This is a genomic window from Cryptosporangium minutisporangium (assembly GCF_039536245.1).
Taxonomy (GTDB): domain Bacteria; phylum Actinomycetota; class Actinomycetes; order Mycobacteriales; family Cryptosporangiaceae; genus Cryptosporangium; species Cryptosporangium minutisporangium.
The window spans coordinates 91,947-144,151 of record NZ_BAAAYN010000007.1 but is presented as its reverse complement, the minus strand read 5'-3'; the positions used below and the strand labels follow the sequence as shown (position 1 = coordinate 144,151).

The 52,205-nt window shown below is 72.0% G+C and carries 44 protein-coding genes and 1 pseudogene; 20 read left to right on the top strand and 25 right to left on the bottom strand.

Annotation, left to right across the window (positions count from 1 at the left end; translation table 11 throughout):
* Positions 1–71 precede the first annotated feature (71 nt).
* Both ABEB28_RS07155 and ABEB28_RS07150 read left to right on the top strand, forming a co-directional pair.
* Positions 72–1,319, top strand: a complete 1,248-nt coding sequence (locus tag ABEB28_RS07155; protein WP_345727190.1) for a DUF349 domain-containing protein — start codon at positions 72–74, stop codon at positions 1,317–1,319.
* Between the two features lie 99 nt (positions 1,320–1,418).
* Positions 1,419–2,420, top strand: coding sequence for a TAXI family TRAP transporter solute-binding subunit (locus ABEB28_RS07150; RefSeq protein ID WP_345727174.1), 1,002 nt, complete (start codon positions 1,419–1,421; stop codon positions 2,418–2,420).
* Here the strand turns inward: ABEB28_RS07150 and ABEB28_RS07145 are convergent.
* From ABEB28_RS07145 to miaB, 3 genes are read right to left on the bottom strand one after another with little or no spacing between them, the layout of a single operon-like run.
* The gene (locus ABEB28_RS07145; protein WP_345727173.1) at positions 2,399–3,925 is read right to left on the bottom strand and encodes a sensor histidine kinase; all 1,527 of its coding nucleotides are present in this window, start codon (positions 3,923–3,925) and stop codon (positions 2,399–2,401) included. The two genes, ABEB28_RS07150 and ABEB28_RS07145, sit on opposite strands and share 22 nt — an antisense overlap.
* A gap of 2 nt (positions 3,926–3,927) precedes the next feature.
* The gene (locus tag ABEB28_RS07140) at positions 3,928–4,656 is read right to left on the bottom strand and encodes a response regulator transcription factor (RefSeq protein ID WP_345727172.1); all 729 of its coding nucleotides are present in this window, start codon (positions 4,654–4,656) and stop codon (positions 3,928–3,930) included.
* An 8-nt stretch (positions 4,657–4,664) separates the two neighbouring features.
* Positions 4,665–6,158 carry a tRNA (N6-isopentenyl adenosine(37)-C2)-methylthiotransferase MiaB gene (gene miaB / locus ABEB28_RS07135; RefSeq protein WP_345727171.1) on the bottom strand — a complete coding sequence of 498 codons (1,494 nt, stop codon included), beginning with the start codon at positions 6,156–6,158 and terminating at the stop codon, positions 4,665–4,667.
* A 132-nt stretch (positions 6,159–6,290) separates the two neighbouring features.
* Between miaB and ABEB28_RS07130 the strand changes: the two genes are divergently transcribed.
* The 4 genes from ABEB28_RS07130 to ABEB28_RS07115 all read left to right on the top strand — a co-directional run bounded on the left by ABEB28_RS07130 (position 6,291) and on the right by ABEB28_RS07115 (position 9,659).
* Positions 6,291–7,049 (top strand): amino acid ABC transporter ATP-binding protein, encoded by a 759-nt coding sequence (locus ABEB28_RS07130; RefSeq protein ID WP_345727170.1) that lies wholly within the window; start codon positions 6,291–6,293, stop codon positions 7,047–7,049.
* Positions 7,050–7,119: 70 nt separating this feature from the next.
* Positions 7,120–7,995 carry a glutamate ABC transporter substrate-binding protein gene (locus ABEB28_RS07125; protein ID WP_345727169.1) on the top strand — a complete coding sequence of 292 codons (876 nt, stop codon included), beginning with the start codon at positions 7,120–7,122 and terminating at the stop codon, positions 7,993–7,995.
* 90 nt (positions 7,996–8,085) lie between these two features.
* A complete protein-coding gene (locus ABEB28_RS07120) occupies positions 8,086–8,730 on the top strand; it encodes an amino acid ABC transporter permease (protein ID WP_376980725.1) in 645 nt (214 codons plus the stop codon).
* A complete protein-coding gene (locus tag ABEB28_RS07115; RefSeq protein WP_345727167.1) occupies positions 8,727–9,659 on the top strand; it encodes an amino acid ABC transporter permease in 933 nt (310 codons plus the stop codon). The genes ABEB28_RS07120 and ABEB28_RS07115 overlap by 4 nt, the downstream gene beginning before the upstream one ends.
* 151 nt (positions 9,660–9,810) lie before the next feature.
* Here the strand turns inward: ABEB28_RS07115 and rny are convergent, their stop codons facing one another.
* From rny to ABEB28_RS07090, 5 genes are all read right to left on the bottom strand, one after another.
* Positions 9,811–11,415 (bottom strand): ribonuclease Y, encoded by a 1,605-nt coding sequence (gene rny, locus ABEB28_RS07110; protein WP_425558918.1) that lies wholly within the window; start codon positions 11,413–11,415, stop codon positions 9,811–9,813.
* Between the two features lie 1,033 nt (positions 11,416–12,448).
* Positions 12,449–13,450, bottom strand: a complete 1,002-nt coding sequence (locus tag ABEB28_RS07105; RefSeq protein ID WP_345727165.1) for a regulatory protein RecX — start codon at positions 13,448–13,450, stop codon at positions 12,449–12,451.
* A 104-nt stretch (positions 13,451–13,554) separates the two neighbouring features.
* Positions 13,555–14,601, bottom strand: a complete 1,047-nt coding sequence (gene recA / locus ABEB28_RS07100) for a recombinase RecA (protein WP_345727164.1) — start codon at positions 14,599–14,601, stop codon at positions 13,555–13,557.
* A gap of 215 nt (positions 14,602–14,816) precedes the next feature.
* Positions 14,817–15,011 (bottom strand): DUF3046 domain-containing protein, encoded by a 195-nt coding sequence (locus ABEB28_RS07095; RefSeq protein ID WP_345727163.1) that lies wholly within the window; start codon positions 15,009–15,011, stop codon positions 14,817–14,819.
* A gap of 288 nt (positions 15,012–15,299) precedes the next feature.
* Entirely contained in the window at positions 15,300–16,616 is a 1,317-nt protein-coding gene (locus ABEB28_RS07090; RefSeq protein ID WP_345727162.1) for an aminotransferase class I/II-fold pyridoxal phosphate-dependent enzyme, read from the bottom strand.
* Positions 16,617–16,656: 40 nt separating this feature from the next.
* On the opposite strand from ABEB28_RS07090, the gene ABEB28_RS07085 reads away from it, so the two are divergent.
* Positions 16,657–17,925 carry a bifunctional pyridoxamine 5'-phosphate oxidase family protein/GNAT family N-acetyltransferase gene (locus tag ABEB28_RS07085; RefSeq protein ID WP_345727161.1) on the top strand — a complete coding sequence of 423 codons (1,269 nt, stop codon included), beginning with the start codon at positions 16,657–16,659 and terminating at the stop codon, positions 17,923–17,925.
* An 820-nt stretch (positions 17,926–18,745) separates the two neighbouring features.
* Positions 18,746–23,530 (top strand): ATP-dependent helicase, encoded by a 4,785-nt coding sequence (locus tag ABEB28_RS07080; protein ID WP_345727160.1) that lies wholly within the window; start codon positions 18,746–18,748, stop codon positions 23,528–23,530.
* A 150-nt stretch (positions 23,531–23,680) separates the two neighbouring features.
* Here ABEB28_RS07080 and ABEB28_RS07075 read toward each other — a convergent pair.
* A pseudogene (locus tag ABEB28_RS07075) lies at positions 23,681–24,031 on the bottom strand (response regulator); the annotation flags it as partial.
* Positions 24,032–24,192: 161 nt separating this feature from the next.
* Between ABEB28_RS07075 and ABEB28_RS07065 the strand changes: the two are divergent.
* From ABEB28_RS07065 to ABEB28_RS07050, 4 genes are all read left to right on the top strand, one after another.
* On the top strand, positions 24,193–24,993 hold the full coding sequence (locus tag ABEB28_RS07065; RefSeq protein ID WP_345727159.1) for an ABC transporter permease: 801 nt from the start codon (positions 24,193–24,195) through the stop codon (positions 24,991–24,993).
* A gap of 126 nt (positions 24,994–25,119) precedes the next feature.
* A complete protein-coding gene (locus ABEB28_RS07060) occupies positions 25,120–25,821 on the top strand; it encodes a response regulator transcription factor (RefSeq protein ID WP_345727158.1) in 702 nt (233 codons plus the stop codon).
* Positions 25,822–25,889: 68 nt separating this feature from the next.
* Positions 25,890–26,918, top strand: coding sequence for a HAMP domain-containing sensor histidine kinase (locus ABEB28_RS07055; protein ID WP_345727189.1), 1,029 nt, complete (start codon positions 25,890–25,892; stop codon positions 26,916–26,918).
* 77 nt (positions 26,919–26,995) lie between these two features.
* Positions 26,996–28,810 carry a DUF4153 domain-containing protein gene (locus ABEB28_RS07050; protein WP_345727157.1) on the top strand — a complete coding sequence of 605 codons (1,815 nt, stop codon included), beginning with the start codon at positions 26,996–26,998 and terminating at the stop codon, positions 28,808–28,810.
* Here the strand turns inward: ABEB28_RS07050 and ABEB28_RS07045 are convergent.
* Positions 28,797–29,714, bottom strand: a complete 918-nt coding sequence (locus ABEB28_RS07045; RefSeq protein ID WP_345727156.1) for a hypothetical protein — start codon at positions 29,712–29,714, stop codon at positions 28,797–28,799. The genes ABEB28_RS07050 and ABEB28_RS07045 overlap by 14 nt on opposite strands.
* Before the next feature lie 205 nt (positions 29,715–29,919).
* Here ABEB28_RS07045 and ABEB28_RS07040 point away from each other — a divergent pair, with 205 nt between their 5' ends.
* The gene (locus ABEB28_RS07040) at positions 29,920–30,732 is read left to right on the top strand and encodes an Fpg/Nei family DNA glycosylase (RefSeq protein WP_345727155.1); all 813 of its coding nucleotides are present in this window, start codon (positions 29,920–29,922) and stop codon (positions 30,730–30,732) included.
* Between the two features lie 72 nt (positions 30,733–30,804).
* Here the strand turns inward: ABEB28_RS07040 and pspM are convergent, their stop codons facing one another.
* From pspM to rimO, 7 genes are all read right to left on the bottom strand, one after another.
* Positions 30,805–31,578: a phage shock envelope stress response protein PspM gene (gene pspM / locus ABEB28_RS07035; RefSeq protein ID WP_345727154.1), complete on the bottom strand. Its 774-nt coding sequence runs from the start codon at positions 31,576–31,578 to the stop codon at positions 30,805–30,807.
* A gap of 9 nt (positions 31,579–31,587) precedes the next feature.
* Positions 31,588–32,466, bottom strand: a complete 879-nt coding sequence (locus ABEB28_RS07030; protein WP_345727153.1) for a PspA/IM30 family protein — start codon at positions 32,464–32,466, stop codon at positions 31,588–31,590.
* A gap of 183 nt (positions 32,467–32,649) precedes the next feature.
* Entirely contained in the window at positions 32,650–33,288 is a 639-nt protein-coding gene (locus tag ABEB28_RS07025; protein ID WP_345727152.1) for a TetR family transcriptional regulator, read from the bottom strand.
* Positions 33,289–33,377: 89 nt separating this feature from the next.
* Positions 33,378–33,839, bottom strand: a complete 462-nt coding sequence (locus ABEB28_RS07020; RefSeq protein WP_345727151.1) for a helix-turn-helix domain-containing protein — start codon at positions 33,837–33,839, stop codon at positions 33,378–33,380.
* A 228-nt stretch (positions 33,840–34,067) separates the two neighbouring features.
* Entirely contained in the window at positions 34,068–34,550 is a 483-nt protein-coding gene (locus ABEB28_RS07015; protein WP_345727150.1) for a CinA family protein, read from the bottom strand.
* A complete protein-coding gene (gene pgsA, locus ABEB28_RS07010; protein WP_376980707.1) occupies positions 34,547–35,194 on the bottom strand; it encodes a CDP-diacylglycerol--glycerol-3-phosphate 3-phosphatidyltransferase in 648 nt (215 codons plus the stop codon). The genes ABEB28_RS07015 and pgsA overlap by 4 nt, the downstream gene beginning before the upstream one ends.
* Positions 35,191–36,687, bottom strand: coding sequence for a 30S ribosomal protein S12 methylthiotransferase RimO (gene rimO, locus ABEB28_RS07005; protein ID WP_345727149.1), 1,497 nt, complete (start codon positions 36,685–36,687; stop codon positions 35,191–35,193). Before rimO ends, pgsA begins: the two co-directional genes overlap by 4 nt.
* A 216-nt stretch (positions 36,688–36,903) precedes the next feature.
* On the opposite strand from rimO, the gene ABEB28_RS07000 reads away from it, so the two are divergent.
* The gene (locus tag ABEB28_RS07000) at positions 36,904–37,950 is read left to right on the top strand and encodes a helix-turn-helix domain-containing protein (protein WP_345727148.1); all 1,047 of its coding nucleotides are present in this window, start codon (positions 36,904–36,906) and stop codon (positions 37,948–37,950) included.
* On the opposite strand, the gene ABEB28_RS06995 is transcribed toward ABEB28_RS07000, so the two are convergent.
* The gene (locus ABEB28_RS06995; protein WP_345727147.1) at positions 37,918–38,559 is read right to left on the bottom strand and encodes an HAD family hydrolase; all 642 of its coding nucleotides are present in this window, start codon (positions 38,557–38,559) and stop codon (positions 37,918–37,920) included. The genes ABEB28_RS07000 and ABEB28_RS06995 overlap by 33 nt on opposite strands.
* A 220-nt stretch (positions 38,560–38,779) precedes the next feature.
* Between ABEB28_RS06995 and ABEB28_RS06990 the strand changes: the two genes are divergently transcribed.
* Positions 38,780–39,388 carry a peptide deformylase gene (locus tag ABEB28_RS06990; RefSeq protein ID WP_345727146.1) on the top strand — a complete coding sequence of 203 codons (609 nt, stop codon included), beginning with the start codon at positions 38,780–38,782 and terminating at the stop codon, positions 39,386–39,388.
* Here the strand turns inward: ABEB28_RS06990 and ABEB28_RS06985 are convergent.
* On the bottom strand, positions 39,382–40,212 hold the full coding sequence (locus tag ABEB28_RS06985; RefSeq protein ID WP_345727145.1) for a nucleoside-diphosphate kinase: 831 nt from the start codon (positions 40,210–40,212) through the stop codon (positions 39,382–39,384). The two genes, ABEB28_RS06990 and ABEB28_RS06985, sit on opposite strands and share 7 nt — an antisense overlap.
* Positions 40,213–40,666: 454 nt before the next feature.
* Here ABEB28_RS06985 and ABEB28_RS06980 point away from each other — a divergent pair, with 454 nt between their 5' ends.
* Positions 40,667–41,257, top strand: coding sequence for a hypothetical protein (locus ABEB28_RS06980; RefSeq protein ID WP_345727144.1), 591 nt, complete (start codon positions 40,667–40,669; stop codon positions 41,255–41,257).
* A gap of 77 nt (positions 41,258–41,334) precedes the next feature.
* Here the strand turns inward: ABEB28_RS06980 and ABEB28_RS06975 are convergent, their stop codons facing one another.
* Positions 41,335–43,959 carry an FtsK/SpoIIIE family DNA translocase gene (locus ABEB28_RS06975; protein ID WP_345727143.1) on the bottom strand — a complete coding sequence of 875 codons (2,625 nt, stop codon included), beginning with the start codon at positions 43,957–43,959 and terminating at the stop codon, positions 41,335–41,337.
* 183 nt (positions 43,960–44,142) lie between these two features.
* Here ABEB28_RS06975 and ABEB28_RS06970 point away from each other — a divergent pair, with 183 nt between their 5' ends.
* Complete coding sequence (locus ABEB28_RS06970; RefSeq protein WP_345727142.1) at positions 44,143–44,310, top strand: hypothetical protein; 168 nt, start codon at positions 44,143–44,145, stop codon at positions 44,308–44,310.
* A 59-nt stretch (positions 44,311–44,369) separates the two neighbouring features.
* On the opposite strand, the gene ABEB28_RS06965 is transcribed toward ABEB28_RS06970, so the two are convergent.
* The 5 genes from ABEB28_RS06965 to ABEB28_RS06945 form a co-directional block, all read right to left on the bottom strand.
* A complete protein-coding gene (locus ABEB28_RS06965) occupies positions 44,370–46,055 on the bottom strand; it encodes a ribonuclease J (RefSeq protein WP_345727187.1) in 1,686 nt (561 codons plus the stop codon).
* Positions 46,056–46,126: 71 nt separating this feature from the next.
* Entirely contained in the window at positions 46,127–47,041 is a 915-nt protein-coding gene (gene dapA / locus ABEB28_RS06960) for a 4-hydroxy-tetrahydrodipicolinate synthase (RefSeq protein WP_345727141.1), read from the bottom strand.
* Between the two features lie 44 nt (positions 47,042–47,085).
* Positions 47,086–47,844, bottom strand: coding sequence for an FAD-dependent thymidylate synthase (gene thyX / locus ABEB28_RS06955; RefSeq protein WP_345727140.1), 759 nt, complete (start codon positions 47,842–47,844; stop codon positions 47,086–47,088).
* Between the two features lie 51 nt (positions 47,845–47,895).
* Positions 47,896–48,480: a DUF2752 domain-containing protein gene (locus ABEB28_RS06950; protein WP_345727139.1), complete on the bottom strand. Its 585-nt coding sequence runs from the start codon at positions 48,478–48,480 to the stop codon at positions 47,896–47,898.
* A 106-nt stretch (positions 48,481–48,586) separates the two neighbouring features.
* Entirely contained in the window at positions 48,587–49,909 is a 1,323-nt protein-coding gene (locus ABEB28_RS06945) for a winged helix-turn-helix domain-containing protein (RefSeq protein WP_345727138.1), read from the bottom strand.
* Positions 49,910–50,028: 119 nt separating this feature from the next.
* On the opposite strand from ABEB28_RS06945, the gene ABEB28_RS06940 reads away from it, so the two are divergent.
* The 3 genes from ABEB28_RS06940 to ABEB28_RS06930 are packed head-to-tail and all read left to right on the top strand — an operon-like array spanning position 50,029 to position 52,176.
* Positions 50,029–50,856, top strand: a complete 828-nt coding sequence (locus ABEB28_RS06940; RefSeq protein ID WP_345727137.1) for a hypothetical protein — start codon at positions 50,029–50,031, stop codon at positions 50,854–50,856.
* A gap of 55 nt (positions 50,857–50,911) precedes the next feature.
* Positions 50,912–51,568, top strand: coding sequence for a hypothetical protein (locus ABEB28_RS06935; protein ID WP_345727136.1), 657 nt, complete (start codon positions 50,912–50,914; stop codon positions 51,566–51,568).
* A 26-nt stretch (positions 51,569–51,594) separates the two neighbouring features.
* Entirely contained in the window at positions 51,595–52,176 is a 582-nt protein-coding gene (locus ABEB28_RS06930) for a GNAT family N-acetyltransferase (protein WP_345727135.1), read from the top strand.
* Positions 52,177–52,205 lie beyond the last annotated feature (29 nt).

The window sequence follows — 52,205 nt, the reverse complement described above, 5'->3', positions numbered from 1 at the left end:
CCACGCCGGCTGCTCCCGCCGTCCCCACGCCCGCCGCGATCGCCGCACCCGCCGCCACTCCGGCGCCGCCAGTGCCCACCGCGCCCGCCGCGGCAGCGCCGACGGCCGGCGGCACCTCGACGGGCGACTTCGGGTGGATCGACGCCGAGGGCACCGTGTTCGTCCGCACCGCCGACGGCGCTCGCGCGGTCGGTTCCTGGCAGGCGGGCTCGCCCGAGGAGGGCCTGCACCACTACCAGCGGCGCTACGACGACCTGGTGACCGAGGTGGAGCTGCTCGAGGCGCGGCTGTCCGGCGGGATGAGCGACGCCGCACACACGAAGGCCTCCGCGGCGCGGCTGCGCGAGTCGCTGGCGACCGCCGCGGTCGTCGGTGACCTGGACGCGCTCGCCACCCGCCTGGACACGCTGATCGAGCAGTCGAGCGCGAAGGCCGACGAGCAGAAGGTCGCGAAGGCCCGCGCCCGCGAAGAGGCCACCGCCCGTAAGCAGACGCTGGTCGCCGAGGCCGAAGAAATCGCGGCGAACTCCACCCAGTGGAAGGTCGCCGGCGACCGGCTGCGCGACATCCTCGCCGAGTGGAAGTCGATCCGCGGCGTCGACCGGAAGACCGACACCGAGCTCTGGCGCCGGTACGCCGCGGCCAGGGACGCGTTCAGCCGTCGTCGGGGTAGCCACTTCGCCGGCCTCGACGCCCAGCGCAAGCAGGTCCAGTCGATCAAGGAACAGCTCGTCGCCGAGGCCGAGGAGCTGGCCGAGTCGACCGACTGGCAGGCCACCGCGAACCGGCTCAAGCAGCTGATGGCCGACTGGAAGGCCGCCGGTCGGGCACCGCGGGACGCCGAAGAGCAGCTCTGGAAGCGGTTCCGGGCGGCGCAGGACACGTTCTTCGCCCACCGGTCGGCCACGTTCTCCGAGCGGGACGCCGAGCTCAAGGAGAACCAGACCAAGAAGGAAGCGCTGTTGGCCGAGGCCGAGCGCATCGACCCGGCGACCGACCTGCGGGGCGCTCAGGCCGCGATGCGTGACGTCCAGGCCCGCTGGGACGAGATCGGGCGGGTTCCGCGGGAGGCCGTCGCACAGCTCGACCGGCGTCTGCGCGCGGTCGAGGAGCGGGTCCGGGTCGCCGCCGACGCCGAGTGGCGCCGCGGCAGTGTCGAGAGCAACCCGCTGCTGGCCCAGATGCGGGAACAGGTCGCCAAGGCCGAGCGTCAGCTGGAGCGTGCCAAGACCGCCGGTGACCAGCGCCGGATCGCCGAGGCGGAGAAGGCCCTGGCGTCCAAGCGACAGTTCCTCAACCTGGCCGAGCAAGCGGGCTAGCTAGTGCGCCGCCTCGTCGACCGCTTGAGGTCCGGCGGCCGTGCTCACTCGCGGAGTCAGCACGCTTCCGCCTCACGCGGTCGCGGCGGCGCCGCACTCATGTCGATCGTGCTGACCCGGCGACGACGCTGGGTGCTGCTGGTCACCGTGGTGGCGCTCGCGATCGCCGCGGTCGGCCTGGTGGCGTTGCGGGGTTGCCGGGCGCCGGTGTGCGATCCGGTGCACTACCCGCCGGGCGGGATCACGATCAGCACCGGCGGGGTCGGCGGCGTCTACGAGGCGTACGGCCTGGCGTTCCAGGAAGTCCTCGCCGACGAACTGCCCGACCTGACGGTGCGGGTCGACAACAGCAGCGGGTCGGTCGACAACCTGACGCGGTTGGCGACCGGCCGGGCCGACCTGGCGTTCATGTCGGCCGACACCGCGTTCCGAGCGCCGGCACTGGAGCAGGCAGCCGGAGCGCCCGGCCGCATTCGCGCGGTCGCCCGGATCTACGACGAGTACGTCCAGGTCGTCGTCCGGCAGGACTCGCCGCTCCGGTCGCTGCGGGACCTGCGCGGGAAGCGGGTGTCGGTCGGGTCCGCGGGCTCGTCGGTGGAGATCACCGCGCGGCGCCTGCTGGCCGCCGCCGGGATGGACGACAACACCGACATCGTGCGGCGCGGTTACAGCGTCAGCGACTCCGCTCGGCTGCTCGCCAACGGCACGCTGGACGCCTTCTTCTGGGTCGGTGGCCTGCCCACGACCGCGGTCGCCACGCTCGCCAGCAACCTGCCGATCCGGTTGCTGCCGGTCGACCGCTACGTCGAGGAGCTGCGCCGACAGTACGGATCGTTCTACCAGCTGGCGACCGTGCCGGCCGGCACCTACGCAAACGTCCCGGACACGCCCACCGCGGCGGTACCGAGCTACCTGCTCGCCAGCCTGCGGCTCGACGACGACCTGGTGATGCGACTCTCCGCGGCGCTGTTCTCGCACCGCACCCGGATCGCCTCGGTCGTGCCGAGCGGACGGGTGCTGGACGTCCGGTCGGCGATCAGCACCGCGTCGATACCGCTGCACCCGGGGGCGATCCGCTACTACCGGTCGGTCAAACCCTGACCGCTGGAGATCTCCTCCGCCCCGGCGGCGGGTGACGCCGTCTCCGGAGCGGATTCTCCGGACGGGCGCTGCTCGCTGGACGGGCGCGATTCGCTCGCCGACGGCGGGGGCGCGGGAAGCACGCAGGTGACCGCCAGGCCGCCCTGCGGACCAGCGGTGACCTCCAGCCGGCCACCGAACGTCTGCAGCAGCGACGTCACGATGCTCATGCCCAGCCCGGTGCCCGGTACGTTCGCGTGGCTCGGGCTACGCCAGAACCGGTCGGTGACCTTGTCCAGCTCGGTCAGCGGCAGCCCGTCGCCGTCGTCCGAGACCGTCAGCCGGACGAACTCCGACGACCCGGCACCGGCCCGCAGCGCGGCGACGATGACGCCGTTGTCACCGGCGTAGCGGCTGGCGTTGTCGAGCAACTCGTCGAGCACCCGGGCCAGCGACTCCGGATCGACCACCGCTTCCGCGCTGGCCACGCCGGACCGCACCAGCATCTGGCCGCGGAGGTCGGCCCGGACGCGCCAGGCGGACAGGCGCTCGTCGAGCACCGTGCCGACGTCCACCCGCCGGACCGCGCCCAGGTGCCGCTCGGCGCGGGCCAGCGCGAGCATCTCCTCCAGCACCCGCTGCAGCCGCTGCCCTTCCCGGACCGCCTCGTCGTACTCGGCCTTGGCCTGATCGGGCAGCGTGCCGGCGTGCTCGTCGGCGACCGCGTCGGCGAGATTGTCGACCCGCAGCAGCAGCGCGGTCAGCGGGTTGCGCATCTGGTGCGAGGCCTCCGCGACGAACGCCCGCTGCTGTTCGAGTGCGCCGCTCACGGTGGCCGCCATCTCGTTGAACGACCGGGCCAGACGTCTCAGCTCGGGCGGACCGGTGCCCAGCGGGGCCCGGGACGCGAGGTCACCGGACGTGATCGCGTGCGCGGCCGCGTCCAGGCTGCTGACCGGGCGCAGCACCCACGTCGCCAACGCGTCGGCGACCGCCACGAACAGCGCGATCGCGCCGAGGCTCAACGCCGCGAGGACGAGCCAGACGGTGCCGACCCGCGTCCGCAGCGCATCGGTCGGCGAGACCGTGACGACGACGCCCGCCACCCCCGCGCCCTCACCGGCCAGGAACGGCACCGCCACCACCAGCGGATGGTCCTCCCAGGGCCAGATCGCCATCTCCTCGGTGCTGCGACCGGAGAGTGCGGTGTCGATCCGGTCGCTCACCGCCCGGTCGTCGAGATCGACCCGCGCGGAGCTGAGCAGCACCTGCCGGTGGGCGTCCAGGACGACGGTCGGGATGCCGTAGACGTCGTGGTAGCGGTCGATCTCGGCCCGGAGGGCGGTCAGTTCGGAGCTGCCCGCGCCGTCCCGCAGCAGCAGCGCGAACCGGTTCGTGTCCTGGAGCCGGTCGATGAACACCTGCCGCTGGGCGTTGGTCGCATAGTTCGTCGCCAGCGGCGTCAGCAGCGCGACCACGACGAGCGCGATCAGCGTCAGCAGCAGGACGAACAGGCGGGCCCGCACGGTTAACCAGCCGGGAAGCGATAACCGACGCCGCGGACGGTCTCGATCACACCGGCGACGCCGAGCTTCGCCCGCACGGCCGCGACGTGCACCTCGAGCGTCCGCTGGTTGCCCACCCAGGCCGAGTCCCAGACCTCGGCGAGGATCCGCGACCGGGTGAAGACGATGCCGGGCTGGCGCGCCAACATGGCCAGCAGGTTGAACTCCTTCCGGGTCAGCGGGACCGATTCCCCGTCCACGGTGACCTCCCGCCGTTCGACGTCGATCCGGACGCCGCCCGGGCCGGCGATCACGGTGGACACCGCCGGCGCCGACGACGCGGCCGACGACGCGGCGTCCTGGTCCGCCGGCGCGTCCGGCGGAGGGACACGGGTCGCTCGGCGGGTCACGGCATGGATGCGGGCCACCAGCTCGCGGGGGTCGAACGGCTTGGTGACGTAGTCGTCCGCGCCGACGTGCAGGCCGTGCAGCCGGGTGGACATGTCGGTGCGGGCGGTCACCATGATCACCGGCACGTCACACAGCTCGCGGATCCGCTTGCACAGCACCAACCCGTCGAGGTCGGGTAACCCGAGATCGAGCAGGACGACGTCGTGCCGGGCGCCGGTGCGTAACCGCTCCAGCGCCCGCTGTGCGCTGCCCACCCGGTCGACGTCCATCCGCTGCCGGGTGAGGTTGACCGAGAGCGCCCCCGCGACGCGATCGTCGTCCTCGATCAGGAGCACGCGCATGACTCGGCCTACGCCCCGCAGACCGAGGCCGGTACCGGCGCAGGCGGGCCGACTGACGGCATCCCGAGCCCCACACCGCTGGTCCGGGGCCTGCGACCCGCCTCCACGTTGTCCCCGGCGCGAGTGCGGCGGTGGGCCTGGATCGGCGCGTCGGCCACCAGGTGGTGCGGCGCGGCGTAGGTGATGGTCGTGTGCACGATGTCGCCGGGCCGGATCGTGGCCGGGTCACCGGCGAAGTGCACCAGCCGACCGTCCCGGGCCCGCCCGGTCATCCGGCCGGTGCCGGCGTCCTTACGGCCCTCACCGGTGGCGACCAGCAGCTCGACATCCCTCCCGACCAGCTTCTTGTTCTCCGCCCAGGAGATGTCTTCCTGAAGGGCGATCAGCCGCTCGTACCGCTCCTGCACGACCTGCTTGGGCAGCTGGCCGGGCATGGTCGCGGCCGGCGTCCCCGGGCGCTGGGAGTACTGGAACGTGAACGCCGCGGAGAACCGGGCGGCGGCCACCACGTCCAGCGTCGCCTGGAAGTCGGCCTCGGTCTCGCCCGGGAAGCCGACGATGATGTCGGTGGTGATCGCGGCGTCGGGCATCGCGGCGCGCACCCGCTCGAGGATGCCCAGGTACCGCTCCGAGCGGTAGGAGCGCCGCATCGCCTTCAGGACGACGTCCGAGCCTGATTGCAGTGGCATGTGCAGCTGGTGGCAGACGTTCGGCGTGCTCGCCATCGCGTCGATGACGTCGTCGGTGAAGTCACGCGGGTGCGGAGAGGTGAACCGGATGCGTTCGAGTCCCTCGACGTCGCCGCAGGCGCGGAGCAGGTTCGCGAACGCGGAGCGGTCGCCGAACTCGGCGCCGTAGGAGTTGACGTTCTGCCCTAGCAGCGTCACCTCCAGCACGCCCTCGGCCACCAGCGCGCGCACCTCGGCCAGCACGTCGGCCGGCGGGCGGTCGGTCTCCTTGCCGCGCAGCGACGGCACGATGCAGAACGTGCAGGTGTTGTTGCACCCGACCGAGATCGAGACCCAGCCGGAGTACGCGGAGTCGCGCCGGGCGGGCAGCGCCGACGGGAACGTCTCCAGCGACTCCTTGATCTCCACCTGGGCCTGCGCGTTGTGCCGCGCGCGCTCCAGCAGTACCGGCAGCGAGCCCAGGTTGTGGGTGCCGAAGACGACGTCGACCCAGGGCGCCTTCTCGACGATCGTCCCGCGGTCCTTCTGCGCGAGGCAGCCGCCGACCGCGATCTGCATATCCTTTTTCTGGCGTTTCACGGACGCCAGATGACCGAGGTTGCCGTACAGCTTGTTGTCGGCGTTCTCCCGGACGGCGCAGGTGTTCAGCACCACGACGTCGGGGTCGGTGCCCGGCTCAGCCGGACGGTAGCCGGACGACTCCAACAGGCCGGACAGCCGCTCGGAGTCGTGCACGTTCATCTGGCAGCCGAACGTGCGCACGGCGTAGGTGCGCCCGGCTGCTTGCGCGGGGGTGACGATCGGGGTGCTCATAACAACCCACACCCTACGACCTGGGGACTGCTCGTTACTCGTCCGTGATCGGTCCGTCGCCGGATCCAAGCGTTCACCTCGATAAGGTTCCGCACTACGCAGGACGAAACGCACCTGGAGACAAGGAGCCTGATGGCTGACGAGCCGAAGACCGAGACTCCTTTGGTTTCCCTGCAGGGCGTGAACAAGTACTTCGGTGAGCTGCACGTTCTCCGCGATATCAACCTCGACATCGCCCGTGGCGAGGTCGTGGTCGTCGTCGGCCCGTCCGGTTCCGGGAAGTCCACGCTCTGCCGGGCGATCAACCGGCTGGAGCCGATCGAAGAGGGCGAGATCCGCATCGACGGTGTCCCGCTCCCGGCCGAGGGCAAGGAGCTGGCCCGGCTGCGCGCCGACGTCGGCATGGTCTTCCAGTCGTTCAACCTGTTCGCGCACAAGACGATCGTGCAGAACGTCACGCTCGGCCCGACCAAGGTCCGGAAGGAGTCGGCCGAGGCCGCCCGGAAGCACGCCATGGAGCTGCTGGAGCGGGTCGGCATCGCCAGTCAGGCCGACAAGTACCCGGCGCAGCTGTCCGGCGGTCAGCAGCAGCGCGTGGCGATCGCCCGAGCGCTGGCGATGCGACCGAAGGTCATGCTCTTCGACGAGCCCACCAGCGCGCTCGACCCCGAAATGGTCAACGAGGTGCTGGACGTGATGACGGCACTCGCCAGCGAGGGAATGACGATGGTCGTCGTCACCCACGAGATGGGCTTCGCCCGCCGGGCCGGCGACCGGGTCGTGTTCATGGCCGACGGACAGATCGTCGAGGCGGCCGAGCCCGACACGTTCTTCACCAACCCGACGTCCGACCGGGCCAAGGACTTCCTGTCGAAGATCCTCACCCACTGATTCCCGCGCCCGGGCGCGCCCTGAGTGCGACCCGCCGAACCAACCCGACGGATCCCCAGGAGGAGATCGAATGAAGCTCCGGAAGCTCGCCGTTCTGGCGATCGCCGGCGCGCTCGCGCTCAGCGCGTGCGGCAAGGAAGGCGATAGCGGCTCTGACGAGCCCACCTCGGCGGTCGAGAGCGCCGTCGCGGTCTCCGGCTCGAAGACCTTCGACGCGATCAAGAAGCGCGGCTCGGTCGTCATCGGTGTCAAGGAAGACCAGCCGAACCTCGGCTACAAGGACCCGACCACCAACGAGTACTCCGGCTTCGACATCTCGATCGCGAAGCTGATCGCGGCGAAGCTCGGTTACGGCGACGACAAGGTCACGTTCAAGGCGATCCCGTCCGCCAACCGCGAGCAGGCGATCATCAACGGGGACGTCGACTACTACGTCGGGACCTACTCGATCACCGACAAGCGCAAGCAGCAGATCTCGTTCGCCGGGCCGTACTACATCGCCGGTCAGGACCTGCTCGTGCGCAAGGACGACACGTCGATCACCGGGCCCGACACCCTGAAGGGCAAGACGGTCTGCTCGGCCACCGGCTCCACCTCGATCCAGCGGATCAAGGACGAGCACAAGGACGCCAAGACCGTCGAGTTCGAGAAGTACTCCCAGTGCGTCGACGGCCTGATCAACAAGCAGGTCGACGCGGTCACCACCGACGACGCGATCCTCAAGGGCTACGCGGCCCAGCAGCCCGACAAGCTGAAGGTCGTCGGCAAGCCGTTCTCCGAGGAGAAGTACGGCGTCGGCCTGGCCAAGGACGACAGCGCGCTGCGCGGCAAGGTCAACGACATCATCGAGGAAGCCGCGAAGGACGGCGAGTGGAAGTCGATCTACGACGCCACCCTCGGTAAGTCGGGAACCACGGCGACGCCGCCCGCCCTCGAGCGCTACTGAGTTGCCCTCCGGTGGGGCCGTCCGAGTCGTCGGACGGCCCCACCGAACGTTCGTCCCCTGCTGGCCTCCGGGAGCCCGATGAGTGACTTCCTGCCCACGCTGACCGACAACTGGGATCTGTTCCTCGAAGCGTTCGTCAATACGATCCTGCTGTTCGTCGTGTCCGGTTTGTTCGCGCTGATCGTCGGTACGCTGCTCGGCGCGTTCCGGGTCGCGCCGGTACCCGCCCTACGGTGGTTCGGGGCCGGGTACGTGAACCTGTTGCGGAACACCCCGCTGACGCTGGTGTTCTTCTTCGTCGCGTTCGGGTTCCCCTACCTCGAGATCAACTTCTCGTTCACCACGTTCGCGATCATCGCGCTCTCGTCGTACACCGCGGCGTTCGTCTGCGAGGCGGTGCGGTCGGGCATCAATACCGTCCCCGCGGGCCAGGCCGAGGCGGCGCGAGCGGTCGGGCTGACGTTCTTCCAGACGCTGCGCTTCGTGATCCTGCCGCAGGCGTTCCGCGCGGTGGTTCCGCCGCTGGCCAGCATCCTCATCGCTCTGCTGAAGAACACCACGATCGCGGCCGGCTTCAGCGTCGCCGAGGCGGGCTCGATCCGGGCCAACCTCTCGGAGCTGGGCTACCCGGCGCTCGCCGGCCTGATCTGGGTCGTGATCGGCTTCCTGATCCTGGTGCTGCCGCTCTCGGCCGCACAGCGCAACCTCGAGCGTCGTTGGAGCGTGGCCCGATGACCGTCACTGAGGCGCCGCGGCCACCCAAGGCCCGACGCAAGCCCAGCACTCCGACCACCTCCGTGCTGTTCGACGTTCCCGGGCCGCGTGCCCGGCGACGCAACGCGCTGATCGGGGTCATCGGCACGGTCGCGATCCTGGCGGCCCTGGGCTACGTGATCTACCGCTTCTGGGAGACCGGGCAGTTCTCCGGCACGAAGTGGGAGATCTTCGCGTACAAGCAGCCGCAGATCACGATCCTCGAGGGGTACCTCAACACGCTGAAGGCGGCGGGGATCGCGGCGGTGCTGGCGCTGGCGCTGGGCATCGCCCTGGCCGCGGCGCGGGTGTCGGACCGCGCGTGGCTGCGCACGCCCGCGTTCGCGTTCGTCGAACTCTTCCGTGCGGTGCCGCTGCTGCTGCTGATGTTCCTCTTCTACTACGGCGCGCCGACGCTGGGCTTCCGGGTCAGTCCGCTCTGGGCCGTCGTCCTGGGGCTGACGCTCTACAACGGCTCGGTGTTCGCGGAGCTGTTCCGGGCCGGCATCGCGTCGGTGCCGCGCGGGCAGTCGGAGGCGGCGTACGCGCTGGGGTTGCGCAAGTCCCAGGTGATGATGTCGGTGCTGGTTCCGCAGGCGGTGCGGGCGATGCTGCCGGCGATCATCAGCCAGCTCGTCGTGCTGCTCAAGGACACCGCGCTCGGGTTCCTCGTCACCTACGACGAGTTGCTCAAGCAGCTCAAGCAGCTGGCGACCGCTCCGGACTTCGAGTACCCGCTGATTCCGCTGGTGCTGGTCGGTGGCGTGATCTACGTGGCGACGTGCCTGCTGCTGTCCTGGTTCGCGACCTGGGTCGAGCGGCGTCTCGCCCGGAAGGGCAGCCACTCCGCGGCCCCGACGATGCACGGTGACGTCGGGCAGCAAATGGGTGGCGGAGCCGCGACGATTTAACGCCTCGCCGGGCCCGGCAGCGCGCGCCGGGGCGGATCCGAGACTTGGCGAACCGGGCTCCACGCGATGGCGTGGGGCCCGGTTCGTGTGAAGCCGCACGGCGGGCGTGGTTGTCGCCGTTTCCGGGGGCGCGCCGACATGGTTGTCGCGCTCAGCGGGCCAGGCCGGTGGCGCGGCTCTCGCGGACGACGGTGACGCGGATCTGGCCGGGGTAGGTGAGCTCGTCCTCGATCTGCTTCGCGACGTCGCGGGCGAGCATCTGCGCGGCCAGGTCGTCCACCTGATCCGGCGCCACCATCACCCGCACCTCACGCCCGGCCTGCATCGCGAACACCTTCTCGACGCCGGGCATGCCGCCGGCGATCTGCTCGATGCGCTCCAGCCGCTGGACGTACGTCTCCAGGCTCTCCCGCCGGGCTCCCGGACGCCCTCCCGAGCACGCGTCCGACGCCTGGGTCAGCACCGCCTCCAGCGTCCGTGGCGGCACCTCGTCATGGTGGGCCTCGATCGCGTGCACGACCTCCTCCCGCTCGCCGTACCGGCGGGCCAGATCGGCACCGATCAGCGCATGGCTGCCCTCCACCTCGTGGGTGAGCGCCTTCCCGATGTCGTGCAAGAACGCCGAGCGCTTCACCAACTCCACGTCCAACCGCAGTTCGGCCGCCATGTGGCTGGCGATGTGCGCGGTCTCGATCAGGTGCTTGAGCACGTTCTGCCCGTACGAGGTCCGGTACCTCAGGCGGCCGAGCGTCGCGATCAGTTCCGGGTGCATGTCCGCGATTCCGACCTGCACCAACGCGTCCTCGCCCGCCCGGACGCAGAGCTGCTCGACCTGGTCACGGGCCCGCTCGTACACCTCTTCGATCCGCTGCGGATGGATTCGCCCGTCGAGCACGAGCTTCTCCAGCGTCAGGCGCCCGACCTCGCGCCGGACCGGATCGAAACAGGAGAGCAGCACCGCTTCCGGGGTGTCGTCGATGATGAGGTTGACGCCGGTGACCGACTCGAAGGTCCGGATGTTCCGCCCTTCGCGGCCGATGATGCGACCCTTCATCTCGTCGCCGGGCAGGTGCAGGACACTGACGACGCTCTCGGCGGTCTGTTCGCTGGCGACGCGTTGGATCGAGTCGACGACGATCCGCCGGGCACGCTCTTCGCCCTTCGCGCGCGCCTCGGCCTCGATGTCGCGGACCAAGATCGCGGCCTCGCGTTTCGCCTGCGTCTCGACCTCCTTCACCAACTCCGCCTTGGCGGCGTCGGCCGAGAGCCCCGCGATCCGCTCGAGTTCGGCACGCCGCTCGTCGGCTGCGGCGGCGACGGCGGCCTTCTGGGCGGCGAGCTCCTCGGCCAGCGCGGCGAGTTCTGCCTCCCGCTCGGCCAGGCGCCCTTCGGTCTGGCCGGCCCGTTCCTCCCGCTCGGCGACCCGCAACTCGCGTCGCTGTGCCTCGTCGCGGCGGGCGGCGGCGTCCGCGCGCAGCCCTGCCGCTTCACGCTCCGCGTTGCGCCGCGCGTCCACGAGCAGTTCCTCGGCTTCGCGCTCGGCGCGGCGGCGCGCTCGATCGAGGATCTCGGCCGCCTCGGTCTGCGCGGCCTCCACTACCCGCCGGACCTGCCCGCGGACCACGGCGAGCGCATGCGGATCGGTGTCGTCGGCGTCCGGCGCCTGGCGCGGTGCGACCACGTGCACCTGCGCGGTCGCCGCGGTGGCGTCCGCAGGCGGTCGTCCATCGGTCACCACGGTAGATCCGGACGCCAGGCCGTCGGCGCCTCGCGACTCGGCGCCGTCCCCGGTGTCCCCCGCCGCCCGGGCGGCGGTTCCGCTTCGCGCCGCTGTCCGCTGCGCGGCCGATCCGTCCGGATCGGCGTCCACGGATGCGGCCGGCGGGGTCAGGGCTGCTGCCGGGGCGGCAGCGGTGGTCGGCGTAGCCAGCGTGGCCGCGGTGGCCCGCTCGGCCGCTGGGGCCAAGTTGGCTGTGCCCGACTCGGCTGCCGTGGCCGGGGCTGCGGGTGGCGCCGAGGCCGGGGGTGTGGGTGTGCGCGTGACCGAGCCTGTGGGTGTGGCCGAGCCTGTGGGTGTGGCCGAGCCTGTGGCTGCGGGTGCGGCCGACTCGGCGGGTGCGGCCGGGGTGGCCGGCTCAGCAGGACTGGTCGACTCTGACGGCGGGGCTGACTCTGCCGGGCTCACCGGCTCTGACGGCGGGGCCGGCAGGGTGGCATGGGCGCCGTCGTCGCTCGGAGTGAGTCGGCCCTCTGAGTCGGCCGCGCCGCGCATCCGAGGCGCGAGCACTCGGAGCACCACGAGCGCCGTCACGACGGCGATCAGGAGTGCTACCAGCAGAATGACCACGGCGAGCCCGACCAGCGCGGCTCCCGACATGCCCATGGCCCCTCCTCGTCCCGGCTCGCGGCCGCCGAGAAGAGCCCGTCCGGAAGCCGGGCGGCGCTCGCGCCGGGGCACGCGACACGAGCCCGGAGACGCGACGGGACACGCATCGGCACATCCCGGAACGAACGAAGAGCGCCATCATCAAAGAGCCGACAGGCCAAGCCCGCAAAGGAGCACTCGACGCAGTCGGCAAGTCGGCCTAAAGGCACACTTCGTGAAGTTATGGGTATCGCAGGTGCGTATCAGCAGATGTCACGTACACAGGCTCGATCTCAGTACCCGTGAGGCTATGTGCAGGTTACCGGCCGGTCAAGGAACGTCCACTAGCCCCACACCCGCCTCACGCTCAACCAGAGGTCAAGGCACGGCTACTCACCGTGAGCGTTGGCGACCGAGAACCGAGTCACTCGTCGGTGAGCGTCGGATCGGGCACCCCCGCGATATCGGGGTCGGTGCCCTCCGCCGCCAGCGCCTCCCGCACGACCCGGTAGGCGAGCCCGGCTGGGTGCCCCCGGCGAGCGAGCATCCCGACGAGACGGCGCGCCCGCTTGTCGGGCGCCAATCCCCGAGTAGCCGCCAGCTTCCGCTCGACCAGGCGACGTGCCGCCTCGAGATCGTCGTCCGCGTCGATCTGCTCCAGCGCCTCCTGGGCGACGTCCCGATCGATGCCCTTGCGGCGTAGCTCACCGGCGAGCGCACTGCGCCCCAAGCCCCGGCCGCGCTGCCGCGTCTCCACCCACGCGCGGGCGAACGCCGCATCGTCGATGAGGCCGACCTCGCTGAACCGGTCGAGCACCGCCTCCGCCGCCTCGACGGGAACGTTCCGCTTCGCCAGGGCAGCGGCGAGCTCGGCGCGGGTACGAGGTTGCCCGGTGAGCAGTCGGAGACAGATCGCGCGAGCCATCTGCTCGGGGTCGGCGTCCGACCCCCTTCGGGCCCGCGACTCGTCCGGGGCGGTGTCGTCACCGTCGGCCCACGTCGGCGGCTCGTCGGTGCCGCTTCGCGCGTTGCGTCCACGCCCCGCCCTGCCGGGGCCGCCACGGCGCCCCCGACCCCGTCGAGCACGGCCTCCACCGACCCCGTCCTCGACGTCGTCGGTCAGTGGCGCGTCCCCCGCCGCGCGGAACCGGGCACCGTCGGCGCCCCTGTCATCCGCAGCGGCCCAAGCGCCCCGAGTACCACCGGGGCCCGCACCGGGACGCCGGCCGTCGGCGCCACCGTGACCTGCGCCGGGTCGCGGCCCGTCGGCGTCACCGCGGCTCGCACCGGGCTGCCGTCCGTGGGCGGAGGCCGCCGGCGGATTGGGCGCGGCGCGGGACCGGACGAGCCGCTCGGCCTCGGCCAGCGCGGCACGCGCTACCGCTGCCCGGTCGGTCGCCGACCACCCCTGGCTCTCCGGCGTCACCCCCGGGTCGTTCCGATCGTCATCGATACCGACCCGGGGAGGGCCGTCCGGGAACCGGGCTGCCGCTCTGCGCTCAGCCTGCGAGTCGTCGGCGGGATCCCTGCTCAGAAGTCGACCGGAGCCGGCACGGCCCCGTTGACGTCGGCGGCGGGCAGCGCGCCGATGCCGAGCTTCTCCTTGATCTTCTTCTCGATCTCGTCGGCGAGATCGGGGTTGTCGACCATGAACTTGCGGACGTTCTCCTTGCCCTGGCCCAGCTGGTCGCCCTCGTACGTGTACCAGGCACCGGACTTGCGGATCAGCCCCTGGTCGACGCCCACGTCGATCAGCGAACCTTCCCGGCTGATGCCCTGGCCGTAGACGATGTCGAACTCGGCCTGCTTGAACGGCGGCGCGACCTTGTTCTTGACGACCTTCACGCGAGTGCGGTTACCGACCGCGTCGGAGCCGTCCTTGAGCGTCTCGATGCGCCGGACGTCGAGCCGGACCGACGCGTAGAACTTCAGCGCCTTACCACCGGTCGTCGTCTCCGGGGAGCCGAACATGACGCCGATCTTCTCGCGCAGCTGGTTGATGAAGATCGCGGTGGTGCCGGAGTTGCTGAGCGCACCGGTCATCTTCCGCAGCGCCTGGCTCATCAGCCGAGCCTGGAGCCCGACGTGGCTGTCGCCCATCTCGCCCTCGATCTCGGCGCGGGGCACGAGAGCGGCCACCGAGTCGATCACCACGATGTCGATGGCGCCGGAGCGGACGAGCATGTCGGCGATCTCGAGCGCCTGCTCACCGGTGTCGGGCTGGGAGACAAGCAGCGCGTCGGTGTCGACGCCGAGCGCCTTGGCGTACACCGGGTCGAGCGCGTGCTCGGCGTCGATGAACGCGGCGATGCCGCCGGCGGCCTGCGCGTTGGCGACCGCGTGCAGCGCGACCGTGGTCTTACCGGAGGACTCCGGGCCGTAGATCTCGACCACGCGGCCACGCGGAATGCCGCCGATGCCGAGCGCCACGTCGAGGGCGATCGAGCCGGTGGGGATCGACGAGATCGGCGGACGGTTGTCGTCACCGAGGCGCATGACGGAGCCCTTGCCGAACTGCTTGTCGATCTGGGCTAGCGCTACCTCGAGCGCCTTGTCGCGGTCAGGTGCTGCTGGCATGGCTGCCGCCTTGGGAAGTCGTCGGGAAGTTTTCATCGCGGCTGACGCTAGAGGCTGGGTACGACAGTTTTGAGATCCGGCTCGGATCTGTGGACACTCTCTGGACCCAGGGGCTCCGGTGACGACCACGATGCGCGTGTCGCCATGCTAACCGAACTTATGTTCGATCGCGCAACATCGCTCTCGGGCGTGTCATACCCGCGTTGCGAGGCAGCTCAGCGGTGGGATGCCGGGAGCTCGAACGCGGCGCAGACCGCGCGCCACACGGCCTTGGCGTCTTCCCCTTGGGACAACGCCTGGTCGACGGTCCGGCCGCCGAGCGTGGCGAGGACCTGGTCGGTCGCGATCGAACGTGAGTAGGTGGCCCCGAAGGTGGTGTCCATTCGCTGCCAGAATTCGGTGAGCCGCACGGCGGCCAGGCTACCTGCCCACGCAGCGCACCGACCGCTTCTCCACAGCCCCCTGCCACGCCACCGCCACCGCCAGCGTCCGGTGGTTTTTCGGGAAGACCACCCCTCAGAGCGCACCGCCAAAGGTGCGCTTCCCGAAAGTCCGCCCAACGCGGCGCTGCGAGAGGTGCACTTCCCGAAAATCGCCCAACGCGCGGGACGTGAGTGGGCCAGGCACCGAACGGCCAGGCACCGAACGGCCAGGCGTCTGGTAGCTCGGGCGTGAGGGCCGCGCCAACCGACGAGCGGTCAGGCGTGAGGCATCAGGTGGGTGGCTACTGCGGCGGCCACCGCGGCCGCCACCGCGGGCGCGTCGGAGACCGGGAGCGTGCTCGCGGTGATCCGGAGTCCCGCCCCGGTGTGCACCCGGTACCGCGCCCCGGGTGCGACGACGATGCCCGCGTCCCGCAACGCGGCCACCGCCGCGGTCTCGTCGGCGACCGGGATCCAGACGTTGAGACCCGTCCGGCCGGTGGCGGGCACTCCGGCGGCCTGCAACGCGGCCAGCAGCGCGCCCCGCCGGGCGTCGTAAGTGGCTGCGGCGTGCGCGATCAACGCGTCCACGGCCGGGTCTTGCCAGAGCTCAGCCAGGATCTGCTGGGTCAGTCGGCTGACCCAGCCCGGCCCCAGCCTGCGGCGGCCGTCGACGCGCGCCACCGTCGCCGGGTCGCCGGCGAGCAGCGCACAGCGCAGGTCGGGCCCGTACGGCTTGCTCACCGACCGGACCGCCGCCCACAGGGACGTGGCGCCGGCCAGCGAGGCCAGGGGGACGCCGGCCAGCTCGGCGGCGTGGTCGTCCTCGATCAGCAGCAGATCGCGCCCGTCGAGCAGCGCGCGCAGTGCCGCCGCGCGGCCCGGGCTGATCGACGCGCCGGTGGGGTTGTGGGCGCGGCTGGTTACGACCATCGCGCTGACGCCCCGGCGCAGGGCTGCGGCGACGGCGTCCGGCAGCGGTCCGTCGTCGTCGACCGCCATACCGACTGGTTCGGCGCCTAGGGCGGCGAGCAGGTCGAGCACGTTGCCCCAGGCCGGATCCTCCACCGCCACGCGGTCCCCCGGACGGACTCGGGTGAGCAGGCACCGTTCGATCGCGTCGAGTGCGCCATGGCAGAGCGTGAGCGCGTCGGCCGGGACACCGTCGGCGACCAGCCGGTCGGTGGCGAGCGTCCGCACGGACGGCAGCACCGGATCGTCGGCATAACCGAACGGACCGGGGTCGATACGGGCCAGCACCGCTGCCAACGGCGGGAGCAGTTCGCGGTCGGGCTCGCCGTGGGAGAGGTCGCGCGCACCGGGCGGGACCGGGAGGTGGACCGATCGCGGAGCGGTCGCCGGACGGGACCGGACCCGGGTTCCGCGTCGGCCGGCGGTCTCGACCAGACCGCGCCGGCGCAGGTCGGCGTAGGCGGCGGCCACCGTAGTGGCGGCCACCCCGAGATCGGTGGCGAGCCGGCGCACCGGCGGCAGCGCGGCACCCGGCGCGAGGCCACCGTCGCGGATACCCCGCTCGACGGCTGCGGATATCTCCTCGGCTCCGCGGCCGATGATCCGATATTGTGTCGGCACAAAGTTAAGTTTGTATCAGTACAAAGATCGAGGAGCAAGAATGAGCGCGCCGAGCGCACGAACCGTGCCGACCCGGTATGCCGACCGCGCCCGCTACGACCGGGAGACGATCGCCGCCATCCTCGACGAGGCGCTGGTCGCGCACCTCGGCATCGTGGTCGACGGCGCGCCGCGAGTGATCCCGACCCTGCACGCCCGCGTCGGCGACACGCTGTACCTGCACGGCTCCACCGGTAGCCGACCACTTCGCGAGGCCGACGACGGCGTTCCGGTCTGCGTCACGGTGACGCTGCTGGACGGATTGGTGTTCGCGCGCTCCGGGTTCAACCACTCGGTGGACTACCGCTCGGTGATCGTGCACGGGCTGGCGCGGCCGGTCCGCGATCGGGACGAGAAGCTCCGCGCGCTCGACGCGCTGCTCGACCAGGCCGCGCCGGGGCGTGCCGCGGATTGCCGGCCGCCCAGTCCGAAGGAACTGGCCGCGACCGCGGTGCTGGCGATTCCGCTCGACGAGGCGTCGGCGAAGATCGGCGACCGTCTGGTGCCGGGTGCGGTGGTCGAGGAGGAGCCGGAAGACTACGGGCTCCCCTACTGGGCCGGGTTCCTACCGCTGCGGACCGTGCCCGGGCCTCCGGTGGCCTCGGCCGACCTCGGGTCGGTGCCGACACCTTTCTATCTGTCCGCGTACCGGCGCCCCGGCTCGGCCGGACCGCGCGACGACTGGCACCGCGCCCCGGTGCTCGAGGGGCGACGGGTCCGGCTGGAGCCGCTCGGTCTGCAGCACGTCGACGACCTGCTCGCCACCGCGAGCGACCCGGAGGTGCACGAGTACATCCCGCACCCGGTGCCGTCCACGCACGTGGAGATGACGCGACTCGTCCAGACCGCGCTGGCCGATGCCGAACGCGGCGAACGGGTCCCGTTCGCGCAGGTGGACGTGGTGACCGGACGAGCGATCGGCAGCACGTCGTACTACGAGATCGAGCCGAGCCGGCCGTCGCTCGCGATCGGCTACACGTTCCTCGGCAAGGCCTGGTGGCGCTCCGGGATGAACACCGAGGCGAAGCTGTTGCTGCTGGGCCACGCGTTCGAGACGCTCGGCGCCGAGCGGGTCACCTGGCACACGGACATCCGGAACGAGCGCTCGCAGGTGGCGATCGAGCGACTCGGTGCGGTCCGGGAAGGCGTGCTCCGGCGGCACAAGCAGCGCCGCGACGGTTCCTGGCGGGACACCGTGCTCTACGGCATGACCTCGACCGAGTGGCCCGCCCATCGGAACCGGCTGCAGGAGCGCCTGACCACGGCGTAACAGAACAGGCGGCGGTACCGAGGACGGGAGTCCCCCGGTACCGCCGCCTGGAGGAGCGCCACTCCACCGACGGTGCGCCCCACACACCGGCCGGTGGCCGCTCCTGACACGTCTACGAACGGGGATGGCGCGGCTGGACGACGGAACCCCCTCGATTCCGCCGCCCAGCCGCTGGACGGCCGTGCTTCCCACTGACCCCTGGCGCCCGAAGGCGGCAGAGCCCGACGTCCGATCCTCCTGTGCGTCCCCTCTCCGCCGGAGGACGGAACTGCCGGTGCGGTGCCTGAGGTCCGACCGGCGCCGTCGTACTAGCCGGACCCCCATCCGACCAGCTCACCGATCTCACCGCGCGGCCCTTAACGGGCGGCGTCGCACCGTCAGCAGTTGCCGACCGATCACCGCGTCCCCGCGGTGGTTTCCTCGTGCCGTGAATGGTCCGGCGAACCGGACCTGGGACCGACAGGTTCCCCCTGCCGGGGTACTCCTCGCCGGGTTACCGGGGCCGGCGTCGCTGGGTCGGAGGTGGGTCCGACTCAGTACGCGCGCCCAGCGGGTCGGTCGTGCCACGGCAATCGCACGCCCGCCCCCGTCGCGGTGGATAACACCACTCACCGCCCTTTCGCCCGGTTTGCACGCCAACGCCCGACCGACCCCCCGCCGTTCGAACGCTCAGCGTGTTAAGACCGTAACGGTGGGTTGAACTCGTGTGCGTCCACCCCTGGGTGGATCTTGACCGGTTCGGACTCGACGGGTGCCGCCAGATCGCGTGCGCGCGCTGCGGGCCCACGGTTTTGTCGGGGGTGCGAGGCAGGATGGTCGCGTGGCAGTTCCAGGTGGTGACTCCCGCTGGGCGTTCCCCGGGCCGGATCCGGTCGAGGCGTTCGGTGAGCCTGCCCGCGCCTGGTTCCGGGCCGCGTTCGCCGATGCGACGGCGGCGCAGCTCGGGGCCTGGTCGGCGATCGGGCAGGGCGACGACGTACTGGTGGTGGCGCCGACCGGTTCCGGAAAGACGCTCGCCGCGTTCCTTTCCGCGCTCGACCGGCTGAGCCGCGAACAACCGCCGGCCGACGCGTCCCGCCGTTGTCGGGTGCTCTACGTCAGCCCCCTGAAGGCTCTCGCGGCGGACGTCGAGCGCAACCTCCGTGCCCCGCTGGCAGGCATCCGGCAGGCCGCCCAGCGGCTCGGGCACCCCGAGCCCGCGGTCACCGTGGCGATGCGCACCGGCGACACACCCGCAGTCGACCGCCGGGCGTTCACCCGCGCCCCGTCCGACATCCTGATCACCACCCCCGAGTCGCTCTTCTTGCTGCTCACCTCCCAGGCCCGCGACGCGCTCCGCGGCGTGGAGACCGTCATCCTCGACGAGGTGCACGCGGTCTGCGGCACCAAACGCGGCGCCCACCTCGCCCTCTGCCTGGAACGGCTGGACGAGCTGCTGGAACGACCCGCGCAGCGCGTCGGTCTGTCCGCGACCGTGCGCCCCGTCGACGAGGTGGCTCGCTTCCTCGGCGGTGCCCGGCCGGTGACGATCGTCCAGCCACCGGCGGCGAAGCAGGTCGAACTCACGGTCGAGGTGCCGGTCGAGGACATGTCGCAGCTCGGCGAGCCGACGGGGGAGGTCGAGGGCAACGCGCTGGGCTCTCCGCGCCGCAACTCGATCTGGCCGGCGGTGGAGGAACGGGTGCTCGACCTGGTCGGCGGGCACCGGTCGACGATCGTGTTCGCGAACTCCCGGCGGCTGGCCGAGCGTCTCTGTGCCCACCTCAACGAGCTGGCCGAGGAGCGCAGCGAGGAAGCAGCAGCGGTCGAGGGGGCCCGTTCGGGCAACCGAGGGCCTGGCGACGCCCCGCTCGAGCCGGCTCGGATGCCGGCCGAGCTGATGGCGCAGTCCGGGGCCGCGGCCGGCGCTCCTCCGGTGGTCGCACGGGCGCACCACGGCTCGGTCTCCCGGGAAGAACGGCGGGACATCGAGGAGGACCTGAAGGCCGGTCGGCTGCCCGCCGTCGTGGCGACCTCCAGCCTGGAGCTCGGCATCGACATGGGCGCGGTCGACCTGGTCGTTCAGGTGGAGGCGCCGCCGTCGGTCGCGTCCGGTTTGCAGCGCATCGGGCGGGCCGGCCACCAGGTGGGTGCCGCCTCGCGTGGTGTGGTCTTCCCCAAGCACCGGGGCGACCTGCTCTCCTGCGCGGTGGTGGCGGAGCGCATGGCCGCCGGACAGATCGAGTCGATGCGGTACCCCCGCAACCCGCTCGACGTCCTCGCCCAGCAGGTCGTGGCGATGGTCTCGATGGAGCCGTGGACCGTCGACGATCTCGCCGCGGTGTTGCGGCGCGCCGCCCCGTACGCCGAGCTGCCCGACTCCGCGCTGGAGTCGGTGCTCGACATGCTGGCCGGCCGCTATCCGTCCGACGACTTCGCCGAGCTGCGTCCGCGGCTGGTCTGGGACCGGGTCACCGGTGTGCTCACCGCCCGGCCCGGCGCGCACCGGCTGGTCGTCACCAGCGGCGGCACGATCCCCGACCGTGGCCTGTTCGGGGTGTTCCTGGTCGGCGCGCCCGGAGAGCCGGGTCGGCGGGTCGGCGAGCTGGACGAGGAGATGGTCTACGAGTCCCGGGTCGGCGACGTCTTCCTGCTCGGCTCGACGTCCTGGCGGATCGAGGAGATCACCCACGACCGGGTCCTCGTGACGCCCGCTCCCGGCCAGGCCGCCCGGATGCCGTTCTGGAAGGGCGACACCGCGGGCCGCCCGGTCGAGCTGGGCCGGGCCATCGGTGGCTTCCTCCGCGAGCTGTCCGCTCTCGACGCCGAGGCCGCGCAGGCCCGCGCCGCCGCGGCCGGGCTGGACCAGCGGGCCGTCACGAACCTGCTGGCGTACCTGGACGAACAGCGGCAGGCGACCGGCCGGCTCCCGGACGACCGCACGGTCGTGGTGGAACGCTTCCGGGACGAGCTGGGCGACTGGCGCGTCGTGGTGCACTCGCTGTTCGGCACACCGGTCAACGGACCGTGGGCACTGGCGATCGCCGCCCGCCTGCGGGAACGCACCGGCCTGGACGTCCAGGCACTGCACTCCGACGACGGGATCGTGCTGCGGCTGCCGGACGTGACCGGGGAGCTGGCCACACCCACCGCCGATCTGGCGCTGTTCGAGCCGGACGAGATCGAGCCGTTGGTCACCGACGAAGTCGGCGGGTCGGCGTTGTTCGCGGCCCGGTTCCGTGAGTGCGCGGCCCGTGCGCTGCTGCTCCCCCGCCGGAACCCGGGCCGTCGCACCCCGCTCTGGCAGCAGCGGCAGCGCGCGGCGCAGCTGCTGGGGGTGGCGTCGGAGTTCGGCTCGTTCCCGATCGTGCTGGAGACGATGCGCGAGTGCCTGCAGGACGTCTTCGACGTCCCGGGGCTGGTCGGGCTCGCCCGCGAGCTGCAAGCCCGGACGTTGCGCGTGGTCGAGGTGGAGACGCCGGCCCCGTCGCCATTCGCGCGGTCGTTGCTGTTCGGGTACGTCGGTGCGTTCCTCTACGAGGGGGACGCTCCACTGGCGGAGCGACGCGCGCAGGCGCTCGCCCTGGATTCGTCGCTGCTGTCCGAGTTGCTCGGCCGGGCGGAGCTCCGTGAGCTGCTCGACCCGGCCGTGATCACCGAGACCGAGCGCCAGCTGCAGCGGCTCACCGACGAACGGCGGGCGTACGACCTCGACTCGACCGCCGACCTGCTGCGCGTACTCGGCGGGCTGAGCACCGCCGAGGCAGCCGAGCGCGAGGCGACCCCCGAGTGGCTGGCCGAGCTGGAGGCCGCGCGGCGGGCGATCCGGGTGCGGATCGCCGGTGAGGAACGCTGGCTGGCGATCGAGGACGCGGGCCGAGTGCGGGACGCGCTCGGGGTGGCACTGCCGGTCGGCGTCCCGGAGGCGTTCACCGAGCCGGTGCGCGATCCGCTCGGTGACCTGGTGAGCCGGTACGCCCGCACGCACGGGCCGTTCCGCGCGGCCGAGTGCGCGGAGCGCTTCGGGCTCGGCGTCGCGGTGGTGCACGGCGCATTGCAGCGGCTCGCGGCCACCCGGCGCGTGACGTCCGGTGAGTTCCGCCCGGACGGTGCTGGCACCGAGTGGTGCGACGCCGAGGTGCTGCGGACGCTGCGCCGCCGGTCGCTGGCCGCACTCCGCAAGGAGGTGGAGCCGGTCGGGCCGGCTGCGTACACGACGTTCCTGGCGCGCTGGCAGCAGGTCACCGCCGCGCAGCCGACCGGCGACCGACGGGGGTCCCGGTCGTCCGCGCCACGCACCGGTGCCGCCGACGCTCTGCTGCGAGCGATCGAGCAGTTGCAGGGTCTCGCGGTGCCGGCGTCCGCGCTGGAGCAGCTCGTGCTGGCGTCCCGGATCCCGGATTACTACCCCGCGCTGCTCGACGAGCTCTGTACGGCCGGTGAGGTGGTGTGGAGCGGCGCCGGGTCGCTGCCCGGCGACGACGGGTGGGTGACGCTGGCCTACGCGGACGCCGCACCGCTGCTGCTGCCCCCTCCGGTCGAGTGGAGCTCGACACCGCTGCACGACGCGGCGATCGCCGCGCTGGCCGACGGGCGGGCGCTGTTCTTCCGAGCGCTGTCCGACGCGGTCGGCGCAGAGTTGGGCACCACCGACGACGCGGAGCTGGCGGCCGCGGTGTGGGACCTGGTGTGGGCGGGCGTCGTCACGAACGACACGCTCGCCCCGCTGCGGGCGCTGCAGAACGGCGGCCGGACCCGGCATTCGGTCCGCCGCGCAGCGCCGAGCGGGCGGTTCCGCCGGGCCGGTCGGCCAGGGCTGGGCGGGCTCGGCGGGGCGGGTACGGCGTCCGGCCGAGGTGTGCCGCGGCCCGCGATGCCGAGCCGCACCGGCCCACCGACGATGGCCGGGCGGTGGTCACTCGTGCCCGACCGGGAGCTGGATCCGACCCGCCGCGCCCACGCCGCCGCCGAGGTCATGCTCGACCGGCACGGCGTCGTGGTGCGGGGCACGGTCGGACCCGAGCGGCTGGTCGGTGGCTTCGGGGCGCTGTACCGGGTCCTCGGCGCCGCCGAGGACACCGGACGAGTGCGGCGCGGGTACTTCGTCGAGGGACTCGGCGGGGCGCAGTTCGCCGAGCCGGGCGCGGTCGAGCGGCTGCGGGCCGTCGCGTCGGAGCTGGAGGCGGACGAACGACAACCGCAGGCGGTGGTGCTCGCGGCGACCGACCCGGCCAACCCGTACGGCGCGGCGCTGTCGTGGCCGGACCGAGGTTCGTCCGCCGGGGGTGAGGCCGACGAGCCGGAGGCCGCCGAGGGCGCTCAGGCGAAGGGCCGGGCCCGGGGCCACCAACCCGGACGGAAGGCCGGTGCCGTGGTGGTGCTGGTCGACGGCGCGCTGACGCTCTACGTGGAGCGGGGTGGCAAGACGCTGCTCTCTTACCGCGACGATTCGGCGGTGCTGGGGCTGGCCGCGAGGGCGCTCGCGGAGGCGGTGCACGCCGGGCGCCTCGGCGGGCTCGCGGTGGAGCGCGCCGACGGCACGCGCGTGGGCGGCAGCCCGCTCGCCGATGCTCTGGAAGCCGCGGGCTTCCGACCGACACCACGGGGCCTCCGCCTGCGCGGATAGCACGCCAGCTTCCGCTTGCTCTTGCTAGCGCCCTACGTCTCGAACGCGATCTGCTCGACGTCCCTCACTCAGCGCAGAGGTGCTGGGCGAGGAGGCCGACTTGGGTGCGGTTCGCACAGCCCAGCTTGAGAAGGAGCCGGGAGACGTATCCACTCGGACCAGCCCGATCAGGTCCTGCGGGGGCGTCGACTTCACCAGGAAGCCGGCCGCCCCGGCCCGAAGCGCGCGGGTGACGTCGTGGTCGGCGTCGAACGTCGTCAGCACGACGATCACCGGGGGCACGGGCAGCCGGGTGAGACGTTCGATCGCCGCCAGGCCGTCCACACCCGGCATCCGCAGGTCCAGCAGGACGACGTCCGGCCGGTACCGAATCACCGCCTCGACCGCGGCCGCCCCGTCGTGCGCCTGATCGACCACGTCCAGATCCGGCGCGGAGCCGAGAATCGTCCGCAGATGAGCGCAGACCATCGGCTCGTCGTCGACCACCAGGATTCGGATCACGCGGCCTCACCCCCGGTCGCCCCGATCGGCACGTATGCCGGCAGCGAGGTGGCAGCGGACCGCCGGCTGGCCCGGTCCGAACTCACCCCGCGCCGGGCCTCACTGGAGGAGGCGTACATGGAGCTGACCAGGGACGCCGTCGATTACCAGGAGGCCTCGCGATGAGCGTCCTCGGCGCCCAGCGCGGAGTCGTCACCCAGCCTCGGGTCGTCCGCTCCGAATGGACTGAACTGTGGTCGTTGCGGTCGACGTGGGTCACGCTCGGCACCGCCGCCGTGATCACCGTGGGGATGGCGACCGCGTTCGGCTTCGCGCACCGGAGCGCGGTCCGATCCGGCGAGGAGGCCGCCGGTGCCGCGCAGGCCGTCGACGTGACGTTCCTCGGGCTCGATCGACTGGGGTTGGTGCTCGGGGTGTTCGGTGTCCTACAGGCGACCGGCGAGCACGGATCCGGCCTGATCCGCGCGAGCCTCACCGCGGTACCGCGGCGGTGTCCGCTGCTCGTCGGCAAAGCCGTCGTGCTGATCGCGGTGGTGACGCCGCTGGGCCTGGTGGTGTGCCTGGTCTCGTTCGTCGTCGTGCAGAACGTTCTCGGTGACGACGCCGTGGCGCTGACCGATGACGGCGTCGCCCCGGCAGTGCTGGGCGCCGCTGCCTATCCGCTCGCGGCCACGCTCCTGGGACTCGGTGTCGGAACGGGGTTTCGCCACACAGCCGGCGCGATCACGATGTTCGCCGCCGCGTTCCTCGTGATTCCGGCCGCCCTGTCCCAATCGGTCGAGGACGCGACCCTCAAGTACACGCCGGTCGCGGCCGCGCAGAGTCTGTACGCGGTGACCACCGACGGCGGGCCGATCGAGCTACTCGGGCCGGCGGCCGGTGCTGTGGTGCTGGCCGCCTGGGTCGCGGTCGCGGTCGCGCTCGCGGCCGGCGGCGCCGTGCTGGTCCGCCGCGACGCCTGAGCCGGCGTCGGGCACAGGTCCGTGGCCGGCGAGAACCTCGTCGACCACGAGTCCTGACCACGATCTTCACAAGATCTGCCAGATCTCCGACGGTTGCCGCCACCAGTGGCTCCTACAGTCAGCGCCATGAGCGAGCGCCGAGTCCTCGTGGTCGAGGACGAACAGACGATCGCCGAGTCGATCGCGACCCGGCTCCGCGCCGAGGGTTTCTCGGTGGAGCTGGCCGGTGACGGGCCGGCCGCGGTGGCCGCGTTCGCCGCTCACCCGCACGACCTCGTCGTCCTCGACATCATGCTCCCCGGCTACGACGGCCTGGAGGTCTGCCGGCGGCTGCAGGCCGAACGCGCCGTCCCGGTGCTGATGCTCACCGCCCGGGACGCCGAGACCGACGTCCTCGTGGGTCTCGCCGTGGGCGCCGACGACTACCTGACCAAGCCGTTCAGCATGCGGGAACTGGTCGCGCGGGCCCACGCGCTGCTCCGCCGGGTCGACCGGGCGGCGGAGCTGGCCGGGATCGGCGCCGAACCGGCCGAGTCCGAGCGGATCGCGATCGACGACGTCGAGATCAGCCTGGCCGAACGCCGGGTACGGGTGGCCGGTGACGAGGTGCACCTGACCCGCACCGAGTTCGACCTGCTGGTCTTTCTCGCGTCCCGGCCCCGGACGGTGCTGCCGCGGGAGCGGTTGCTGGCCGCGATCTGGGGATGGACGGACGGCGCCGCCAGTCGCACCGTCGACAGCCACATCAAGGCGCTGCGCCGCAAGCTCGGCGGTGACCGGATCCGCACCGTGCACGGCGTCGGGTACGCGTGGGAGACGGCACGATGAGGCGGTTGCTCGCGCTGCCCCGCCGGGTGAGGACTCTGCGCCGGATTTGGGATGGCGTCGCCGGGCCCTTGCGTCGGCTGCCCCAGCCGCTGGGACGGATCCGGTCGATCAAGCTCAAGCTCGCGATCCTGCTGGTCGGCTCCGGCGGCGCCGGGTTCACCGTGTTCGTCCTGAGCATCGGATGGCTGCCGCCCTGGACGGTGTTCACCGCGCTGACGGTGTCGCTGGTCATGTCGCAACTGCTGGCGCACGGCACGACCGCGCCGCTCCGCGCGATGACGGCCGCCGCGCGGACGATGAGCCGCGGCGACTACAGCCAGCGGGTTCCGGCCACGTCCCGGGACGAGGTCGGGGAGCTCGCCCGGGCGTTCAACCGGATGGCCGCCGACCTGGAGACCGCCGACCGGCAGCGCCGCGAGCTGATCGCGAACGTCTCGCACGAGCTGCGGACGCCGATCACCGCGCTGCAAGCGGTGTTGGAGAACCTGGTGGACGGGCTGGCCGAACCGGACCCGGCCACGCTGCGGGTGGCGTTGGGGCAGACCGAGCGGCTGTCCCGGCTCGTCACCGAGCTGCTGGACCTGTCCCGCCTGGACGCGGGCGTCGAACCGCTGCGGCGCAGCCCGGTGAAGCTGGAGCCGTTCCTGACCGCGGCGGTGGAGGCCGCCATGGTCGGCGGTGAGGCGACTACCGCGGTGCGCATGGAGGTCGACGTGTTGCCCGCCGACCTCGAGGTGAACGCCGACGAGGCGCGGCTGCACCAGGTCGTCGCGAACCTGCTCGACAACGCGGCCCGGCACAGCCCGCCGGGCGGACGGGTGCTGGTACGCGCCCGCGGGTTGCCTGCGCTCGGCGCGGCCACGTCGGGAACCGGGCTGCTGCTCGAAGTGACCGACGAGGGGCCGGGCATCCCACCGGAGGAGCGCACCCGCGTCTTCGACCGGTTCAGCCGCGGCTCGACGCCGGCGATCGCCCGGGACGGCGGCACCGGCCTGGGGCTCGCGATCGCCCGCTGGGCGGTCGAGCTGCACGACGGCACGATCTCGGTCGCCGACACCGGCCCAGGCTGCCGCATCCAGGTGACGCTGCCCGCCTGACCTCTTCTTCTCGACGCCGATGGTCGCCGACCACCGGTCATCTCGCCCTGCCCGGAAACCCGATCGATGGAGCATCCGTGACCGATAGCGATCCGTCGTCCCCGTCCACGCCGCCCGAGCCGAGTCCCCCGGCCGCCGCGGGCCAGCCGACGCCCAGCGAGCCCACCGAGCCCGCCGAACCGGCCAAACCTGCCGACGGAGCGAAGCCTGCGGACACCGCGAAGCGGCCCGCCGCGGAGAGGCCCGCCGCGGAGAGGCCCGCCGCGGAGAGGCCGCCCGGCGCGCCGGCCGCCCCGGGCGGTGGTACCGCTCGGGCACGTACGGCCAGCAAGTCCGCCGACGCGTCTCCGGCGGGTCCGGGTGGCGGCGCGGCCGGGAGCCGGACCGCCACGATGGCACCGCCGGCACCCGCCACCCCACCAGTCCCGTCGGGACCGACTCCGTTGCCTCCGCTGTGGTCCGCACGGGTCTGGCCCCTGACGAAAGCCGGCGCCCCACTCGGCGTCCTCGTCGGCGCGGCGATCGCCGGGCTGGTCGGCGCCGTCGTCCTGGTCACGGACACGCTCGGCGTCGGCATCGGGCTCCTCGCGCTCGTCGTGCTGCTCGCCGCACTCGCGACCCGGCCGGGCGCCGTCCGTCCCCGCCAGGCCGGGTTCGCGGCGATCGCAGTGGCCCTGTGGGGCGTGGCGAGCGTCCGCACCGCGGGCTGGCTGATCGGACTCTGCCTGCTGGCAGGCCTACTCGCCGCGGTGCTCGCGGTCACCGCCGGGCGCACCTGGACCGGCCTGCTGGTCGGCGCGCTGTCCCCGTTCGGCGCGGTCAGCCGGACCGCACGCTGGGCCGGCCGCGGCGTCGTCCCGCGTCTGCGTGGCCGCCGGCTGCCGGTCGGGCGAATCGTCGCGATCGGTGCATCGTCGGCCGTTCTGCTGCTCGTGTTCGGCGGGCTCTTCGCCGGGGCGGACCCGGTCTTCGCCGATCTGGTCGGTGGCCTGGTGCCGGAGGTCGACCCGGCCCGGTGGATCGGCCGGTCGGTGCTGTTCTCCGTGGTGGCCGGACTCTCCCTGATCGCCGCCTGCCTCACCCACCAGGCGCCCGACTTCGACGTGCTCGCACCCGAGCGGGGCGCCGGACGGCCGCGCGCCGAGTGGGCGATCCCGCTCGGGGCCCTGGTCGCGCTCTTCGCCTGCTTCGTCGGCGTCCAACTCGTCGTTCTGGCCGAAGGCGACCGCTACGTGCGCACGACCGCGGGCCTGACCTACGCGGAGTACGCCCGCCAGGGCTTCTGGCAGTTGCTCGCGGTGACCGCGTTGACGTTGCTCGTCGTCGCCGTGGTCGTCCGGCTCGCGGGCCGGGAGAGCCGCGCGGACCGGATGACGCTGCGGGTCCTGCTCGGTGCGCTTTGCCTGCTGGCGACGCTGGTCGTCGCCTCCGCGATCCGGCGGATGTGGCTGTACGAGGACGCCTACGGTTTCACCCGGCTCCGGGTGTTGGTGCAGGCCGCGGAACTCTGGCTCGGGCTGGTGTTCGTGCTGGTCGCGGTCGCCGGTATCCGCTTGCGGGGTAGCTGGCTGCCCCGCACGGTGCTCGCGACCGGCGCGCTGATCCTGCTCGGCCTCGCCGCGCTGAACCCGGATGCGTTCATCGCCGAGCGGAACACCGTCCGGTACGCCGAGACCGGCCGGATCGACGTCGACTACCTCTCGGGGCTGTCCGCGGACGCGGCACCGGCGCTCGACCGGCTTCCGGAGCCGTACCGGTCCTGCGCGCTCTACCAGTGGGAGTACCGGCTGCCGGCCGACGACGAGTGGTACAGCGCGAGCCTCGGCCGTTCCCGGGCGCGGGAGATCCTCCGCGAGCGTCCGCCCGGCGTCTGCCGGCTCAACACCCCGTAGGGAACGAGGTGAGCGGGGTCGTCGCGACGAACACGTTCTCGTTGCCCTTGATCGGATCCTGCACCGGCGTGGCCGGCAGTGCGAGCGCACCCTTCAGGTACTTCGGGCAGTCGGCGTTGAACACCGCACGCTCGCCCGGACCGGGACGAGCGCCCTGGTCCTCGTCGGCGAAGCCCTTGGAGGGGTACCACTCGTAGCTCTCCACCGTGTGCAGGACGACCAGACGGACACCGGCTCCGGTCGACTCCTCGGGCAGCGGCCCCTTGAGCGGATAGATCCAGACGACGTCGGACCGCACGACCAACTGGTCGAGCGAGCCCGTCGTGACGGCGAGCGACCCGACGGCTCGGATCGGCGCCGCGAGCGAGTACCCCGCGCCCAGGTTCGTGACGTACCCGAGCGTGTCGGTGCCGCTCACGATCTCCTTCTTCACCGGCTCCCGGACGTTCGGCGCGAGCGTGTCCACGTAGTTGGTCGGGTCGCCGCCGAGCACCTTCGGATCGGTGCGGGCGGAGAGGAGCACCGCTTTCGTCTTGGTGAGCACGGCGCCGACGTCCTTCGCCGCCCACTGGCCGGCCTTCGCGGGGGTGGGCAGCGTGATCCCCTGCTCCGCCGGGAGGTACCGGGCGGCGGGCGTCCCGTCGAACGGGTCGTTCGGGTTCAGCGACGGGCTGGGCGACGCCGGGGCCTCCGCGACGAGTTCGGGGTCGGCCACGGTCCCGGACATCGTGCCGTACAGCGACTTCGCCGCCAGCAAGCCAGCCGGGACCAGCAAGACGATCACGACCAGGACGCCGATCAGCTTGCGTCGCGGACGCCGCCGGACCGCGACCACGCGTTCCTGACCGTGACGGGCCTCGGTTACCGCGGAGCGGCGGTAACGGAATCCAGGCTGGGTCGGCATTCGAACGTCGCTCTCCGTCTCGTCCACCTGATAGTTGCTGTGCCTTCGCCCCTCCGGCCGCCCCGCCGGTCCCTCTATCCTGCCCTGCCGTGGTCCGGACCGCCTACGGCCCCGGCAGAGGTCAGCCGTTCGGCTCAGCGCCCGCCAGGCGTTCCGCCGGGCGCGGGCGGACAGCGGGAGGGCGGAAGGCTGGAAGGATGGAAGCATGCCCGAGGGAGACGTGGTGTGGCGGACCGCCGCCCGACTGCACCAAGCCCTGGCCGGTCGCCGGATCGTCTCGTCCGACCTCCGCCACCCGCGACTGGCGCTCGTCGACCTCTCCGGCCGGACCGTGACCGAGGCCCTCGCCCGCGGCAAACACCTGCTGATCCGGCTGACCGACGGGATCACGCTGCACAGTCACCTGAAGATGGACGGGAACTGGTGGCTGTACCGCCCGGGGGAACGGTGGCGGTCCCCCGGCCACCAGGTCCGGGTCGTGCTGAACACCGACGAGATCGTGGCGGTGGGTTCCCGGCTCCACGACCTCGCGGTGGTGGCGACCGCGGACGAATCGTCGCTGGTAGGGCACCTCGGGCCGGACCTGCTCGGCCCGGATTGGAGCCCGGACGAGGCGGTGCGGCGGCTCCTCGCCACACCGGAGCGCCCGATCGGCCTGGCACTGCTCGACCAGCGGAATCTCGCCGGGATCGGCAACTTGTACCGGGCCGAGGTGCTCTTCCTCCGGGGCGTGCACCCGACGACGGCCACCGGCGCGGTGCCCGATCTGCCGGGGTTGGTGACGACCGCGCAGCGGCTGCTCTACGCGAACCGCGACCGGGTGGAGCAGTCGACGACCGGGTCCCTCGTGCGCGGCCGGGAACGCTACGTCTACGGCCGCCGCGGCCGGCCCTGCCTCCGCTGCGGCGGCCGGATCACCGCCGGCCCGCTCGGCTCCGGCGCAGAAGGCACCGACGCCGAACGCACCGCTTTCTGGTGCCCGAAGTGCCAGCCTGTCAACGGCGCTGGAGCCCGCTGAGGACGAGGCTGGCAGTCGAGCGCGAGGCCGCCGCGACCTTTGGCTGTGGTCTCAAGGCCTCGCGCTCGCCTGTCAGGCTCGCCCCTCAGCGGGCCGTGCAATGTCGTGGACCGTGTTGAGGCCGAAGGCGACGCCGGCGAGGCGGTCGGCGGCCTCGGTGAGCCGCAACGAGACGCTGTTCTCGCCGCCGCGGGCCACGGCGGCGACGCACTCGGCCGCCGCCATGGTCAGCGCCTCGTAGGCGTCCACGCCCTCGACGAACCGGACGACCAGCTCGTCGCGGGCCGCGAGCAGCGGCGGCCGGGCCTCGGGAGCCGCGGACGCGAGCGTGCGCTCGACCAGCCCGAGCCGCTTGCCGAGGTCGCGCAGCGCGGCATGAGCCGACTCCGCCTCCGCCGGTAGCTGACCCCGGTAGGGCCCCAACCGGTCGAGCATCTCCGGCAGCACCCGCGCGGCGTTGTTCAGCCGCTGCGCGGCGTCGGCCCCCGGCGAACCGGCCGGCAGGACGACCCGGTGCGGATGGTCGATCAGCGCGCCGAGCCGGGGCCCGAGTAGCGGAGCGATCCGCTGCCCGATGGTCAGGTCCCGCCGCACCTCCGGCTCCGGCACCGGCGCCGCGGCCAGTTCCCGGTGATCACGCCGGCGCAGCACCGCCATCGCGGCCGCGCCGCCCGCCGCGCCCGCCCACAGGATGTCGGGCAGGCCCAGCCCGGCGTACGGGACGGCGACCAGCGTCGACCCGCCCACCGTGGCAGCCCACACGCCCCACGCCCGCGCACGGTTGCGTGCCTTCCGCAATTCGCGGAGGTGCCGTGCGCGTGCGTCCGGACCACCGAAGGTGAACACGTGGGCTCCTTACGCCGGCGGCCGGCCCGCGGCAGCGTCGGCGTCCCGGAGTTCCTTCAGCCGCTGTTCCGCGAGCGGTAGGGAGCCGTTCGCCGCCGCCGGCGCGGTGGATGCGGATGTCGGGGCGGCCTGCACCGCAGGCTTCTGCTGTCCCTGACCGAGCTGGCCACCGGACATGCTGGCCCGGATCTGGTCGAGGCGGTTGGCGCCGGCCATGTCGAGCGCCGACTTCTGGACCTCGATCATCCGGCCCTCGACCGAGTTCTGGGCGAGCTCGGACCGGCCCATCGCGGTCGCGTACCGGCTCTCGATCTTCTCCCGGACCTCGTCGAGGCTCGGGACGTTGCCGGACGCGGTGAGCTGCGACATGCCCTGCAGCGAGTCGGCGACTCGCTCCTGCATCTTCGCCTGCTCCAGCTGGTTCAGGAGCTGGGCACGCTCGGCCAGGCGCTGCTGGAGCAGCATCGCGTTGCTGTCGACGGCCTGCTTGGCCTGCTGTGCGGCCGCCAGCGCCTGGTCGTGCAGCGTCTTGAGGTCCTCCAGCGACTGCTCGGCGGCGACCAACTGGGTCGCGAACGCCTGCGCGGTGCTCTCGTACTGCGTGGCTTGCTGCTCGTTGCCCTCGGCGCGCGCCTTGTCGGCCAGGACGAGCGCCTGCCGGGCCGAACTCTGCAGCTTCTCGACCTGCGTCATCTGCCGGGACAGCTTCAGTTCGAGCTGGCGCTGGTTGCCGATGACGTTCGCGGCCTGCTCGACGAGCGCCCGGTGCTGGTTCTTCGCGTCGTCGATGGCCTGCTCGATCTGCACCTTCGGGTCGGCGTGCGCGTCGACCGTGGCGCCCAACGACGCCATGAAGTACTTCCAGGCCTTGATGATCGGGTTGGCCATCGGTGTCCTCAACTCCCTGTGGCGCGTGCGACCAGGCCGGGGCCGGCCGCGGCTGAGCCGGCCGGTGACCAGTCGTACTCGACCCTGGACGTGCGGTGCGTTTCCCCTATCGTCTCAGGCCTGCGCACCATCGTCACCTGCTGGACGCCAGGCTCAGGGTCAACCTCAGGGTAGGCGTCAGGGTCAGACTGTAGCCAGAGCCCGGAGGGGAAGTACTGCGGCGAGCAGGCGCGCGCCCGCCTCGGCGTCGTCGCCGTCGGGTGCGGCGACATGGCTGGCCAGCCAGCGAACCACCAGCTCGGCGCCGCGCGGATCACGGCCGCTGGCCGCCAGGACGTCGGCGGCCCCCGACCGGGCCGCACGCCATCCGGCAGCGCCGGCGTCCGCCCCGACCAGAGCCGCCAGCGCGGCCGGGTCATCGTCGGCAACCCGACGCAACGCAGGGTGGGTGTCGAGCCGGATCGCGGCGACCGCCAGCGCGTCCTCCAGCGCCAGGCCGCGGCACTCGTCGGCGATCAGCAGGATTTCGGCCTCGACGAGCGCGGCGAAAACCTCGTCCTTGTTGCGGAAGTGGTTGTAGAGCGTTCCCTTGGCGATGCCGGCGGCCTGAGCGATGTCGGTCATCGATGTGCGACGGGTACCGCGCTCGGCGATCAGGCGCACGGCGGCGTCCAACAGGGAGGCCCGGGTGCGCGCCATCGCGTTGCCGGCCCGCACTCGCGTGCCCCGGAAGCGGGCGCGGCCGCCCGAAGCGACGTCGGCGGGGCCGACGGCGCTCCAGTCGAACGGCAGTTCCCCCGCGCCGGGGTACTCCCCCGTCACCCGGTCGTCCGCCGTGCCCCGACCGACCACCCTCGCGTCCGGTTCGGGGCGCGTGGGCGGACGATCCAGGCCTGGAGGAACCGGGCCGGTCACGCGGCCGCGACCACCCGGTGGCGACCGCGCGCGTCCAGATGGCTGTCACGGTGGTGGTGCTGGTCGAGGTGGACCTCGAGCCGGCTCGGTCCGTTCATTCCGGACCCGCCGACGACACCGTTCGCGCCGACGACCTCGAGCTCGGCACCGTCGCCGCCGACAGCGCCACTGAGCGCGACCGGCTCGACCGCGTTCAGCACGCTCGCGCTCGCCGCCGGAGCGGTCTCCGCGACTTCCAGCGTGTCGCTGACGTCGCGCAAGACCTCCGAGAGCGGTACGCCGAGCGCCTCACAGATCGAGGAGAGCAGTTCGGAGGAGGCTTCCTTCTGACCGCGTTCGACCTCGGAGAGGTATCCGAGGCTCACCTTCGCGGCCGTGGACACCTCTCGGAGAGTGCGTTGCTGGGCGAGCCGCTGCGCCCGCAGCGTGTCGCCGAGGATCCGGCGCAGCAGGACCATCAGGCACCCCTCTCGCGCAGCTGCCAGGGATCAGGCATGGGCTCACCGTACTCCGGCCAGCCAGTCCGAGGCACGGTGACGGGCCGTCGGGACACGCGCGTTTGCCGAGGGCGTAACCGCTCGCCGTTTACCCCGTGGTGAGGTACCGGTCGTATTTCGTCTGCATCAGCCATCAACGGAACGAACGTCCACGGCGGCGCGGGGCTTCCCGCGTCGCCGCTCTGGGCCTCAGCGGGTGGCGTCGAGTCGCTCGGCGAGCAGCGCCAGAACGCTCTCGACGGTGGCGGCCCGGATGGTGGGCCGGTCGCCGTCGAGGGAGAGCTTCCGTACGGTCGGCGCGCCGTCCGGGCCGGCCACGCCCACGTAGACGGTGCCGGCCGGCACCTCGCCCTGCGAGTCGGGCCCGGCCACGCCGGTCGTCGCCAAGCCCCAGTCGGCGCCGCACCGGCGCCGGGCGCCCTCCGCCAGCGCGGCGGCCACCTCCCCGGCGACCGGGCCCAGCCGGTCGAGCAGCGCGCCGTCGACGCCGACCAGCGTGGCCTTGAGGTCGGTCGCGTAAGGCACGAGGCCACCCCGGAACACCGCGGACGCGCCGGGAACGTCGACGAGACGCGCGGCGAGCATTCCGCCGGTGAGCGACTCGGCGGTCGCGAGCGTCGCGCCCCGGGCCCGCAGCGCGGCGAGAACGCCCGCCGCGGTCGGCTCGGTCATCGGGCGCGGCCGGCGCGACGGACGGCCAGCGCCCGGAAGACGTAGTCGCCGCCGGTCACCACAGTGGCCAGCACCGCGGCTCCCATCACGACGGTGCCGACGTGGTCCACCGGGTCCGGAATCGGGCACAGGTACCAGATGATCGCCGCGATCTGCAGCAGCGTCTTGAGCTTGCCACCGCGGCTGGCCGCGATCACGCCGTGCCGGATCACCCAGAACCGCAGGGCGGTGACGCCGAGCTCGCGCACCAGGATCACCACGGTGACCCACCACGGCAGAAGGTCGTAGGCGGACAGCCCGACCAGCGCCGCGCCGGTGAGCGCCTTGTCCGCGATCGGGTCGGCGACCGCGCCGAACGGCGTCACCAGGTCGTGGGCGCGGGCGATACGCCCGTCCCAGTAGTCGGTGATCGACGCGACGGCGAACAGCACGGCGGAGGTCAGGAGCCAGCCCGCGTGCGTGCCGTCGGAGACGACCAGGGCGGCGACGAACACCGGGACGAGCACGATCCGGAGTGCGGTGAGCACGTTGGCCGCGTTCACCAGCGGGGCGGGTGGTTTCGGAACGGGCCCGGCCGGCCCAGTCGTGGCGTTCCCGTTCTCGGCGGGCACTGGCGAGTCAGCGCCGGTCGCCACGCCGCTCATCCGCCAGTGCCGACGGGCGCCGGAACCCGGTCGAGCAACTGCCGGTCCACGCCGGCCCGGTCGACGACGCCCAGCACCTCGGCGTCGAGATCGACCCCCAGGCTGCCGGTCACCCGGGCACGCACCAGGTCACCGACCGCCAGCCGGCCGAGCACCGGACAGTCGCCGGTGAGCGTCACCGAACCGTCGACCTCGGGTGCCTGGTGCTCTGCTCGGCCCTCGGCCACCCCGTCGTCCACGGTCTCGACCAGGACCTCCACGATCTGACCGTGCCGCTCCTCCGCCCGCTGGGCGGTGAGCTCCTCGGCGAGCCGGGAGATCCGGTCGTACCGCCGGTCGATCGCGTCGCGGCGGATCTTGCCGGGCAGGGTCGCGGCCTCGGTGCCGTCTTCGTCGGAGTAGGCGAACACACCGATCGCGTCGAGCCGGGCGGCGGAGAGGAACCGGGCCAGCTCGGCGACGTCGGCTTTGGTCTCCCCCGGGAAACCGACGATGACGTTCGAGCGCGCTCCGGCCTCCGGCGCCAGCTCCCGCGCGGTCGCGAGCAGCTCCAGGAACCGCTCGGTCGACCCGAACCGCCGCATCCGGCGGAGCACGGGCTCGGAGGAGTGCTGGAACGAGAGGTCGAAGTACGACGCGACGCCAGGCGTCTCGGCGATGACCTCGATCAGCGACGGCCGGGTCTCGGCCGGCTGCAGGTACGACAACCGGACCCGAACGACGCCCGGCACCGCGGCCAGCTCCGGCAGCAGCGACTCCAGCAAGCGGGGGTCACCGAGGTCCTTGCCGTACGAGGACGAGTTCTCGCTGACCAGCACGAGTTCCCGAACGCCCTGGGACGCCAGCCAGCGGGCCTCGTCGAGGATCTCGGTCGGACGCCGGGACACGAACGCGCCGCGGAAGGACGGGATCGCGCAGAACGCGCATCGGCGGTCGCAGCCGCTGGCCAGCTTCAGGGGGGCGACCGGGCCGCCGTCCAGGCGACGCCGCAGGACCCGTGGTCCGGAGGCGGGCGCCACGCCGTCGGGCAGATCGGCACCGTGGCCGGGCACGGCCACCGACGCCGACGAGCGCTCGACCGGCGTGATCGGCAGCAGCGTGCGCCGGTCGACCGGGGTGTGGGCGGTGAGCTCCTCACCGGCGAGCACCCGGTTCAACCGGTCGGAGATCTGGGCGTAGTCGTCGAAGCCGAGCACGGCGTCGGCCTCGGGCAGCGCCGTGGCCAGCTCGTTGCCGTACCGCTCGGCCATGCAGCCGGCCGCGACGACCTTCGCGCCGCTGTCGGACGCGGCGAGCAGGGTGTCGACCGAATCCTTCTTGGCCTGCTCGACGAACCCGCAGGTGTTGACCAGCACCACGTCGGCGTCCGAGGCGTCGACCAGTTCCCAGCCGTCACCGGCGAGACGGCCGGCGAGCTCTTCGGAGTCGACCTCGTTGCGCGCGCAGCCCAGCGTGACGAGGGCGACACGTCGGTCGCCGGCATTCCGAGGCATGCGGCGAGCCTACCGGCCCAGGATGTGTTCGCCCGCCGGACCGAGGCCCGGTCTGTGCCCCGAGCGGAGTCGATGGGCACGAAGGTGACAGATACCACAGGCTCAAGCGGTCTCTAATCGTCCGATACCGGGCGACGTACGCGTACACCGCGCCGCCTGTCACTCCGACGGCTTACAGTGTGTGGAGTATGTCCACGCACTCAGTGAGGTGCGCACATGGACCATGACGTCACGACGACCCCGGTGACGCAGGTGACAGCGACGATGGACGCATTTCGCACGGAGTTGACGAGACGCCGTGTCGAGGCCGGTTTATCGAAGAAGGCCTTGGCGCGCCGGATGTCGTTCGACCCGTCCTACGTCAGCCACATCGAGAGCGGACGCCACCGCCCCACCGAGGACTTCGCGCGCCGGGCGGACGACGTCCTCGGGTCCGGTGGCCGCCTCTGGCTGCTCTGGCGGGAGTACGACCGCTCCCGGCAGGAATCAGCCGCCGGCGCCGCGGTGCCGGTCACCCCGACCGCCGACTCGTCCTCCGACCTGGTGGTCGAGCGCGAAGAAGCGTCGATGCGGTTCGACGGACACAGCTACGTGATGACGATCCGTCGGCAACTGCACAACGTCGGCACCAAGCCGGTGTCGCTGTACTGGATCAGGATCGTCAGCGACGACCGGTCCGAGGCGCCGCTCACCTGGGACATGATCGATCTCCGCGCGAGCTGCAACGGCGAGCCGATGGACTGGCGCGTCGCCAGCGACCAACCGTTCGCCAAGCACGTCTGGCTCCAGTTCCGGCACGGCGACTACGAGTTCCCGCTCTATCCGGGCGACCGGACCTGGATCGAGTACTCGTACACGGTCGCCGAGGGCATCTGGGGGCACTGGTTCCAGCGAGCGATCCGCCTGCCCACCCGGTACCTCTCGATCCGCCTGACGTTCCCGACCCACCTGGAGCCCCGCGTCTGGGGTACCGAGACGTCGATGACCGCGGACGGTGCTCCGCTCGCCGCGACCCCGCGGATCACTCACTCCCCCGACGGTGAGTCGGAATGGTTCTGGGAGGTTCCGCACCCGCAGCTCAACGCGCGCTACCGCCTGCTCTGGCAGTTCCAGAACGGTCCCGGCATTCGATCCGGCCAGGCCGCCGAGCGGTCGGAGCGGTCCGAGCGCTCGGACCGGCCCGAACGCGCGGACCGGTCCGACCACCCCGGCAGAGCCCGCCGGTCGTTGCTAAACCGTCGACGGCCGGCCGTTCTGCAGTGAGCGGAGCAGGTCCAGATCGACCGCGGCGATCCCGCCGACGGTGAGGCAGGCGGTGGTCACCGGGGCCACCACGACCACTCGACACCCAGCCGCCAGCGCGCTGGCCACGCCGATCGCGGAGTCCTCCACCACGGCACACTCGGCGGGGGTGACGCCCAGGGTGTCCGCCGCCCGCCGATAGGGCTCCGGGCTCGGCTTCAGTGCCGCCACGTCGTCCGCGGAGACGATGACGTCGAAGCGCGACCGGTCGGCCTCGACCAACGCCGCCTCCACGTGCGCCCGCCCGGAGGAGGTGACCAGGCCGGTGTGGAGCCCGGCGGCTTGCACCGTCCGGACGAGTTCCCGGGCGCCGTCGAACCACGGCGGCGGCGCCTCGTCGAGCAACATCCGCGCCCGGTCCTGCACCCAGCGGAGGTTGCCGTCCAGATGATCGTCGGAGAGGCCCAGTACCTTGTGGGCGATGACGAGCGCCTCGGAGGTGGCGAGGCCGACGCTGCGAACGAAGAATTCGGGTGGGAGTTCACCACCGTGAGCGGCTGCCAATTCGGTCATGGCCTGGTCCCACACCCCGTCGCTCGCGACCAGCGTGCCGTCCATATCGAACAGCACTGCGCGTAACGCGACGTCGTCCTGTGGGCTTTCCTCACTTCCCGGCAAGTGCGACACACCCCAGAGTGATTTGCTCGTCGGCCGGTCGCAATCGCTCACGGGCCCCACCGCATGAGAATGGATGAGAATCCAGGTTTCCCGCCGGTCATGGCCGGGTTCCGGGGTGAGCGCCGGTGGGGCGGCAGCGAGACCAGACATCGGGGCGCTAATCTGCCCTTCCGTGATCTCATCCGCCTCTCGCGCCACAACGATCGCCCCGGTTCTCCCCGCCCGCTCGGCGTCCAGCGGAGACCTGCGAGCGTTGGGGATCGCCCAGAGGGACGAGGATCCGCTACTCGGCAAACCGTCCGTCGAGTTCACCCTTCCCACCGAGGCGCGGGCGGCCCGCCAGGTGGTGGCCCGGTTGCGCGCCACCGCGGCGGAGGTACGGCGCATCCACTCGTTCCGTGGGGGAATGGGGCTCGCCGCCCCGCAGATCGGGGTCGGCCGCCGGGCCGCGATCGTGTGCACGCCCGACGCCCGCGGGCCGATCGTCTTGCTCAACCCGCGGGTGGTCGACCGCTCCGCGGCCGACGACGTCCGCTTCGAGGGCTGCCTGAGCTTCTTCGACGTGCGCGGCCGGGTGCGGCGTCCGGTGCACCTCGTGGTCGAAGACCAGGCGTGGGACGGGACGCCGCGCACCACCCGCTTCAACGGCAGCCTGGCGCGGCTGGTGGCGCACGAGATCGACCATCTGGACGGCGTCCTGTACTGCGACCTGATGGCGGCGACGGACCGGCTGATCCCGGTCGAGGACTACCGCGCGACCGAGGCCGCCGGGAACTACTGAGGCGGCCCGACCCCGGCGGCCGAGGCGTCCGAAACGAGCGGGACGACGCCCGGAAGCGTCGGGACGAGAAGGTACGTGCCGAGCACGACCCGGTCCCACCGGGAGAGCGCGACACCGGCCCGGTCGGCCAGCGCGACGAGCTCCCGCCAGCCGGTCGTGCGTCCGTCCAGCAGTCCGGTGAGCCTGCGTCGCAGCAGCGCGCGCTCGCCGCCGCCGACCGACCGGCCGGCCAGCCGCGCGACGGTGCCGGTCAGCGACAGGTCGAGCGCTTCGTGGTCGGCTTCCAACCGGCGCGCCCGGTCGACCGCCTCGTCCGCTGCGTCCACCCCGTCGACGAGCGCCCGGTAGAGATCCGCGCGCTCCGACGCCGTGCAGCAGATCCCGATCTCCCGGATGAGATCCACCGGCTCGTCCGCGGTGTGCACGAGGTTGAGCTGCTGGTTGAGCGTCCCCAGCGCGTGCCGCAGCTGGCCGGGCCGGCAGCGCGCCGGATCCGACGATCCCTTCCCGCGGGTGAGGATCGACGACGCCCACTCGCCGTCGTGCGGCGCGCGGAGCAGCAGCACGAGCGAGTCGGTCGCCGACATGTAGAGGTCCGCCATCTCCCGCCGGTCGCGGGTCGCGGTGTTCCACTGGTACTGCCAGAACGCACGAACCGCCCAGCGGTGGACGCGGAACCGGCGGGCGTGCACCACCCGCCATCCCCGCACCGAAAGCCACTCCAGCGCGGACACCAACCGCCGTCGTACCACCGCATCCGGTTTGAGCAGCGCGAACGCATGCCGGGTGGCTATCCCGACGGCATCAGAGCCACCGATACGCATTAAATCCTCCCAGGAGTCCCGGTAATAGGTGTCGACCGAATAGAGTCGCCGTTTACCGGCCGACTGTGCTAATCGAAGGTCCACCGGATCCGGTACGACAACGGGATCCAAGTGCACGAATTCAGTTAACGGAGTAGGGCCGAAATGGTCCGGCTGAGCCACCGTGGCCTCCCAGACAGGTCGGTGGGTATCCAGCGCGAGCAGTGCTATCGCCCCAGCACAGCGCGGGGAGGCTCGTCGCGCCGAGGAGTCGACACGGAGCGATGCGTTCATGCATTCGGTCAGCATCAGCTTTAGTCGACCGTGGATGAAGTGGCGGTCGCCCTCGACGGTAGCTTAGTTCCCCGGTGAACTCCCGCCTGATCGGAAAGGTCGCTGGGTGACCGCGGAAAATATTCCCCCTGGACTCGTCGCACTGACCTCTGTTCGCGACGTCGGCTCTACCGGAGTCACATTGCGCGCCATTTCTGAACTCGAAGAAATCGCGGATCAATCTGAACTCGTAGCGCATTGTCTTCGCTTTCTTCGCCGCGAACTCGCCGGTTATGCCAGCCTGTGGCACCTGGAGCGGCTGCTGGAGACGGGCGACCCCCGGATCGAGCTGCCACGGTTCGCCGCTCGCCTGGAGCGGGACGCTCAGGCGGCCGTCGACACCGCCTACCGGCTGCTGGCCGGCCGGGTGGGCGGGTTCGTCACCGCGCCGAGCAGCGGGACCACCCGGCGCGTGCTCGCCCGGCTCGGCGGGGCGGCGTCCGGCACCGACGCCTCCCGCGCGCTGACCGGACTCGCCGGGGCCGACGCGGTGGGGCCGACCGAGGTCCTCAACATCGTCGGCACCCGCGATCTGGCCGAGCGGCTGCCGACGGTGGTCGTCACGACGCCCGACCGGATCGTGCCGCCGGACGTGTTCGACAGCCTCGGCTCGCCGCTGTTCGAACGCATCCCGCTGTCGCTGTTCGAGGCCGTCGTCGTCGCCGACGAGGTTCTGACGCCGGCCCAGGCCGGCGCCCGCGCCGCAGCGATGGCCGCGGCCCGCCCGGCCTGATCCTCGGCGCAGCCCGACTGTGGTGCCTGAGCGGGGTCCACACCGCACGTGGACCCGATCGGGCACTACAGCGGCGGTTACTCCGCAGCGCCTCCACGGAGGACGGTGAGGACCGAGTCCAGCTCGTCCGGCTTCACCAGAACATCCCGGGCCTTCGACCCCTCGGACGGTCCGACGACGCCCCGCGTCTCCATCAGGTCCATCAGCCGGCCCGCCTTCGCGAACCCGACGCGCAGCTTGCGCTGCAACATCGACGTCGAGCCGAACTGGGTCGTCACGACCAGCTCCACCGCCTGGCAGAGCAGGTCGAGGTCGTCGCCGATGTCCTCGTCGATGTCCTTCTTGGCCGCCGTCGGCGCGGTCACGTCCTCGCGGAACTCCGGCTCGCGCTGCTCCTTGCAGAACTTGACGATCGCCGCGGTCTCGTTCTCGGTCACCCAGGCGCCCTGGATGCGGATCGGCTTCGACGCACCCATCGGCAGGAACAGCCCGTCACCACGGCCGACGAGCTTCTCCGCGCCGGGCTGGTCGATGATGACCCGCGAGTCCGCCAGCGACGAGGTGGAGAACGCCAGCCGCGACGGCACGTTGGCCTTGATCAGACCTGTGACCACGTCGACGCTCGGGCGCTGCGTCGCGAGGACCAGGTGGATGCCGGCGGCTCGGGCCAGCTGCGTGATCCGGACGATCGCGTCCTCGACGTCCCGCGGCGCCACCATCATCAGGTCGGCCAGCTCGTCGACGATCACCAGCAGGTACGGGTAGGGACGGTAGACCCGCTCCGAACCGGGTGGCGCGGTGATCTTGCCGCTCTTCACCCTCTTGTTGAAGTCGTCGATGTGCCGCACGCCCGAGGCCGCGAGGTCCTCGTAGCGCATGTCCATCTCGCGGACGACCCACTGCAGAGCGTCCGCGGCCTTCTTCGCGTTCGTGATGATCGGCGTGACCAGGTGCGGGATGCCTTCGTAGAGCGTCAGCTCGACCCGCTTGGGGTCGATGAGCACCAGCCGCACCTCGTCCGGCGTCGACCGGGACAGGATCGACACCAGGAGCGTGTTGATGCAGCTGGACTTGCCGGCGCCGGTCGCTCCGGCTACCAGGATGTGCGGCATCTTCGCGAGGTTCGCGACGACGTAGCCACCCTCGATGTCCTTGCCCAGCCCGACCAGCATCGGGTGCTCGTCGCTGGTCGCCGCGTGGCTGCGCAGGACGTCGCCGAGCGCGACCGTCTCCCGGTCGGTGTTCGGGATCTCGACGCCGACCGCGGACTTGCCCGGGATCGGGCTGATGATCCGGACGTCCGGCGACTTCACGGCGTACGCGATGTTCCGGGAGAGCTGCGTGATCCGCTCGACCTTCACGGCCGGGCCCAGCTCGATCTCGTACCGGGTCACCGTCGGCCCCCGGGTGAAGCCGGTGACCGCAGCGTCCACGTCGAACTGTTCGAACACGCCGGTCAGCGCCGCGATCACGGTGTCGTTGGCGCGACTACGGGTCTTCGCCGGCGGGCCGGACGAGAGCAGGTTCGGCGGCGGGAGCCGGTAGTCGCCCTCGGTCGCGCTGAGCGCGAGTTGTTCGGCCCGCGTCGGTGCCGGCGTGTGCTCGGGAGCGCTGCGCGGTGGTGACGCCGGTACGTCCGCCGGCTCGGCCGGGGTCGTCGCCCGCTTGACGCCGGGACGCGGGCCGGGCACCCCCGCAGCGGGCACGCTGTCCGGACCGGTGCGACGGATCGCGCCGGTCTCCTCGGGATCGCCGACCGGCCCGGTGTCGGGGGTCAGGCCGTCCGCGGCCCGGCGGCGGCGCCGCGGACGAGGCGGCGCAGCGAGTGCATCGTCGACCACGTCCAGGCCGACGTCCTCGCCCTCGACGTCCGGCGGCAGGGCTTGGACGCGGCCCTGGGTCAGGCCCCAGAGCTGGTCCAGGCGGGCCGGAATCGCGGCGATCGGCGTCGCGGTGATCACCAGCACGCCGAAGATCACGACCAGCACCAGGATCGGGATCGCCACCCACGCGGTGACCGCGGCGACCAGCGGACCGGCGGCGAACCGGCCGATCACCCCGCCGGCGTGCGTCCAGGTGTCCGGGTCGGAGGCGTCACCGGCGCCCAGGTGGAACAGGCCCAGTAAACCGATGGTCAGCGCCGACCAGCCGACGACCATCCGGCCGCGGTGCTCGGGGTCGGCGGGCGTCCGCATCATCCGGACCGCGGCCGCGCCGAACAGGACCGGGAGCGCCACGGCGGCGGAGCCGAACAGCCATCGGAGGGCCGTCCGGGTCACGTCGCCGGTGGGTCCGCCTGCGTTGAACCAGAGCGCGGCAGCCGCGACGATGCCGATCGCCAGCACCAGCAGGCCGGCACCGTCCCGCCGATGTTCAGCAGGCAGGTCTCGGGCCGTGGACGCCTGTCGCCCGGCCGCGCGTACTCCACCGCCGACGCCGCGCGCCACTAGCAGCCAGGCGTTGAGCAGGACCTGACCCGGACCGGGGACCCGGGACGGCGCTGCCTTGCCGCGGCCGGCCGGGGTAGCGCGCTTGGTGGCCTTCGCGGGCCTCGCGCCGCCGCGAGCGGCGGCCGTGCGTGCAGTGGGGGTCCGTCCGGCGGCCTTGCGAGGAGCGGCCTTCCGCGGGGCAGCCTTCTTCGCGGGTCCGTTCTGCGAGCCGGCCGGATTTGATCCAGACGCGCGGGAACGACCACCAGCCATGGTGACGACCGTATCGTGCCGACACCCGTGTGCCGCACTGCCGCGCCGGTCCCGAGTCTACCCTAACTGTGAGTAGCGGAACGATTACGTGTTGTCCGCGCGTTGTTTGATGGAGAACGGGGAACTCCCGCAGCACCGGTCCGGAGCAGCGGGACTACCCGCTCCACTACAGGAGGGACCACGATGGCGTCGATCATCAACAAGCTCATGGCGTTCGCACGCAGCCCGAAGGGGCAGCAGACGATCGCTCGAGCCCAGCGCGAGCTGGGGAAGCCGGGCAACCAGGACAAGCTCCGCAAGCTGTCCGGCCGCCTGCGCGGCGGTGGTAGCGGCGGGACCCGCCACCACTGACTGACCGAGTCGGCCGCTCCGGTCCGGAGCGGCCGGTTCCCTCGATCTCACTCGATCGCTCAGACCTCGAGGACCGTCGGCACGATCATCGGGCGGCGCCGGTAGGTGTCCGACACCCAGCGCCCGACCGTGCGCCGCACGGTCTGCTGCAGCTGCCGCGGTTCGATCACCCCGTCGGCCGCGGCGGCGTCCAGCGCCTGCTCGATCAACGGCAGCACCGGGTCGAACGCCGTCGGGTCGTCGGCGAATCCGCGGGCAGCGACGAAGGGGCCACCCACCACCTTGCCGGTGGCCTCGTCCACCACCACGGTGACCGCGATGAAGCCCTCGTCCCCGAGGATCCGACGCTCGGTCAGCGCGGTCTCACCGACGTCGCCGACCGCCAAGCCGTCCACGTACACGTAGTGGTTCTCGACGTGCCCGGTGATCCGCGCGACGCCGTCCACGAGGTCCACGACGTCGCCGTCGGCGCACATCACGATCCGGTCGTCCGGCACCCCGGTCTGTCCTGCGAGCCGGGCGTGCGCCTGCAGGTGACGCCACTCGCCGTGCACCGGCATGAAGTTCCGCGGTCGCACCGCGTTCAGCAGGTACAGCAACTCCCCCGCGGGTGCGTGCCCGGAGACGTGTACCTTCGCGACCTCTTTGTGGATCACGTTCGCGCCCCACCGCGCCAGCCCGTTGATGACCCGGTACACCGCGCTCTCATTGCCCGGCACCAGCGACGACGCCAGGATGATCGTGTCGCCCGGCTCGATCGTGATGTGCCGGTGATCGCGGGACGCCATCCTTCCGAGCGCGCTCATCGGCTCGCCCTGGGATCCGGTCGACATGAAGACGACCTGGGTCGGCGGCAGGCTGGCCGCGTCGTCGAGCGAGACGACCAGACCCTCCGGAATGCGGAGCAGCTTCAGGTCCCGGGCGACGCCCATGTTGCGCACCATCGACCGCCCGACGAACGCGACCCGCCGACCGTGCGCGTGTGCGGCGTCGAGCACCTGCTGGACGCGGTGCACGTGCGACGCGAAGCTCGCCACGATGATGCGCTTGGTGGCGTTCCGGAAGAGGTCGTCGAGGACCGGACCGATCTCGCGCTCCGCGGTGACGAAACCCGGCACCTCGGCGTTCGTCGAGTCGGAGAGCAGGAGATCGACGCCCTCGCGTCCGATCCGGTGGAACCCGCCGAGGTCGGTCAGCCGGCCGTCCAGCGGCAGCTGGTCCATCTTGAAGTCGCCGGTGTGCAGCACGGTGCCGGCCGGTGTCCGGATCGCCACCGCCAGCGCGTCCGGGATCGAGTGGTTGACCGCGAAGAACTCGCATCCGAACGGCCCGAGCTGCTCGGCCTGGCCCTCCCGCACGGTCAGGCTGTACGGCTCGATGCGGTGCTCACGAAGCTTGGCTTCGATCAGCGCCAGCGTGAACCGGGAGCCGACCAGCGGGATGTCCGGCTTGAGGCGCAACAGGTACGGCACGCCGCCGATGTGGTCCTCGTGCCCGTGCGTGAGGACGATCGCCTCGACGTCGCCCAGGCGGTCGGCGATCGGCGTGAAGTCCGGCAGGATCAGGTCGACGCCGGGCTGGTCGGCCTCCGGGAACAGGACGCCGCAGTCGACGATCAGCAGCCGTCCCTCGGCCTCGAACACCGTCATGTTGCGGCCGATCGCACCCAGGCCGCCGAGCGGGAGGACGCGCAGTCCGCCGGCCGGAAGCGGCGGCGGTGGGCCCAGCGGCGCCGGAATCGTCATCGCGTCCACACCTCCCACTGCGGCCGGAGCACCCCGGCCTCGCCGGGAACCGCCTTTGTCGGACGCGACGGTCATGCAGCCTCCTCGTCGGCCAGTTCCACGCCACCACGGGCGAGATCGTCGCGGAGTATCGCGATCTGTTCAGCGGTCGCGTCCACCAGCGGCGATCGCACGGACCCGGCAGGCAGGCCGAGCAGGTGGTAGGCGGCCTTCGTGAGGATCGCCGCCTGAGTGCGGAACACCCCGATGTCGACCGGCAGCATGCCCTGGTGGAGCGCGCGTGCCTCGGCGACGTCGCCGCGCTCGTACGCGTCGATCATCGCGCGGATCCGGGGCGCGACCAGGTGACCGGTGACGCTCACGACCCCGACCGCGCCGACCGAGAGCAGCGGCAGCGTGAGGATGTCGTCTCCGCTGTAGAACGCGAGGTCGGAGCCGGCGATCACCTCGGCGCTGGCGGCCAGGTCGCCCTTGGCGTCCTTGACCGCGACGACGCGCGGGTGCTCGGCGAGCGCGATCAGCGTCTCGGTGGCGAACGCCACGCCGGTGCGGTGCGGGATGTCGTAGAGCATCACCGGAAGGCCGGCCGAGTCCGCGATCGTCCGGACGTGCCGGACGAGACCCGACTGCGGCGGCTTGTTGTAGTACGGGGAGACGACGAGGAGCCCGTGGGCACCCGCCTTCTCTGCGGTACGGGCGAGCTCCACCGAGTGGTTGGTGTCGTTGTTGCCCGCCCCGGCGACGATCGTCGCCCGGTCGCCCACGGCCTCGATGACCGCGCGGAGGACCGACTCCTTCTCGGCGTCGGTCATCGTCGGTGCTTCGCCGGTGGTGCCGTTGACCACCAGACCGTCGTTACCGGCCACGTCGACGAGGTGCTCGGCCACTTTCTGCGCGCCGTCGAGGTCGAGCGATCCGTCCGCCGTGAAGGGCGTGACCATGGCGGTGAGAACGCGGCCGAACGGCCGCCGTGGTTCGGCGCTCATGCTGCTCACGCTACCGTCCCGGCGGCCGGAACGCGTCGGGGGACTCAGCCCTCGGTGACCAAGGGGCTGGTCGCTACTTCCGTGCCGTCCGGGAGGGCGTCGATCGTGAAGTCGGCGAAGGCGTTCGCCGCGATGCGCTGCAGCTCCCGCAGGCACGCGACGGCGAGCGCACGGATCTCCACGTCGGCGTGCTCGGTGGCGCGCATCGCGATGAAGTGCCGCCACGCACGGTAGTTGCCGGTGACGACGATCCGGGTCTCGGTCGCGTTCGGCAGCACCGACCGGGCGGCCTGGCGGGCCTGCTTGCGGGCGAGCGTCCGGTTGGTCGCGCCCTCCTCGGCGAACTTCTTCTCCAGGCCTTCGAGCAGCGTCGTGTAGGCCGCGACACTGGCCTCCGCGGCCTTGGTGAACGCCTCGTGCAGCTCCGGGTCGGCCGCGATGATGTCCGGCTCGACCATCGCCGCGTCCCGCTCCGGGACGTACCGCTGGGAGAGCTGGCTGTACGAGAAGTGCCGGTGCCGGATCAGCTCGTGGGTCAGCGACCGGGAGACGCCGGTCAGGTAGAACGTCACGCTGCCGTGCTCGAGCACCGACAGGTGGCCGACGTCCAGGATGTGCCGGAGGTACCCCGCATTCGTCGCGGTGGCCGGGTTCGGCTTGCTCCACGACTGGTAGCAGGCCCGGCCGGCGAACTCGGCGAGCGCTTCACCGCCCTCGGCGTCGGTCGACCAGTCGACGTCGGCGGGGGGCTCGAAGTGCGTCCAGGCGATCGCGCGGACAGTCAGCGGCACGATCTCGGCCACGATTTCTCCCTGCTGTTCGGAGTCGGGTACCCCGTCAGCATACGAAGAGAATCAGGATACGAAGAACCAGGAGAACGGCGCCCACGGCAGGTTGCGCAGCACCGCGAACACCACCCAGAAGACGAGGTAGCCGAGGATCGCGACGAGCGGGATCCGCTTGCTCGGCAGCCGGACGCCGAACAGGCGCTTGGCGGCGAAGACCACGTACGCCCAGGCGAGGATCGGGATCGCGATCAGGGCGACGAGGTGGTGGCGGAAGGCCTGCACGACGTCGCCGTGCAGGAGGTACCAGACCATCCGGGTGCCGCCGCAGCCCGGGCAGTCGAGCCCGGTCATCAGCTTGAACGCACACGGACCGACCGGGTCGAGCCGCGCGTCGGTGGGGTCGTTGTTCAGGACGTACGTGCCGGCCGCGCCCACGCAGCCGAGGATCGCCAGCGGAGCCAGCCAGGACGGCTTGGACCACGCCGCCGTCGCCAGTCGCTCGATCCGGCTCGGCGGGGTGTAGTTCCATGCAGACGGGTCACCAGCGTGCTGGCCCTGCCCAGCGGGGGCGTATGCGCCGTCGGGGTGCGGCGGCGGTACCGGCGCCCCGGCCGGCGCCAACGAACCCGGCGCTCCGGCTTGCTCGAGCATCCGCCCTCCTCCGATCCTTCTGTCGGCGACGATACACGCGGTTCGCGACCTCTGACGGCGGTCGTCGAGGTCCCGACAGCCCGTCGGCCGACCACGCGTGCAGCGGTCACTCGGTCAGCAGGGCGGCGCTGAGGGGCGCTGCGAGGTCGCCGTTGGGCCCGACCTCGACCCCGTCCAACCCGAGCCAAGCCGCGAGCGCACGCAACTCGACGGCGAGCGCCGCCACCGCCTCGGCCGTGAACGCCCGCCGCCGGGCCGAAGCGCCCCGCACCGGCTCCTCTCCGTCGCCGGTGGGTACCAGCGGCGTGGCCAACACCGCTGGTTCGGCGAACGCGCCAGGCACCCGCAGCACGCCGGCCGCTCGATCGGCTTTCAGGTCGACCCGGCCGACGAGTTGCCCACGGAACAGGAACGGCAGCACGTAGTAGCCGTAGACCCGACGCTCGGCCGGGGTGTAGATCTCCAGCCGGTAGTGGAAGTCGAACAGCCGCTCGGCACGGGGCCGGAACCAGACCAGCGAGTCGAACGGCGAGAGCAGCGCGGTCGCGCCCACCCGGCGCGGCATCCGAGCGTCCGCGGCGAGGTACGCCACGTCCCGCCAGCCCTCGACCGTGACCGGGACCAGCGCGCCCTCCTCGACCAGTTCGGCGACGGCCGGCTTCGACTGCTGCGGCTTGAGCCGGAAGTAGTCGCGCAGGTCGGGCTCGGTCGCGACGCCCAACGAACGAGCGGAGAGCCGGATCAGCTCCCGGTACGCGACCGCCGGCTCGGGCGTCGGTGTCGCGATCACCTCCGGCGGCAGCACCCGCTCGGTGAGGTCGTACCGACGCTCGAAGTTCCGGCGGTCGAACGTGCTGACCTCGCCCGCCCAGAACAGGTACTCCAGCGCGAGCTTGCTCTCCCGCCAGTCCCACCACGGCCCGGAGCGCGGCGCCCGGGGGCCGTTCTCGGCCTCCAGCTCCCCCGCCGTGAGCGGACCGCGCTCGGCGATCGTCGCCCGCACCTTCGCGACCAGGTCCGGCTTCTCCGCGGCGATCCGGCGCATGCCGCCCCAGGAATTGTCGGCCGCCTGGTCCATCCGCCAGCGCAACAGCGGCTGGACCTCGACCGGAACCAGCGAAGCCTCGTGCGCCCAGTACTCGAACAGCTGCCGGCCCGGGGAGTAGGCGGCTCGCTCGAGCATCTCGACCGGATAGCTGCCCAGCCGGCTGAAGAGCGGGAGGTAGTGGGAGCGGACCAGCACGTTCACCGAATCGATCTGGAACAGCCCGACGCGATCGAGCACCCGGCGCAGCGCCCGGGCACCGGGACGGCCGGTCGGCCGCGGGTCGGCGAAGCCCTGGGCCGCCAGGGCGACGCGCCGCGCCTCGGCCGCCGACAAGGTCTGGGTGGGGCCCGGCCGGCGCGCGGCCGGCAAGGTGCTGCTCACGGGAGATCGCCTTCCGGGTCGTCGACGGTTCGGCTCAGTGTGCCCCGACCCCCCGACAATTCTGGGTCGGCCCAGCTGTCCCGGAAGCCAGTTCCGCCACTCATGACAAGATGCGCACCATGCACGTCGCTGATGGTGACTCGCGGGGAAACGAGCCGTCCGACCAGCACCCGTTACCGCCGATCGACTACCCGATGCCGCCCTCGGTCCATCCCGCATCCGGCGGTTCGCCGTGGATCTTCCCCGGCGCACCCGCGGTCCCCCCGAAGAGGAAGCGCATCGGCCTGATCGTCGGCCTCGCCGTCGTACTGCCGCTCGTCCTGGTCCTGGGCTGCTGCGCGACGTGGGCGTTCGGGTCCTCCGAGTCGGACCGCCCGGATGTGCTCGCCGCGTCACCGACACGATCCGTCGACCGATCGACGCCGCCGCCCGCCGCCGAGGTCCTAGCGAAGGCGCTCGTCACCCCGGCAGACGCGTTGGCCGCCACCGGCTCACGGGTCGACGACAGCGCCACCTGGCCCCCCGATCGTGTGGTCACGCTCTCGCCGTTCCAGCTCTGCGAGACGGGGTCGGTGGCCGGCGACGCGATCGGTTCCCAGGACGCCAACGGGCTCGGCATCGTCGGGACCGAGGATGCCGTCGAGATCTCCTCCGCGGTCGCCGGCTTCTACGGTCGCTACAGCACCGAGTACTTCGGCCAGGTGCGCGCGCACGCCCAGGAATGCGGCTGGCAGGAGTTCAGCGTCCGGAGACTGGGCGACGAGTCGTTTGCGGCGTTCGGGAACACGGCGACCATCAACGAGGCGACCGCCGTCCTCGTCGTCCGCTCCGGACAGGCCGTTCTGGTGCTCGCGGTCGATGCCCACCAGAAGTCGACCAGCTACCAGCGCCATGCGATCGCGATGGCGACCCGGATGGCGTCTCGGCTTCCCCGGAGCGAGAAGTGACGCGCCTCGGGCTTCGCCAGCCGGAGCGGCCTCGCCAGCCGGAGCGGGGCCGGCGATGATCCCACCGATCGATCCGGCGATGGACGCCACGCTGCGGGCGGGCTGGTCCAGCGCGTGCGGCCTCTACGAGCACCTGAGCCGCGGCGGGACGCTGCGCGCCGATCCGCGTACGCCGCTTCGCCTGCGATCGGACGAGAACCACTTCGCCACCGCCGTTCTGGGGTACGCGCGGTTCTACGGCACGACGGTCGAGTACCAGCAGGGCAGCAGTCTCTGGTTCGGGTCGCCGGCGTTCGTGCTCGGCGGCCTCGCGGTGCAGGCGATCGCCAACCAGCAGGCGCGCAACCGGGCGGCGGCGATGGCGGCAGCCCAGTGGCGCGACCACGCGATGGTCCGGACCGCGCTTACCGACCAGCGGATCCTGTGCGACCACAGTGGGGAGTGGCTCAATTTCTGGCACGACGGCGTGCAGGAACTCCTCGTCGATCTCACCCGCTGGGCGTTCGTGCTGCGCTACGAGGCAGGCGCACCGTTGATGCTCCACGGTCCGTCCGCACCGTGGTTCGCCGTCGCGGTGTCCTGGCTGGTGTACGGGGCGCGCGGCCTGGAGATGCCCTGGTTCGCACCGCTCGGTGCGGCGGTCTCCGCCCGTCGCGCCGCGATCGAGCAGGCGCCGCGGGTGGTCGAGCCCGGTGCCGGCGACGGTTACTGAACGCCCTACCTACTAGGCTTCCCGCCATGGTCGACGCGTTCGTACGGGCGGCGCGGGCGGACGATGCCGCCGCGGTGGCCCGCGTCCAGCTCGCCACCTGGCGGACCGCCTACGCCGCGGTGATCCCGGCATCCGTCCTCGACGCGCTGGACGAGGACGACGTGGCGGCCCAGTGGCGCTCGGCGATCGTCGAACCGCCGACCCCGCGGCACCGGCTGTACGTCGCGTACGAGGGAGCGACCACGGTCGGGTTCGCCGCGATCGGGCCTGCGGCGGGCGAGGATCTCGTCGGCCCCGGGTACGAGTCCACGGCGCCGACGCCGGTCGGCGAGTGGGACGCGACCGCGCTGCTGGTCAACACGCTGCTCGTCGAGCCGCGCTGGGGACGGCGCGGCCACGGCAGCCGCCTGCTCGCGGCGGTCGTCGACGTCGCGCGCGACGAGGGATTCACCCGGGCGCTGACTTGGGCGCTGGAGGCCGACGGCGCCACCCGCTCCTTCCTGGAGTCGACCGGGTGGGCGTCGGACGGCGTCGGCCGAGTCCTGGACATGGACGGCACCGAGGTCGCCGAGATCCGGCTGGTCACCGACCTAGCCCCCGCCGACTGACGCTCCGTGAGCGAACCGGCCTCCGAGCA

What these genes read in the sequence shown, in the direction of transcription:
- ABEB28_RS07045 (WP_345727156.1), bottom strand. Translation starts at nt 29,714, where the DNA reads ATGCCGACCCAGCCTGGATTCCGTTACCGCCGCTCCGCGGTAACCGAG.
- ABEB28_RS07020 (WP_345727151.1), bottom strand. Translation starts at nt 33,839, where the DNA reads ATGGTCCTGCTGCGCCGGATCCTCGGCGACACGCTGCGGGCGCAGCGG.
- ABEB28_RS07125 (WP_345727169.1), top strand. Translation starts at nt 7,120, where the DNA reads ATGAAGCTCCGGAAGCTCGCCGTTCTGGCGATCGCCGGCGCGCTCGCG.
- ABEB28_RS07030 (WP_345727153.1), bottom strand. Translation starts at nt 32,466, where the DNA reads ATGGCCAACCCGATCATCAAGGCCTGGAAGTACTTCATGGCGTCGTTG.
- ABEB28_RS06975 (WP_345727143.1), bottom strand. Translation starts at nt 43,959, where the DNA reads ATGGCTGGTGGTCGTTCCCGCGCGTCTGGATCAAATCCGGCCGGCTCG.
- ABEB28_RS06935 (WP_345727136.1), top strand. Translation starts at nt 50,912, where the DNA reads ATGATCCCACCGATCGATCCGGCGATGGACGCCACGCTGCGGGCGGGC.
- recA (WP_345727164.1), bottom strand. Translation starts at nt 14,601, where the DNA reads ATGCCAGCAGCACCTGACCGCGACAAGGCGCTCGAGGTAGCGCTAGCC.
- ABEB28_RS06985 (WP_345727145.1), bottom strand. Translation starts at nt 40,212, where the DNA reads ATGCGTATCGGTGGCTCTGATGCCGTCGGGATAGCCACCCGGCATGCG.
- ABEB28_RS06940 (WP_345727137.1), top strand. Translation starts at nt 50,029, where the DNA reads ATGCACGTCGCTGATGGTGACTCGCGGGGAAACGAGCCGTCCGACCAG.
- rimO (WP_345727149.1), bottom strand. Translation starts at nt 36,687, where the DNA reads ATGCCTCGGAATGCCGGCGACCGACGTGTCGCCCTCGTCACGCTGGGC.
- ABEB28_RS07000 (WP_345727148.1), top strand. Translation starts at nt 36,904, where the DNA reads ATGGACCATGACGTCACGACGACCCCGGTGACGCAGGTGACAGCGACG.
- ABEB28_RS07015 (WP_345727150.1), bottom strand. Translation starts at nt 34,550, where the DNA reads ATGACCGAGCCGACCGCGGCGGGCGTTCTCGCCGCGCTGCGGGCCCGG.
- pgsA (WP_376980707.1), bottom strand. Translation starts at nt 35,194, where the DNA reads ATGAGCGGCGTGGCGACCGGCGCTGACTCGCCAGTGCCCGCCGAGAAC.
- ABEB28_RS07060 (WP_345727158.1), top strand. Translation starts at nt 25,120, where the DNA reads ATGAGCGAGCGCCGAGTCCTCGTGGTCGAGGACGAACAGACGATCGCC.
- ABEB28_RS06970 (WP_345727142.1), top strand. Translation starts at nt 44,143, where the DNA reads ATGGCGTCGATCATCAACAAGCTCATGGCGTTCGCACGCAGCCCGAAG.
- ABEB28_RS07140 (WP_345727172.1), bottom strand. Translation starts at nt 4,656, where the DNA reads ATGCGCGTGCTCCTGATCGAGGACGACGATCGCGTCGCGGGGGCGCTC.
- ABEB28_RS06965 (WP_345727187.1), bottom strand. Translation starts at nt 46,055, where the DNA reads ATGACGATTCCGGCGCCGCTGGGCCCACCGCCGCCGCTTCCGGCCGGC.
- ABEB28_RS07065 (WP_345727159.1), top strand. Translation starts at nt 24,193, where the DNA reads ATGAGCGTCCTCGGCGCCCAGCGCGGAGTCGTCACCCAGCCTCGGGTC.
- ABEB28_RS06930 (WP_345727135.1), top strand. Translation starts at nt 51,595, where the DNA reads ATGGTCGACGCGTTCGTACGGGCGGCGCGGGCGGACGATGCCGCCGCG.
- ABEB28_RS06950 (WP_345727139.1), bottom strand. Translation starts at nt 48,480, where the DNA reads ATGCTCGAGCAAGCCGGAGCGCCGGGTTCGTTGGCGCCGGCCGGGGCG.
- ABEB28_RS07130 (WP_345727170.1), top strand. Translation starts at nt 6,291, where the DNA reads ATGGCTGACGAGCCGAAGACCGAGACTCCTTTGGTTTCCCTGCAGGGC.
- ABEB28_RS07150 (WP_345727174.1), top strand. Translation starts at nt 1,419, where the DNA reads ATGTCGATCGTGCTGACCCGGCGACGACGCTGGGTGCTGCTGGTCACC.
- ABEB28_RS07040 (WP_345727155.1), top strand. Translation starts at nt 29,920, where the DNA reads ATGCCCGAGGGAGACGTGGTGTGGCGGACCGCCGCCCGACTGCACCAA.
- ABEB28_RS07115 (WP_345727167.1), top strand. Translation starts at nt 8,727, where the DNA reads ATGACCGTCACTGAGGCGCCGCGGCCACCCAAGGCCCGACGCAAGCCC.
- ABEB28_RS07085 (WP_345727161.1), top strand. Translation starts at nt 16,657, where the DNA reads ATGAGCGCGCCGAGCGCACGAACCGTGCCGACCCGGTATGCCGACCGC.
- dapA (WP_345727141.1), bottom strand. Translation starts at nt 47,041, where the DNA reads ATGAGCGCCGAACCACGGCGGCCGTTCGGCCGCGTTCTCACCGCCATG.
- miaB (WP_345727171.1), bottom strand. Translation starts at nt 6,158, where the DNA reads ATGAGCACCCCGATCGTCACCCCCGCGCAAGCAGCCGGGCGCACCTAC.